48 protein-coding genes (2 of these 48 cut by a window edge) are annotated in these 57671 nt (G+C 59.1%); 29 read left to right on the plus strand and 19 right to left on the minus strand.

The window, feature by feature from the left end; genetic code table 11:
• The 4 genes from AC2D8O_RS04195 to AC2D8O_RS04210 all read right to left on the minus strand — a co-directional run.
• Positions 1-124, minus strand: partial view of a M16 family metallopeptidase gene (locus AC2D8O_RS04195; RefSeq protein ID WP_484677539.1) — the 5' end (the start) only. Its footprint begins 1334 nt before the window's first position; 124 of the gene's 1458 nt are visible here — the first part of the coding sequence; it begins with the start codon at positions 122-124; its stop codon lies off the left edge, out of view.
• Between the two features lie 7 nt (positions 125-131).
• A complete protein-coding gene (locus tag AC2D8O_RS04200) occupies positions 132-1505 on the minus strand; it encodes a M16 family metallopeptidase (protein WP_484677540.1) in 1374 nt (457 codons plus the stop codon).
• An 80-nt stretch (positions 1506-1585) separates the two neighbouring features.
• Positions 1586-2986 (minus strand): hypothetical protein, encoded by a 1401-nt coding sequence (locus AC2D8O_RS04205; RefSeq protein WP_484677541.1) that lies wholly within the window; start codon positions 2984-2986, stop codon positions 1586-1588.
• A gap of 167 nt (positions 2987-3153) precedes the next feature.
• Entirely contained in the window at positions 3154-4596 is a 1443-nt protein-coding gene (locus tag AC2D8O_RS04210) for an ATP-binding protein (protein ID WP_484677542.1), read from the minus strand.
• Positions 4597-4758: 162 nt separating this feature from the next.
• Here AC2D8O_RS04210 and AC2D8O_RS04215 point away from each other — a divergent pair, with 162 nt between their 5' ends.
• The gene (locus AC2D8O_RS04215; protein ID WP_484677543.1) at positions 4759-5592 is read left to right on the plus strand and encodes a hypothetical protein; all 834 of its coding nucleotides are present in this window, start codon (positions 4759-4761) and stop codon (positions 5590-5592) included.
• Positions 5589-6074: a type II toxin-antitoxin system VapC family toxin gene (locus tag AC2D8O_RS04220; protein WP_484677544.1), complete on the plus strand. Its 486-nt coding sequence runs from the start codon at positions 5589-5591 to the stop codon at positions 6072-6074. The genes AC2D8O_RS04215 and AC2D8O_RS04220 overlap by 4 nt, the downstream gene beginning before the upstream one ends.
• 180 nt (positions 6075-6254) lie before the next feature.
• Here the strand turns inward: AC2D8O_RS04220 and AC2D8O_RS04225 are convergent, their stop codons facing one another.
• Positions 6255-6953: an SDR family oxidoreductase gene (locus AC2D8O_RS04225; RefSeq protein ID WP_484677545.1), complete on the minus strand. Its 699-nt coding sequence runs from the start codon at positions 6951-6953 to the stop codon at positions 6255-6257.
• Positions 6954-7058: 105 nt separating this feature from the next.
• Between AC2D8O_RS04225 and AC2D8O_RS04230 the strand changes: the two genes are divergently transcribed.
• Together AC2D8O_RS04230 and hemL are read left to right on the plus strand one after the other, a co-directional pair.
• Positions 7059-7952, plus strand: a complete 894-nt coding sequence (locus tag AC2D8O_RS04230; RefSeq protein ID WP_484677546.1) for a DUF3078 domain-containing protein — start codon at positions 7059-7061, stop codon at positions 7950-7952.
• A gap of 134 nt (positions 7953-8086) precedes the next feature.
• A complete protein-coding gene (gene hemL, locus AC2D8O_RS04235; RefSeq protein ID WP_484677547.1) occupies positions 8087-9400 on the plus strand; it encodes a glutamate-1-semialdehyde 2,1-aminomutase in 1314 nt (437 codons plus the stop codon).
• Here the strand turns inward: hemL and AC2D8O_RS04240 are convergent.
• Complete coding sequence (locus tag AC2D8O_RS04240) at positions 9381-10055, minus strand: uracil-DNA glycosylase family protein (protein WP_484677548.1); 675 nt, start codon at positions 10053-10055, stop codon at positions 9381-9383. The two genes, hemL and AC2D8O_RS04240, sit on opposite strands and share 20 nt — an antisense overlap.
• 137 nt (positions 10056-10192) lie before the next feature.
• Positions 10193-11539, minus strand: a complete 1347-nt coding sequence (gene hemG, locus AC2D8O_RS04245; RefSeq protein WP_484677549.1) for a protoporphyrinogen oxidase — start codon at positions 11537-11539, stop codon at positions 10193-10195.
• 60 nt (positions 11540-11599) lie between these two features.
• Between hemG and thiG the strand changes: the two genes are divergently transcribed.
• The 3 genes from thiG (at position 11600) to AC2D8O_RS04260 (ending at position 14599) form a co-directional block, all read left to right on the plus strand.
• Positions 11600-12373, plus strand: a complete 774-nt coding sequence (gene thiG, locus AC2D8O_RS04250; protein ID WP_484677550.1) for a thiazole synthase — start codon at positions 11600-11602, stop codon at positions 12371-12373.
• Positions 12374-12439: 66 nt separating this feature from the next.
• Entirely contained in the window at positions 12440-13486 is a 1047-nt protein-coding gene (locus AC2D8O_RS04255) for a serine hydrolase domain-containing protein (protein ID WP_484677551.1), read from the plus strand.
• Positions 13487-13516: 30 nt separating this feature from the next.
• The gene (locus AC2D8O_RS04260; RefSeq protein WP_484677552.1) at positions 13517-14599 is read left to right on the plus strand and encodes a serine hydrolase domain-containing protein; all 1083 of its coding nucleotides are present in this window, start codon (positions 13517-13519) and stop codon (positions 14597-14599) included.
• Positions 14600-14616: 17 nt separating this feature from the next.
• Here the strand turns inward: AC2D8O_RS04260 and fcl are convergent, their stop codons facing one another.
• Both fcl and AC2D8O_RS04270 read right to left on the minus strand, forming a co-directional pair.
• Positions 14617-15567, minus strand: coding sequence for a GDP-L-fucose synthase (fcl, locus tag AC2D8O_RS04265; RefSeq protein ID WP_484677553.1), 951 nt, complete (start codon positions 15565-15567; stop codon positions 14617-14619).
• A gap of 31 nt (positions 15568-15598) precedes the next feature.
• The gene (locus AC2D8O_RS04270; protein WP_484677554.1) at positions 15599-16483 is read right to left on the minus strand and encodes a LytR/AlgR family response regulator transcription factor; all 885 of its coding nucleotides are present in this window, start codon (positions 16481-16483) and stop codon (positions 15599-15601) included.
• 76 nt (positions 16484-16559) lie between these two features.
• Here AC2D8O_RS04270 and AC2D8O_RS04275 point away from each other — a divergent pair, with 76 nt between their 5' ends.
• The 6 genes from AC2D8O_RS04275 to accD all read left to right on the plus strand — a co-directional run bounded on the left by AC2D8O_RS04275 (position 16560) and on the right by accD (position 21434).
• Positions 16560-16781: a CDGSH iron-sulfur domain-containing protein gene (locus AC2D8O_RS04275; protein WP_484677555.1), complete on the plus strand. Its 222-nt coding sequence runs from the start codon at positions 16560-16562 to the stop codon at positions 16779-16781.
• 6 nt (positions 16782-16787) lie between these two features.
• Positions 16788-17528: a methyltransferase domain-containing protein gene (locus AC2D8O_RS04280; RefSeq protein WP_484677556.1), complete on the plus strand. Its 741-nt coding sequence runs from the start codon at positions 16788-16790 to the stop codon at positions 17526-17528.
• On the plus strand, positions 17471-18646 hold the full coding sequence (locus AC2D8O_RS04285; protein WP_484677557.1) for an NAD(P)/FAD-dependent oxidoreductase: 1176 nt from the start codon (positions 17471-17473) through the stop codon (positions 18644-18646). The genes AC2D8O_RS04280 and AC2D8O_RS04285 overlap by 58 nt, the downstream gene beginning before the upstream one ends.
• A 100-nt stretch (positions 18647-18746) precedes the next feature.
• Complete coding sequence (locus AC2D8O_RS04290) at positions 18747-19241, plus strand: SixA phosphatase family protein (protein ID WP_484677558.1); 495 nt, start codon at positions 18747-18749, stop codon at positions 19239-19241.
• A 124-nt stretch (positions 19242-19365) separates the two neighbouring features.
• Positions 19366-20424: a class I fructose-bisphosphate aldolase gene (locus tag AC2D8O_RS04295; RefSeq protein ID WP_484677559.1), complete on the plus strand. Its 1059-nt coding sequence runs from the start codon at positions 19366-19368 to the stop codon at positions 20422-20424.
• Positions 20425-20558: 134 nt separating this feature from the next.
• Entirely contained in the window at positions 20559-21434 is an 876-nt protein-coding gene (gene accD / locus AC2D8O_RS04300; protein WP_484677560.1) for an acetyl-CoA carboxylase, carboxyltransferase subunit beta, read from the plus strand.
• Between the two features lie 51 nt (positions 21435-21485).
• Here accD and recF read toward each other — a convergent pair whose 3' ends face one another.
• On the minus strand, positions 21486-22595 hold the full coding sequence (gene recF, locus AC2D8O_RS04305; protein WP_484677561.1) for a DNA replication/repair protein RecF: 1110 nt from the start codon (positions 22593-22595) through the stop codon (positions 21486-21488).
• 73 nt (positions 22596-22668) lie between these two features.
• Here recF and pdhA point away from each other — a divergent pair, with 73 nt between their 5' ends.
• A complete protein-coding gene (pdhA, locus tag AC2D8O_RS04310) occupies positions 22669-23760 on the plus strand; it encodes a pyruvate dehydrogenase (acetyl-transferring) E1 component subunit alpha (RefSeq protein WP_484677562.1) in 1092 nt (363 codons plus the stop codon).
• A 261-nt stretch (positions 23761-24021) separates the two neighbouring features.
• Positions 24022-24747, plus strand: coding sequence for a hypothetical protein (locus AC2D8O_RS04315; protein WP_484677563.1), 726 nt, complete (start codon positions 24022-24024; stop codon positions 24745-24747).
• Between the two features lie 66 nt (positions 24748-24813).
• On the opposite strand, the gene gmd is transcribed toward AC2D8O_RS04315, so the two are convergent.
• A complete protein-coding gene (gmd, locus tag AC2D8O_RS04320) occupies positions 24814-25836 on the minus strand; it encodes a GDP-mannose 4,6-dehydratase (RefSeq protein WP_484677564.1) in 1023 nt (340 codons plus the stop codon).
• A gap of 55 nt (positions 25837-25891) precedes the next feature.
• On the minus strand, positions 25892-26401 hold the full coding sequence (locus AC2D8O_RS04325) for an acyl-CoA carboxylase biotin carboxyl carrier protein subunit (protein WP_484677565.1): 510 nt from the start codon (positions 26399-26401) through the stop codon (positions 25892-25894).
• 80 nt (positions 26402-26481) lie between these two features.
• On the opposite strand from AC2D8O_RS04325, the gene AC2D8O_RS04330 reads away from it, so the two are divergent.
• Positions 26482-29103, plus strand: coding sequence for a M1 family metallopeptidase (locus AC2D8O_RS04330; protein ID WP_484677566.1), 2622 nt, complete (start codon positions 26482-26484; stop codon positions 29101-29103).
• A gap of 12 nt (positions 29104-29115) precedes the next feature.
• Positions 29116-29727 (plus strand): RlmE family RNA methyltransferase, encoded by a 612-nt coding sequence (locus AC2D8O_RS04335; protein WP_484677567.1) that lies wholly within the window; start codon positions 29116-29118, stop codon positions 29725-29727.
• A gap of 87 nt (positions 29728-29814) precedes the next feature.
• Here AC2D8O_RS04335 and AC2D8O_RS04340 read toward each other — a convergent pair whose 3' ends face one another.
• On the minus strand, positions 29815-30057 hold the full coding sequence (locus tag AC2D8O_RS04340; RefSeq protein ID WP_484677568.1) for a hypothetical protein: 243 nt from the start codon (positions 30055-30057) through the stop codon (positions 29815-29817).
• Positions 30058-30328: 271 nt separating this feature from the next.
• Between AC2D8O_RS04340 and AC2D8O_RS04345 the strand changes: the two genes are divergently transcribed.
• Positions 30329-30772, plus strand: coding sequence for a BlaI/MecI/CopY family transcriptional regulator (locus tag AC2D8O_RS04345; protein ID WP_484677569.1), 444 nt, complete (start codon positions 30329-30331; stop codon positions 30770-30772).
• Positions 30744-32876, plus strand: coding sequence for a M56 family metallopeptidase (locus AC2D8O_RS04350; RefSeq protein ID WP_484677570.1), 2133 nt, complete (start codon positions 30744-30746; stop codon positions 32874-32876). Before AC2D8O_RS04345 ends, AC2D8O_RS04350 begins: the two co-directional genes overlap by 29 nt.
• A gap of 158 nt (positions 32877-33034) precedes the next feature.
• Here the strand turns inward: AC2D8O_RS04350 and AC2D8O_RS04355 are convergent, their stop codons facing one another.
• Genes AC2D8O_RS04355 through AC2D8O_RS04365 form a run of 3 tightly spaced genes read right to left on the minus strand, consistent with a single transcriptional unit; the run spans position 33035 to position 38363 of the window.
• Positions 33035-33997 (minus strand): PP2C family protein-serine/threonine phosphatase, encoded by a 963-nt coding sequence (locus AC2D8O_RS04355; RefSeq protein WP_484677571.1) that lies wholly within the window; start codon positions 33995-33997, stop codon positions 33035-33037.
• Positions 33998-34016: 19 nt separating this feature from the next.
• Positions 34017-35744 carry an ATP-binding protein gene (locus AC2D8O_RS04360; protein ID WP_484677572.1) on the minus strand — a complete coding sequence of 576 codons (1728 nt, stop codon included), beginning with the start codon at positions 35742-35744 and terminating at the stop codon, positions 34017-34019.
• Between the two features lie 39 nt (positions 35745-35783).
• Entirely contained in the window at positions 35784-38363 is a 2580-nt protein-coding gene (locus AC2D8O_RS04365; RefSeq protein ID WP_484677573.1) for a PAS domain-containing protein, read from the minus strand.
• 467 nt (positions 38364-38830) lie between these two features.
• On the opposite strand from AC2D8O_RS04365, the gene AC2D8O_RS04370 reads away from it, so the two are divergent.
• The 5 genes from AC2D8O_RS04370 to AC2D8O_RS04390 all read left to right on the plus strand — a co-directional run bounded on the left by AC2D8O_RS04370 (position 38831) and on the right by AC2D8O_RS04390 (position 46552).
• Complete coding sequence (locus AC2D8O_RS04370) at positions 38831-42397, plus strand: two-component regulator propeller domain-containing protein (RefSeq protein WP_484677574.1); 3567 nt, start codon at positions 38831-38833, stop codon at positions 42395-42397.
• A gap of 136 nt (positions 42398-42533) precedes the next feature.
• Positions 42534-43655, plus strand: coding sequence for a glycine cleavage system aminomethyltransferase GcvT (gene gcvT, locus AC2D8O_RS04375; protein WP_484677575.1), 1122 nt, complete (start codon positions 42534-42536; stop codon positions 43653-43655).
• Positions 43637-44386, plus strand: a complete 750-nt coding sequence (locus tag AC2D8O_RS04380) for a 2-phosphosulfolactate phosphatase (protein ID WP_484677576.1) — start codon at positions 43637-43639, stop codon at positions 44384-44386. The genes gcvT and AC2D8O_RS04380 overlap by 19 nt, the downstream gene beginning before the upstream one ends.
• A 30-nt stretch (positions 44387-44416) precedes the next feature.
• Positions 44417-45598, plus strand: a complete 1182-nt coding sequence (locus tag AC2D8O_RS04385; RefSeq protein WP_484677577.1) for a class I SAM-dependent rRNA methyltransferase — start codon at positions 44417-44419, stop codon at positions 45596-45598.
• A 3-nt stretch (positions 45599-45601) separates the two neighbouring features.
• On the plus strand, positions 45602-46552 hold the full coding sequence (locus tag AC2D8O_RS04390) for a lysophospholipid acyltransferase family protein (RefSeq protein WP_484677578.1): 951 nt from the start codon (positions 45602-45604) through the stop codon (positions 46550-46552).
• On the opposite strand, the gene mutY is transcribed toward AC2D8O_RS04390, so the two are convergent.
• The gene (gene mutY / locus AC2D8O_RS04395; protein WP_484677579.1) at positions 46527-47582 is read right to left on the minus strand and encodes an A/G-specific adenine glycosylase; all 1056 of its coding nucleotides are present in this window, start codon (positions 47580-47582) and stop codon (positions 46527-46529) included. The genes AC2D8O_RS04390 and mutY overlap by 26 nt on opposite strands.
• An 85-nt stretch (positions 47583-47667) precedes the next feature.
• Between mutY and AC2D8O_RS04400 the strand changes: the two genes are divergently transcribed.
• The 3 genes from AC2D8O_RS04400 (at position 47668) to AC2D8O_RS04410 (ending at position 50822) form a co-directional block, all read left to right on the plus strand.
• On the plus strand, positions 47668-47979 hold the full coding sequence (locus tag AC2D8O_RS04400; protein WP_484677580.1) for an HU family DNA-binding protein: 312 nt from the start codon (positions 47668-47670) through the stop codon (positions 47977-47979).
• A 20-nt stretch (positions 47980-47999) separates the two neighbouring features.
• Positions 48000-48890, plus strand: coding sequence for a tetratricopeptide repeat protein (locus AC2D8O_RS04405; protein WP_484677581.1), 891 nt, complete (start codon positions 48000-48002; stop codon positions 48888-48890).
• Positions 48891-49271: 381 nt separating this feature from the next.
• Positions 49272-50822: an Rne/Rng family ribonuclease gene (locus AC2D8O_RS04410; RefSeq protein ID WP_484677582.1), complete on the plus strand. Its 1551-nt coding sequence runs from the start codon at positions 49272-49274 to the stop codon at positions 50820-50822.
• A gap of 78 nt (positions 50823-50900) precedes the next feature.
• Here the strand turns inward: AC2D8O_RS04410 and AC2D8O_RS04415 are convergent, their stop codons facing one another.
• Entirely contained in the window at positions 50901-55070 is a 4170-nt protein-coding gene (locus AC2D8O_RS04415) for a CHAT domain-containing protein (protein ID WP_484677583.1), read from the minus strand.
• 182 nt (positions 55071-55252) lie between these two features.
• Here AC2D8O_RS04415 and AC2D8O_RS04420 point away from each other — a divergent pair, with 182 nt between their 5' ends.
• Entirely contained in the window at positions 55253-55576 is a 324-nt protein-coding gene (locus AC2D8O_RS04420) for a hypothetical protein (protein WP_484677584.1), read from the plus strand.
• Here AC2D8O_RS04420 and AC2D8O_RS04425 read toward each other — a convergent pair whose 3' ends face one another.
• A complete protein-coding gene (locus tag AC2D8O_RS04425) occupies positions 55577-55981 on the minus strand; it encodes a hypothetical protein (RefSeq protein ID WP_484677585.1) in 405 nt (134 codons plus the stop codon).
• Positions 55982-55996: 15 nt separating this feature from the next.
• Here AC2D8O_RS04425 and AC2D8O_RS04430 point away from each other — a divergent pair, with 15 nt between their 5' ends.
• Positions 55997-57671, plus strand: partial view of a hypothetical protein gene (locus AC2D8O_RS04430; RefSeq protein ID WP_484677586.1) — the 5' portion only. The gene runs 380 nt beyond the window's last position; 1675 of the gene's 2055 nt are visible here — the first part of the coding sequence; it begins with the start codon at positions 55997-55999; the stop codon falls past the right edge of the window.

The following is a 57671-nucleotide window of genomic DNA, read 5'->3' on the forward strand; positions in this document are numbered from 1 at the left end:
CGGAGAGTTTTGGGGTAGGCCCTGCGACAGGCGCTTTGCTGCGGTCTACCTGCGCAGAGACGGTGAACACACTGGCCAGAGCAAATGCGCCACCGAGAAGGGTGCGGGAAAAAATGCGTTTCATGGGGCGATTACTTGGTAGGGGTTACGGCCAGTTCGGGTTTGCCTTGGGGTACGAAGCTCACCATGACGCGCGCATTGGGGCGCAGCCAGGTTTGCACAGCTGCCGAGATGTCCTGCGGGGTCAGTGCCTGATAGCGTGCCAGGTCTTCCTGGGCCCAGTCTGGGTTACCAGTGAAACGATAGTAGCTGTTCAGTTGGTCGGCTTTTGCCTCAATGCTCTCGAGGCCCGCCAGAAACTGCGATTCCAACTGGTTCACCACGCGTTGCAACTCCCTGTCGGTAGGGGCTTCGGCAGCCAGTCGTGCAATCTCCTCGTCTATCACCTGCTTCAGCTGATCCAGTTTCACACCTGGCCGGGCCGTGGCAACGATGATGAAGCCACCTGTCAGGGCGTTGTTGTTCGGGAACGCATTTACGCTCTGTGCAATCTGCAGTTCATAGACCAGGCGCTTGTACAGACGGCTGCTGTTGCCACCTGCCAGAATGTTGGCTACGGCAGTCATTTCGGCATCGCCAGGCGAGTAGACACGCGGGCCCTGCCAAGCCATGTACAGGCGGGGCAGCTGTACCCGGTCTTCAATAGTCTTGTACTGCGGCTCGGTAATGGGTGTCAGCGGGGCTTCGGGGGTTACTACGGGCTTACCTGCTTTCACATCTGAGAACCAATGCTCCACCTTTTTGCGGGTTTCGGCGGGGTTGATGTCGCCTGCAATCACCAATACAGCGTTATTGGGTACGTAGTAACTGCGGAAAAAGTCCTTCACGTCGTCAAGTGAGGCCGCGCTCAGATCTTCCATGTAGCCAATGACAGGCCAGTGGTAGGGGTGTCCTTCGTTGTAAAGCATATGCCCCAGGGTTTCCCAGGCAAGACCATAAGGCTGGTTGTCTACCCGCTGGCGGCGTTCATTCTTCACAACATCGCGTTGGCCGTCCAGCTTGCCCTGGTTCAAGTCGTCCAGCAAAAAGCCCATACGGTCGCTCTCAAGAAAGAGTGCCAGATCGAGGGCATTGCTGGGCAGGGTCTCGTAATAATTGGTGCGGTCTTCGGTGGTGCTACCGTTGTTATTGCCGCCTACGGTTTCCAGCAGGTTGTCGAAGTCGCCTTCCTTCACGTTGCCCGAGCCTTCGAACATCACGTGTTCAAAGAGGTGGGCAAAGCCAGTGCGGCCTTTCTTCTCATATGACGAACCAACATGGTACCAGACGTTCACGGCTACCATCGGGGTAGAGTGATCTTCGTGGAGAATGACCGTCAGGCCATTGGGCAGCGTGAAGCGCTCATGCTTCAGCGTCACTTTGGGCGTCTGTGCTGCTGCACTTCCGGCCCACAGCAACGCCGCGCATGCCAGGCCCAGGCGCTGTGCAATACGGGGAATTTGCATGGTGAGAGGGTTTTAAGATGGCCTTAAAATACAAATGGGAGGCGCAAAATGGCCTCCCTTTAACATAAAACCTGCGGTGCTTATGGCAGAAAAGCGAAGTAGGTAACTTCGATGGTGCCACTGAAAGTAGTCGTACCAATGTTCCGGAAGTTGAGAAGCAGCTGATTCACGGCATTGGAAGCCCCATAGGACACGATAATATCCGAATGGAAGGTTTTCTGGGTGATTACTACATAGTGACTGGGGGTAAGACCAGGCGCCGACAGCCCGGTGGTTGAGGTGCCACCTGCAATCAGACTCTGCGTAAGGGATACCCGCCCGTAAATCATCTGTGAGAAAGGGGTGCTGCCAGTGCCCAGTTTTACATCGCCATCCACCTCCAGGGCGCGTGTAGGATTTGTATTACGGATGCCTACATTGCCTGCTGAATATATGCGGCCGCCCTGGCCGTAAAGTGCATAAGAATTAGGGCCAATGGCATTGGCATGGAAGGCAATCACTTCACCCGAACCAGTTTGGGTAGCCTTTGATTGTACTCCTACCACCTTAGTATTGGGAGCCCCAGCCGCTACGTCCAGGTCTATGCCTGTGCTGCCCAAGAGCGCGTTCTGGCTTACTACAGTCAATGCCGTATTGAACGATGCCGGAAAGGAAGTAATGAAGCTGCCGGCCACATTTTCAGTATTTCCTCCCAGCGCCAATACGGCCAATCCCAGCGAACTGGGGGCGCCACCGGTGACTGCATTGGTAATCTGAGTCGCCTTGCCTGACGGATTGTTGGCCGTTATTGACATAGCCGTTGTCCCGGGCAGACTTTTGATGTCTACCTGTGCCAAAGGGCTGGCTACACCAACACCCAACCTGCCATTCAGTACCGTGTGACCTTTTGGCACATGCAGGGCAATGCCATCGGCTTCGTTAGAAAACTCCCCGCCGTAGCTTTTAGGGCCAGCTGCCGCACCCTGCACGCCAATGCCACTCGCATTCCCGCCATTGGATACATAACCACGAATTCCGACACCGCCATTGGCCTGACTGTTCAGACCGTTTACGGCATAGGCTGTGGGGGCACCAGTAGCCGATGACAACTCAAACAGCCCGATGGGAGAGTCCCCCATGTTGGTGATTCGGAAAAGTGGTGTGCCTGTCGACGACGTTTCAACTGTAGAGTAAGGCAGGGCAAACCCTCCGCCCGGCGATGTAAACGCCTTGCCGTTCCAAACCAACAGTGCCTGCACTTCCTTGTCATACACCATCATGCCGATATCCTGCACAGCACCCTCACTTGTCAGTTTTGTTGCCAGTGCCTCTTTCTGAGTAGTAGTGAGTCTTGGTGGCAAGAATCCCTGTGTGGTGGTGGTCAGGTCCAGAATAGCCATCGGCCTTGGGCTGACAGTGCCAATGCCAACTTGTGCCTGAAGCTTGGCGGGTGTCAGGATACCTGCTGCCAGCACCGACACCCGTATCAGTAGTTTGTTCATGTAAGTGGTTTATCCCGCGAATCACGCGAAAGGATATCACCCCACTCGTTGGCTTTGCGCTTATTAAGCACCACTAACGTTTTTTAGAAAGAAGTGTTAATCAATGAAGCGCCATTGAATTCGTATATTTTTGTACTAAATTTCTTATTTAGTGGTGGTGTATCATATTAATTGAGCTGATTTAATTCCATTTCTCCCATCCAGTAGCATATGAGTGGGGCTGGCAGTTTGAGCAGCTGCATGCTGCTCGCTTTGGGTAGTGTAAGAATGGAGAGGTCATCGGGCCGGCGGGTTATGACGTAGCCTCGCTCTACTGCATACTTCTCGCCAAATGCAGCCAGTCCTTTCAGGTCTTGGGCATTGGTATGGTTCTGGCGGTACTTCACTTCAAATGGAATGACTTCGGTGCCGCGCTCGGCGATCAGGTCCACTTCAAGGCCCTTGGCATTTTTCCAGTAGGAGAAATGCACATTCTGGCGGTAATAGTGGGTTGTAAGGTGTTTCAGCACCGCCGACTCTGTTGTAATTCCCAGGGCGGTAGGGTCTTCCAGCAACGATTTGTCCCGCATCAACACTGCCGGTGCAATGGCCGGGTCTGTCAGGTACAGTTTCTGGCGTCCGCGCAGCACTTCTTTCCCATAGCCATGCGGCATAAGCCTTCTGACAAGGTGTGTGGCTTCCAGCAGTTCTATAAAGTTCTGCACCGTCTGGCGGTTCAGCGCCAGGTTCTCGCACAGCTCCTGCATATCCAGGAGTCCTCCTTCCGTTCGGCAGAGATACAGGAAGGTCAGTTCCAGTTCCAGTACCCGACGTACGCCAAAGAGCGCGGTCATGTCGCGTTTCAACACTTTGTCAACGATGTCCTCACGCAGCAGGGTCTGGGCCACTGCCAGATTATCAATCAGCGCCGTTTGTGGGAAGCCACCCCGCAGCAGATACTCGTGAAAGTGCGCTACGTACTGCGGCAGCAACTCGGCGGTTCGCTGAAACTGCGCGGTTTCCCAGCCAAACAGCTCTTTCAGGCTCTTCACAGAGGGCAGGGTGGGTAGTGTTACCTGTTTCAGTTTCAGGTATTCGTAGAAGGAGAGCGTATTCAGCCGAATGGTGTGGACGCGCCCCACGGCCGACTCCGGGTCCTGGGTTGCCAGTTGCAGGGCCGAGCCGGTTGCCAGTATCCGCCGGTTTGGCTCAAAGTCGTTCTGCAGTTTGGCCCAGGTGCCCCAGTTTGGTATAAACTGTGCTTCGTCCAGCAGTAGATATTCCGCTCCGGGTTGCTGGGGTTCGCGCTCACGCCAGGCTGCCAGTACGGCGTCTGGGCCGGCCAGTTTCAGCAGTGGATGGTCAAAGCTGGCGTATAGTATGTTGGAGGCAGGCACACCGCTGGCCAGCAGGTCCATTACCAGCTGCCGCAGCAAGGTCGTTTTCCCTACCTGACGGGCGCCAGTCAGCAAAATCACCCGACGGGTAGGCGGCGTCAGCATCCACTGCCGCAGCTCGGCATATACCGCACGCTTCCAGCCCGGCAGACCCTGTATTGGCTCGCCGCGCCACCATGGATTGAAGGAGGAGAGAACTGGCAGCAATTCTTCAGCACGAACCTTGATCGACATAAACCAGATATTTAATGCTAATATACTGTTATTAAAATTGATTTTTAGTTCGATTTGCGCTTTTTCTAATCATATTCTGCGTTGCCCTTATCCTTCGGCGACTTATCCCCACCCGTTTTGGGCGGTGGATAACGCTGACGCCCTACACGCCATCTTTGTGCTGTGGCAAAAACTTCTTCCGCACAGGAAAACCCCGACGGCACCCGTGCCGTGCGTCTGCACATACAGGGCGACGTGGGCGTGCACCTGCGCCTGCCCAAGCCGCTCACTCTCAATAGTCTGGATTTAACACTGCTGCGCCGCCTGCTGCTGGAGGCCGAGCGCGTGCTGCTGACCTCGCAGCGAAAGCACGCCGTGCCCACCACCCTGCAGGGCTTCAGCCCGGCGCTCGATGGCGGCATTGTGCTGCGTTTTGCAGTGGCCGAGGCCGTTGCCGAGTCGCTGGCCGAAGACCTCAATCTGCTGCTGGCCGGTGGCGGCCTTGACAAGGTGCGGGCCACCCGCGCCCGCCAGATACAGCAGTGGCAACAGCGGGCAGAGATGAACGCCGCCTGGAAGTTTCAGGTGCAGGTGGAACTGGCACAGCAGGGCCCACAGCAACGGTGGGCCAGCCTCAAAATCGACAGTAACACTGACTACTCTTTCCGCGAGCTCTTCACCGACGCCGAATTGTATCTCTACGGCACCATCACCAAGATGGGGGGCAAAGGTGTGCCCCGGCTGCAGATCAAAGACGAGCGCCTGGGTATGCGCAGCCTCAAGGCCAAACGCCAGATGCTGGAAACCGAGCAGAATAACCGTCTGTATCGTACAGGTGGCATACATGCCCGCGCCCGTCTTAACACCGCTGGCGGCAAAATAGACCGTCTGGAGCTGGTGCGCTTCATTGACCTGAAGCCGCTGCCTGCACCCGAGCGTGTGGAGGACCTCATCCACGTGCCCAATTTCCCAACTGTCAGCCCCGACTGGGTGGCTCAACACCGCCAACGCGCATGATAGAATCCGTCCTCTTTGACACCTCAGCGCTCATCGCGCTGCACGATACAGCCCATCCCCGCCACGAGAGCGCACAGGGCTATCTGCGCTATTTCCTCAGCGAGCAGACACGCCTCTACGTCAGCACCATTTCGCTGGCCGAGCTCGCCGAACTGTTCCCGGTGCAACGCCTGCCGCTGCTGCAGCACCTGCGTCTGCTGCCTTTCAACCTGCCCGACGCCCAGCAGGCGGCCGAGTTGGCGCTACGGCACTATGGTACTGCCCAGCGTGCCGACAAAGCCGTACAGGGCCGCTACCTGCCCGACGACTTCAAGGTGCTGGCCCAGCTGGTCAATACCAACCTTCATGCGCTGGTTGCCGACGACGACTGGCTGCTGGAAACGCTGTGCCCTGCTCTGTGGGACAAACGTCCGCCTTTCCGCTGTCTGCCTCTGAGCCGCCCACACGAAGCCGCCTTCGGCCTCACGGGCAGTCTGTTCTAGCAAATAAAGTGTTCAGCCCAGGGCCCGCGCCGCGGCACCCGGTGCTTCCGGAATGGCTTTACTGGCCTACTGTCTGCTTATGAGGCAGTTTAGAGCCGTGAACGCACCGCAATACCCTGTCTGCGTTCACAGTTGTCTCTGACAGGTGGCGGTCGCAGGTAAAGGTAGGTGGAGCTGCGCTTACTTGATGTCCCCGTCCATGGGGCGCAGCAGAATTTCCTCAATCACCGTGCCTTGCGGCAGCTTCAACGCTGTGGCGATGATCTCGGCTACGTCGGCTGCGCGCATGAAGCGGCTCTCGGGCAATCCGGAACCGGCCCAGCTGTCGGTGTAGGTAGCGCCCGGCAGCACGGCCATCACGCGGATGTTGTGCGGCTTCAGCTCTTCGCGCAGCACGCGGGTCATGCCCAGCAGGGCAAACTTGCTGATGCAGTAGCTGCCGCCGTTGGTGTAGGCAGTGATGCTGGCTGTGGAGCAGATGTTTACTACCGTGCCCGTGCGGCGTGCCATCAGGCTGGGCAGAAGGGCGCGTGTAAGGTGATAGGCACTGCCCACATTGGTGGCAAACTGGTCTTCCAGAGCGCCTTCGGGTTCGTTGTGCACCTGGCCGGGAATGAAGCGGCCTGCGTTGTTCACCAGTACTTCCACGGGTGTACCCAGGGCCAGCACAGCCTTGGCAAAGGCTTCCAGTTGGCTGCGCTGGGTCAGGTCGGCAGGGAAAAGATGCCAGTCGGGATGGGCGGCGCGCACGGTGGCAAGGCTCTGCTCGCTGCTGCCGCAGCCCGCAATCTGATAGCCATCGGCGGCCAGCCGTTCGGCGATGGCACGGCCAATGCCGCGGGAAATACCGGAAACTACTGCAAGACGTGGGGTGCTCATGCCCCCAAGTTACACAGATAGCACTGCTGGCTTGGTCAAGTCTGTCTTCCTGCCGAACTTTCGGACACTACAGCCTGCATTTGGGCTGCTGCCAACTCCTGTTCCATGAAACGAACCATACTTCTGTTGCTGGGCGTCTGTTGCCTGGCCGCCACTGCCACTGCCCAGACGCCCGACAGCGCAGGCTGGTTCAAGGCCTACAAGCTGGGGCTGAATTTCACCCAGTCTTCTTTTTCAAACAACTGGAAAGCGGGCGGCCAGAATTCGGTTGCCTTTGGCTCCCTTTTCAATGGCCGGGCCAACTACCGCCGCAACCAGTTTCGCTGGGAGAACGAACTGATTTTGGAATACGGCCTGCTTCAGGCACAGGGCCAGAGCCTCCGCAAAACCACCGATCGTATTTACCTCGACAGCAAGGTCATTCCCTTCAGCCTGTCTTCGGCCTGGTCGTTCTTCGGCGCCTACAATCTCACCACCCAGTTCGATGTCGGCTACAGCTATGGCAAGGATGGTGCCGGCAACGAAACCCGCACTGCCATTTCGCGCTTCTTCGCCCCGGCCTTCATGTCGCAGTCCATTGGTCTGGAATACAAGCCCAACAACTGGTTCAAAGCCAACTTTGGTCTGGCTACGCTGCGCGAAACCTTCGTACTCGACTCATCGCTTTACCGCGGTGCTGATACCTACTTCGGTGTTCGACGTGGTGATAAAGTCAGATATGAAGCGGGCTTCCTCATCACCGCCGACCTTAACAAGGACCTCAATGAGAACCTCAACCTTACGGCCAAGTTCTCGGCCTTCGGCAATTACAAGGTGCTGAATACAGTAGATACCCGCCTGGATGTGCTGGTTACTGCCCGTGTATGGAAGCGTGTAACTGTCACGCTGTCTACCACGGCCCTGTACTTCCGCGACCAGGACCCCGGCGTGCAGTTTGCCCAGCAGCTTGGCATTGGCCTTCTCTTCGATGGCAAACGCGACGGCTGGCGCGCCCGCTGAGCCTGCCTGCTTTCACCTGTACGGCGCTCTGTCACTTCGGCGGGGCGCTTTCTTTTTGCAGCAGGCTTCACGGAATCTTCATTTCCGCCGTGCATCTTGCAGCCCAAACGTCTGTTATCCCTGATCTGTACCTCATGGCAGTGATCCCGTCTACACAACAGCGCGACTCCAGCGCCCGGCTTTTCGAACGTGCCCAGCAGTCTATCCCAGGCGGGGTAAACAGCCCAGTGCGCGCATTCCGCTCGGTAGGAGGAACGCCCGTGTTTTTCCAGAAGGCAGAAGGCGCCTGGCTGTATGATCCTGACGGCAACCGTTATGTAGACTACATAGGCTCTTGGGGCCCCATGCTGCTGGGCCATGCCTGGCCTCCTGTTGTCGAGGCCATTCGCGAGGCTGCTCTGCGCAGCACCAGCTTTGGCGCGCCTACCGAGGTGGAAATCCAGCTGGCTGAACTCATTTGCCGCATGGTACCTGGCATGGATCTCGTTCGTATGGTGAACAGCGGCACCGAAGCCTGTATGAGCGCCATTCGGGTAGCTCGGGGTGCTACAGGCCGCTCCAAGGTCATCAAGTTCGAAGGCTGCTACCACGGCCACGCGGACAGCTTCCTCATCAAAGCGGGCTCTGGTGCCATCACGCTGGGCACCCCCGACAGTCCCGGCGTCACCCCAGGCACAGCTGCCGACACCCTGCTGGCCCGCTACAACAGCTTCGACGATATCAACCGTCTCGTAGCCGAGAACCCCGGCCAGATTGCTGCACTTATTGTCGAGCCAGTGGCAGGCAACATGGGCTGCATTCCCCCAGCCGAGGGCTGGCTTCAATTCCTGCGGGATGTCTGCACCCGCGAGGGCATTGTGCTCATTTTCGACGAAGTGATGACAGGCTTCCGTGTTGCCCCTGGTGGTGCGCAGCAGCGCTATGGCATTAAGGCCGACCTCGTGACCCTGGGCAAAATCATCGGCGCAGGCATGCCGGTGGGGGCGTACGGTGGCCGTGCCGACCTCATGGCGCAGGTAGCACCGCGCGGCCCGGTCTATCAGGCGGGCACCCTCAGCGGCAATCCTCTTGCCATGCACGCAGGCCTGGCACTCCTCTCCGAACTGGCGCAGAACCCCAGCCATTACGACTCGTTAGAGCGCAAGTCCAAACAGCTGGCTGACGGCCTGGAGGCCATTTGTCGAGAGCAGGGTGTTGCCTACACACTCAACCGCGTGGGTGCAATGCTCAGCCTGCACTTCGGCAGCCATCCCGTCACCGACTTCGAAACTGCCCGTGCATGTGATATCGCCCGCTTCGGTCGCTTCTTCCACGGCATGCTCAACCGTGGCATCTACCTGCCACCCTCTGCCTATGAGGCCTGGTTCCTCAGCGATGCCCACACCGACGAACATTTGGATCTCACGCTCACCGCTGCGGCACTGGCGCTCAAAGAGTCCGTTCAGTAACAGCTAATCGAATAGCCTGCCACTCCTGGAGGCGCGCCTCGTTGGAAATCGACTGCGTGGGTGCGCTGTTGGGCAGAGCAATTTTGATAACACCGGGCAACTCCGGTGCAAGTTGTTGCAGCAACTGGTCGGCTTCCCGGCCATTGGCGAACACAATCCGCAGTTTGGGTGCCCGCGCCTTCAGCTGGCCTACGGGATTGGGCTGGGGTGGCGTGGTACCTGCCGGGCTTGCCATGAGGTGCCATAAGCCTATGCCCTTGGCCAGTAGCGCCTGTTGCCGTGCCAGTGAATCGTCGATGTGAGGTAACTTCAGATGGTGCTGCATCAGCGGCCAAAACTGGTCGTTTGCCCCAGCATAATAGCAGCCTGCTGCCCATGAGGCCTTGTCGGGGGCGTAACCCACGACCACCCCTTCGATATCAAGGCCAAGCAATGGCCCTAATCGCTGTACGCGCTGGGGTGTTGTGAGTGTAGGCGTCCCGCTTTCGGCACGCCGTACAAACGTATAGCGCACTTGGCTGGAGGTCATTTCTGGCACTACATATGGTACCAATGGAAGCAGGCCTGCATCAGCTAGACGGTGCAAAAATGCGCGCAGGCTGTTGGCGTTTACATCGTCGCCGCTGAACAGTCCCTGCTTGCCCAGCCAAGGCATCAGCTCTTGAGGCTTGACTCGTCCAACACTGGGGTTGCGGTCAAAATATTCCCGTATGCTTCTTGATAATTGAAGCGCTTTCTGCTTCATCTCCATTTCCTGGCTTCATTTGGTCTTATGAAGCTAGGAGAAAGATGTCAGTTGTCCAAAAGTCTATCTGATGTTTCGTAGGCATTTTGGATGCAATCAGGCATGGAGATGCCGGTGCGCCAGTTTCCTGTCAAGTAAAGTCCGGTGTTTGTCTTCTCTGCATCAACTACTGCTGCCAGTATCATGGAATGTGTCGCCCCATACTGCGGAATGGCAACTGGCCACAGGGTTTCCTGCAAAACGGTAAGTGGGCTGCGGCTGCCAATCAATCGAGCGGCATCTCCCAGGGCTGGGGCAACATCGGTATTGAGTGCTGCGGCAGGGGTGCGCATGCCCCCAACAAACAGCGTCAGCAGCACTTCGTTGGCTGGGCAGCGTTCTGGAAACAGGGTGCTGCTGAATACCATGCCCAGCAGCCCCGACGTAAGCCCCTCCGCCGCTGGTATCAGCGCGCCAAAGCCATCCAGCGGGTGCTGTACGGCATTGCCGGGGGCCGTCACGTGCAGCATACGCACGGGGGGGTACTTCAGTGTGCGCAGCCCTGCGGCCAGTGCGGGGGCCAGGTGCTCAGTCAGGCGTGCTGTTTCGGCCGCTGGCAGGGCCAGTACCAGTTGGCGAGCCGTCATCTGCACTGGGCCTTCGGCAGTAGTGGCGGTAACGGTCCAGCCATGGGCTGTGCGTTCAATTGTCTCCGCCCGATGCCCATAGCGCAGGCGGGTGCCCAGCCTGTCGGCCAGCGTGGTAGCCAGTTGCTGCATGCCCTCCGGAAAGCTCACGGCTTCTGCTTTGGGGGGAAGGTTGCCAGCGGCCTTGGCGGCTTTGCGTTCCGCCATCATTCCTTTCAGCAGGCTGCCGTGCTGCTGTTCCAGTGCCCACAATTGCGGAAACGCCGACGCCATGTGCAGTTGGGCAGGGTCGCCCGCGTAGATGCCGCCAATGAAGCTGTTGACCAGCCACTGCTCGGCTTCTGTGCCCAGCCTGCGCTGGAAAAACTGCTGTACGGTTTCGTCAGCTTGAGTGCCCTTGGGCCTGAATGGCTCGGTCAGCAGGCGCAGTTTGCCCCCCAGGCTCAGCACACCCGACCCCAGCAGCGAAGCCGGATTGGCCGTCAGCGCCTGTAGCCGCCCCCCCCGCACAATGAACCTGCGGTCGGCACTCTGCGGTCGGTGGGGTGTCAGTTGCAGGTCTTGCAGCAGACGGCAGGCTGCCGGGCGCAGCAGCAGGGTGTTGGGCCCGCAGTCCAGTAGATAGGGCCCCTTGCGCACACTGCGCAGGTTGCCGCCTGGGGCGTTGCCGGCTTCGAGCAGCAGCACCGCTTTGCCTGCCACCTGTAGGCGCCACGCCAGCGTCAGGCCTGTCAGGCCCGCGCCTATCACCAGTACATCAGTTTCCACAGAAGCGAAAATTGCGCTTTCTGCCATAACACCAATGCCCTAACCGCGTTATTTCGAAGTATGAACGACGGATTGGTGCTGGGGGGCAAAACCTTCCAATCTCGCCTGCTGCTGGGTACCTCGCGCTACCCAAGCCCGCAGGTACTGCTGGATGCCATCGAGGCCTCTGGCACTGAGATTATTACGGTGTCCATTCGCCGCATGAACATGGCCCAGCTGGACCACACGTTCCTCTCGGCCGAACAGTTTGCCCGCTTCCAGCTGCTGCCTAATACCGCGGGCTGCTTTACCGCCCGCGACGCCATCCTGACAGCCGAACTGGCCCGCGAGGCCCTCGGCACCCACTGGATCAAGGTGGAAGTAAATGGCGACGAGCGCACCCTGCTGCCCGACGCCATTGAATTGCTCGAAGCCTGCGCCCATCTGGTGAAGGAAGGCTTCACAGTGCTGCCCTATTGCCCCGACGACCCCATCGTCTGTCGCCGTCTGGAAGACATCGGCTGTGCCGCCGTCATGCCGCTGGCCGCGCCCATCGGCTCAGGGCTCGGCATCCGCAATCCGCACAACCTCGAGCTCATCCGCGCCGCAGTGCAGGTGCCCGTCATTGTAGATGCCGGCATTGGCACTGCCTCCGACGCCGCCCTGGCTATGGAGCTCGGCTGCGACGCCATTCTGCTCAACACCGCAGTGGCCGAGGCACTGGACCCCGTCCGCATGGCCCGCGCCATGCGCCACGCAGTGTTGGCAGGCCGCGAAGCCTATCAGGCAGGTCGCATCCCCAAGTTGCAGTATGCCCAGCCCTCCACGCCCATGGAAGGCCGCATTGGCTCCTGAAAAAACGTAGCGGCGTTAAACCCTGCGGCAGTGAGCGCATCCTAACGGGGCTTGACTTCCTCTCCTATGCTTCGCCTGCTCCTGTTTCTGCTGCTGCCCGGTGCGCTTTTCGGGCAAACAGCCCCTCGCTACAGCTTTCAATCCGTTGAGACACTGATATCGTCCGAACGCAAGCTCTACGACGGCGACGTTTACCTCATGGTCGCACAACGTGGAGAAATAGTGTATGAAAAGGGGTGGGGCAGCTTCACAGCCCGCACGCCCCGGCCCATTGCGTCGGCCACCAAGCTCATCAGCGGTGCGGTTATCCTTGCGCTGGTAGACCGCGGCATCCTGAGTCTGGACGATACCGTGGGACGTTACCTGCCTGCTTATACCCGTGCAGGGTGGGGCGATGTGACTCTCCGCCAGCTGATGTCGCACACCGCGGGCATGCCTGCCCGGCAGGATGGGCAGGACGAATGGAAAGACCTGCCGTCGTTGCAGGCTGCCGCCGACTTTATTGCCACGCGTTTGCCCCGTAAGCGCCCCGAACCGGGCTTTGCCTATGGCGGCACGTCCATGCAGGTAGCCGGTGCAATGGCCGAGAAGGCATCGGGCAAAACCTGGGCTCAGCTGTTTCAGGAACTCATTGCCGGTCCCTGTCAGCTCACCGAAACCAGCTACCGGTTTCCCTCACAGGCCAATCCGCTAATCGGTGGCGGTGCACTCAGCACCCCAGCCGATTACCTCAAATTGTTGGAAATGATTGCAGGTGATGGTGTTCTCCGCGGCACTCGTGTGCTGAGTTCTAGAGCCGTTGAAGCGCTCTTTACCGACCAGACAGCCGTCGCTCCCATTCGCTACACCCCCTATTTCGGCGGCAATCCGCATGCGGCTGGGGGCTGGGTGCGGCCAGTACGCTACAGCATAGGGGCCTGGCTCGACGGCCGCAACCCCGACGGCTCCATCCGCGAGCTCAGCAGCCCAGGCCTTTTCGGCTCCCACCCCTGGGTAGACCGCGCTACTGGCACCTACGGCATCCTCTTCACCTTTGTCCAGAACGGTCACCTGCGGTCTTCGCGCCATACACTGAAGGTCCGCGCGGCCATTCGCCAGGCGCTCGGCATCTGATTTCGCCTTCCTCTCCTCTTCTCCCTGCATATGCACCGTCTCTTATTCGCTGTCCTGCTGATCCTGTTGCTGTCTGCCTGCAGTGCGGGCAACGACACCCCGGCTCCTGCGCCCAAGGCCGATTTCACCGCTGCCGATAACCTTATCTCGGCCAACCTCGCTGCCTACAACAACAACGTTTATTTCATGGTAGGCCGCAATGGCGAGCTGCTGCACAGCAAAGGCTGGGGCACGTTCAATGCCAATACCAAGCGGGGCATCGCCTCGGCCAGCAAAATGCTCAGTGGGGCTGTCATACTGGCGCTGGTAGATGCTGGCAGGCTCTCTTTGTCCGACTCTGTCGGTAAATACCTGCCCATCTTCACTGCCAATGGAAAGGGCAGCATCACCATCCGCCAGCTGTTTGCGCACACCTCGGGTCTGCCCGGCGGCGACAGCGACGACAGCGGCGTGGAGAATGCCGACAACATCACGCTGGCACAGGCTGTTGACAGCATTGCCCGCAGTGTAGCACTGGAGGCCGCCCCCGGCACACAATTCAACTATGGCGGCAAGTCCATGCACGTGGCTGGGCGTATCGCCGAAGTAGTGACGGGCAAAACATGGGCCGAGGTGTTCGCTACCTATATCGGCGGTCCTTGCCTAATGACGGCCACCGCCTATGACAAGCCCAGTCCCCAGAACCCCCTGATTGCAGGCGGCTGCCAGAGCTCGCCCGCCGAGTACATGAACTTTCTGGAAATGCTGGCGGGCAATGGCGTGTTCCGCGGCACACGGGTTCTGAGTGCTGCTTCCATCAACCTCCTGTTTCAGGACCTGACGAACGGCGCCACGTTCACCTACACGCCTTATCCCTCCAATCTCTATGCAGCTGGTGGAGCCATGACGGGCATCCGTTACAGTGTAGGTGCCTGGCTGGATGGCAAGTATCCCGACGGCACCATCCGCGAAATCAGCAGCCCCGGTGCGTTTGGTACCCACCCCTGGGTAGACCGCCAGACGGGTACTTACGGTATCATATTCGTTTACCGGCTCAACGGCTCTGTGGCTACAGGTACCATCTCGCAGCAGGTGCGCCAGGCTGTGCGTCAGGCAATAGAGGCCACACTGTAAACGCGGCAGCCCGCGGGCTATACTTCGCGTACAGTGTGCTGGGCATACTGGCCGAGAAACTCGGTGTAGGTGCGCCGCAGCCCTTCTTCCAGCGAAATGGCATGTCGCCAGCCAAGGCCATGCAGACGACTCACATCCAGCAGCTTGCGGGGCGTGCCGTTGGGCTTGGTGGTGTCGTATTCCAGCTGGCCTTCCCAGCCCACAATGCGGCGGATGGCTTCGGCCAGCTCGGCTATGCTCAGGTCGTCGCCCACACCAATGTTCACTGGTTCGCGGCCATCGTAGTGGTGCATCAGGTGCAGACAGGCGCTGGCCAGATCGTCTACGTGCAGAAACTCGCGCTTGGGGCTGCCATCACCCCACAGCGTTACACTGGGGCTGTTGTTCAGCTTCGCCTCATGAAACTTGCGTATCAGCGCCGGCAGCACATGGCTGTTCTTGGCGTCGTAGTTGTCGCCTGGGCCATACAGGTTTGTCGGCTGCACGGGAATGAAGTTGCAGCCATACTGGTCGCGGTAGGCCTGACACATCTTCAGGCCCGCAATCTTCGCTATGGCATACCACTCGTTGGTGGGCTCCAGCGCGCCTGTCAGCAGGTATTCTTCCTTGATGGGCTGGGGCGACAGCTTGGGGTATATGCACGAACTGCCCAGAAACAGCAGCTTCTTCGCGCCTGTCTCGTAGGCGCTGTGTATCACGTTGGTCTGGATCGCCAGGTTCTCGTACAGGAAGTCGGCCCGGTAGGTGTCGTTCGCCAGAATGCCGCCTACTTTGGCTGCGGCCAGAAACACGTACTCCGGCTTTTCGGCGCGGAAGAAATCGGCTACAGCCTGTTGGTTGCGCAGGTCCAGTTCGTGGCGGGTGCGCAGCAGCAGGTTGGTGTACCCCTGTGCCTGTAGCGCACGTACCAGGGCGCTGCCTACCATTCCGCGGTGGCCAGCTACAAAAATCCGGGCGTCGGTATTCACGCCACAAAGGTACACCGAAATGCTATGTGGCTCAGACGGGGCGGTACTGCTTCAGCCGCTCGCTCAGGTCTTTGCCCTGCCGCCGGGCTACGGGTATTTCCAGCTCGGGCACGCCCACCGTCAGTATGTAGCCCTGCGCATTGCCACCTACTTTCTGCACGTGTGTCAGGTTTACCAGAAAGCTGCGGTGACAGCGGTAGAAACTGCCATACGGGGCCAACAGGGCTTCCAGTTGCGTCAACGTGCCACGCAGCAGGCGTTTGCGGGGCTGCCCTTTTTCCAGCCAGTGAAGTGCGACATAGTTGTCGGCGGCTTCGGCTGCCAGCAGGTCGGCTGGGGCCAGTGTCAGGCTCTCCTGCCCTTCCAGTCGCAGGGTGATGCTGGCAGGCGGTACAGTCTGTAGCGGAACAGCAACCCCTGGTTGGCTTCGAACCTGCTCGATGGCTGCGGCCTCGCGTGTGTTCCGCTGCCGCAGACGCCAGTAACTGAAGTAAACCAGCAGCGTGTTAGGGCCCATGCCCACCAGAAAGGTTACAATCAGCCACCTGCCCAGAGCATCCATACTCAGCGTGGTGTGGCCCAGCCATATGCTCATCAGTTGATTGCCCAGCACGATACTGAGAAACAGGCATAGTCGGTAGGCAATCTCCTTTCCCAGTGTCCAGTGCCCAAATCCGCTTTCAACAAGCCGGTATTTCCATAGCGAGAACACCAGAATCAGCACCACCGTCACGGTGCCATAAGCCACTGCGATGGCACGTATGGCCAGCGGTTCCGCGGTGGCCAAGCCAAAGGGCGCAAAAACCGCCAGTGCAGTTGTAATGAACAGACCGAAAAGTAGAGCAATCGGCACCCATTGCCGCGGTTCAGATTCCAGAGGATAGGGCTGCCGGAGAAGGGCCTTTACCTTGCGCATCCTGCTAATTTAGCCCAGCCTCGAGCGCGGGCCGAATGTGTCTCGTAACTTTCCTGCTTCAAACCTTACTCCTCCAATGCCTACACGCGTTACTGTCAACAACAACGGAAGCCTCAAGCTTGAAGGCGACTTCGAGATCTTCGACCCCCAGGGCAACAAATATGACCTCGCTGGCCGTGAAGCTGTCAGCATCTGTCGCTGCGGCCTCAGTCAGAACAAGCCTTTTTGCGATGGCGCACACAAAGGCCATTTCGAGCACAAGGCCGAAGCTTTTGCCCTGCCACCCCGCAAGGTCTGACCGCCCATGCCCAGTTTCCGCCAGCGCAGTACGCTGCCCGAGTTGATGGACGACCCCGCTGTGCCGGCCCCGCAGGTGCAGCAAGCCCTCCGTGAAATCCAGACCATCAACCGGCTGCTGGGCGGCTATGATGTCGTGCTCACTGCGCTTGACCAGCTGGCGCCCCGCTTTCCCGCCGACAGGCCACTTCGTATACTCGATGTGGCCTCGGGTGGGGGAGATACCCTGCGCAAAATCGCCGACTGGGCACGCCGCAAACGCGTTGCCGTAGAACTTATTGGTGTAGATATCAACCCTGTTATGTCTGCTTTTGCTGCCAGCCGCTCTACCGCTTACCCCGAAATCCGTTTCGTTACGGCCGATGCCTGGTCTGAAGAAGTGCGGCAGCTCAGGCCCGATATCGTCACCAACTGCCTCTTCGCGCATCATATCGACGACCCTCAGCTGGGGCCGCTTATGCGCCAGCTCTTTGATACGGCCAGTATCGCCCTTATCATCAACGATCTGCACCGGCATTGGTTTGCCTACTACAGCATTGCCGCCCTCACCTGGCTCTTCAGCCGTTCGCATCTGGTCCGCTATGATGCCCGGCTGTCAGTGGCCCGTTCGCTTCGCCGTGCCGAATGGCAGCGCACACTTGAGGCGGTCGGCATCGAACGATACAGCCTCCGTTGGCGTTGGGCATTCAGGTGGCAGATTATTCTAACGCACGCTCCAACCCCTCCCGCTACGACGTCGCAATCGTAGGGGGTGGCCTTGGCGGTCTTACACTCGCCATCCGTCTTGCACAGATGGGCCGCGCGGTCGTGCTTATCGAAAAAAAGACGTACCCGTTTCATAAAGTCTGTGGAGAGTATATCAGCAACGAGACGCTGGACTACCTCGCCCGCCTTGGCCTGGACCTCCCGGCGCTGGCCCCAGCCAACATCACCCGTCTGGAGGTAACCGCACCCTCTGGCGCTGTGCTGGAGGCGTCATTACCACTTGGGGGCTTCGGTATCAGTCGCTACACCCTCGATTATGCCCTGTACCATCTGGCCTTGATGTCCGGTGCCGATGTGTTGCTGGGGCAGCGTGCCACAGATCTTGGCTACAATACCGACGGCACAGGCTGGGTACAGTTGGAAGACGACACCCGCATTTCGGCAAGTCTGCTGGTGGGCGCCTGGGGCAAACGCGAGCGCCTCGATCGTACGCTCAACCGGCCGTTTCTCAGCCAGCGGACCGGCTATATGGCTGTAAAATACCATGTGCAGCTTCCCTCTTTCCCCCGCGACCTCATCGCACTTCACAATTTCGCAGGCGGCTACTGTGGTGTATCGGCTGTAGAGGGCGATGCCTATTGTATGTGCTATCTGGTAGAGCGGCAAGCGGTGAAAGACGTTGGGGGTATCGCCGCGTTCGAGCAGCAGGTCATGCGTCTTAACCCCCGTCTGGCTTCCATCCTTACCGAAGCGCGGCATTTGTACCCCCAGCCCGAGGTCATCAACGAAATTTCTTTTGCGCCGAAACAGGCGGTAGAGAAAGGTATCTGGATGCTGGGCGATGCCGCCGGACTCATTCCGCCGCTCTGCGGAAATGGAATGGCCATGGCTATCCACGCGGGCAAGCTGCTGGCCGACGTGTTGGAGGAAACGGCGTTCTGCAAGGACGGATTATTACCAGTCCCAGAAGCGCGCTCGGCAGCTGAATCACTTTACGATACTCGCTGGCGGCGGAATTTTAATACTCGATTATGGGTAGGCCGGCAGCTGCAGCGGCTGCTCGGAAAGCCCCAGTGGGCATCCCCTGCCATTCGATTGCTTAGCACGTTGCCGCAGGTAACCCAACGATTGATAATGGCCACACATGGCAGGCCATTTTAGGGTATTTGCACCCTTGGGTGTCTAACCCCAGCGGCTACAGTTGGTGCAACAACACCTTAGCCGTATCTTGTAAGAAACAAACACCGCTCATCCTCCCAACATGATAGGCCCCCGCACTCTCTACCTGCTTCGGCACGCCAAGGCCGAGGAGCGGTTGGTGCCCATGCTCGATTTCAACCGCCGTCTTCATGCCGACGGCGTTATTGAGGCCAATACACAGGCCCGCCTTATACAGAACAAGGGCATCACCATAGATTTTCTTCTTACTTCGGCCGCACCTCGTGCGCATCAGACAGCCGTGCTCATGGCCAGTTACCTTAACTTCAACGGTGGGCGCATAGAGTCTGACGAAGCCATTTACAGTGCCTCGGCACAGCAGTTGGTCAAACGGATTTCCGAGGTCCCCGACTTCGCCCGCGATGTCATGCTGGTGGGGCACAACCCTGCCCTCACCGAGCTGGTTGGCTATCTCTCCAACCACTACATTACCTCCATCCCAACCTCTGGAATGGTGGCCCTCCGCTTTCCAGGGGAAACCTGGAAAGACCTATCCTACGGAACCTGCCAGTTCGGCTGGCAGGAGTTTCCCTCCTGATTATCACGTTAAGTGGGGGCTTTCTCTGTGCCCGGGCACCCTGCGGATCCGTCCTCGGGCTCAAAACTTTTGTATCTTCGCGCCCGTCTCCTTTCGCAAGTATTAGCGAACCAACCCCTTACGCATGCAGATCGACCACATTGCGCAATTGCTCGGCGACCAGGCCGACCACCTGCTGAAGTTCAGCAATCCCAAGATTGCCCGCGAGCACATCCATGTGCCCAACGGCGACTTTGTCCACCAGGCATTCGGCAATAGTGACCGGAGCCCCAAGGTGCTCCGTAACCTTCAGGCCCTTTATGGCTCGGGCGCGCTCGCTAACTCCGGCTACCTCTCCATCCTCCCCGTCGATCAGGGGATCGAGCACTCTGCCGGCGCCTCTTTTGCCCCCAACCCCATCTACTTCGACAGCGAGAACATCGTGAAACTCGCCATTGAAGCAGGGTGCAGCGGTGTGGCCTCTACCTACGGTGTTCTGTCCAGCGTAGCCCGCAAATACGCCCACAAGATTCCGTTCATTGTAAAAATCAACCACAATGAGCTGCTGACCTATCCCAACAAGTTCGACCAGATTCTCTTCGGTACCATCGAAGACGCCTGGAACATGGGTGCCGCTGCTGTAGGCGCTACCATCTACTTCGGCAGCGAGGAGTCCAGCCGACAGATTCAGGAGATTGCTGAGGCTTTCGCGCACGCCCACGAACTGGGCCTGGCAACCATCCTTTGGTGCTACACCCGCAACAACGCCTTCAAGACCGCCGACAAAGACTACCATGTCTCTGCCGACCTTACCGGCCAGGCCAATCACCTCGGCGTTACCATCAAAGCCGACATCATCAAGCAGAAGCTTCCTGAGAACAACGGCGGTTTCAATGCCATCAAGTTCGGCAAGACCGACAAGCGCGTTTACAGCGACCTCACCACGGACCATCCCATTGACCTCTGCCGTTACCAGGTAGCCAACTGCTACATGGGCCGCATCGGTCTCATCAACTCGGGCGGTGCCGCCAGTGGCGCCAGCGACAAAGCTGAAGCCGTTACCACTGCCGTTATCAACAAGCGCGCGGGTGGCCAGGGCCTGATCATGGGCCGTAAAGCCTTCCAGCGCCCCATGGCCGAAGGCGTGGAGATGATTCGTGCCGTACAGGACGTTTACCTGTGTAAGGACGTCACGGTTGCCTGATACCCCATAATGACCAACGGGCGCCAGAGGTAATCTGGCGCCCGTTCTTGGTCTTAGGGTATCCTGTTTCGTTTTACCTTGCAAGTTCCCGCGCCCTCCGGCGCCACTGATTCAAACAAGCCAATTCCCTGCCTATGAGCTGGTTCAAGCGGGCCAAAGAAGGCATTCTCACCTCCACCGAGGAAAAAATCGAAGCCCCCGATGGGCTTTGGATGAAGTGCCCACGGTGCAAGAAGCCTACCCATATCAAGGACCTCATCGACAACCTGCACGTATGCCCTCACTGCCAATACCACCATCAGGTAGGCAGCAAGGAATACTTCGCCATTCTGTTCGATGACAACGTGTTCACGGAACTGGACCCCAACCTCGGCCCCGCCGACCCCCTCCAGTTCACCGACAGCAAGCCCTACCCGGCGCGTATTGCTGCTACGCAGAAGAATACAGGCCTCAAAGACTCGCTCCGCAGTGCCACTGGCAACATGAATGGGCTGCCCATCGTCGTTGCCTGTATGGACTTCAACTTCATCGGTGGGTCGATGGGCTCTGTCGCTGGCGAGAAGATTTCCCGAGCTGCCGACTATGCCCTCAAGCACCGCATGCCGCTCATCGTCATCTCCAAGAGTGGCGGCGCACGCATGATGGAAGGGGCGCTCAGCCTCATGCAGATGGCCAAGACCAGCGCCAAGCTGGCCCTGCTCAACAAAGCGGGCATTCCGTACATCTCCCTGCTTACCGACCCCACCACTGGTGGTGTCACGGCCAGTTACGCCATGCTGGGCGACCTCAACATCTCTGAGCCTGGCGCCCTCATCGGCTTCGCTGGCCCGCGCGTTGTGCGCGAAACCATCGGCAAGGACCTGCCCCCCGGCTTCCAGAGTGCCGAGTTTCTGGTCGACCACGGCTTTGTCGACATGATTGTCGAGCGCAGCAAACTCAAGCACACGCTCCACAGCATTCTCCACATGATGACCCGCCCCGAGACCACCCCACGCGCTGCGCAGGGCTGATGCTTCGGGCGTTTCCGTTTTATAGCAGGGCCTTCGGGCCCTGCTCTGTTTTCAGGCGGGGTCCAGTTCGGTCACGGCCCAGCGCACGGCATGGGGGGTCAGTGCCTGCCGCAGGCGTTCGGCGCTTGTGTCGCTCAGAAACTTTTGCCCAGGCACCTGTGTGCACAGCAGCTCGAAGATGCGGGCTGCCCGGTGGGCGTCCAGCCGGTCAAACACGTCATCGAACAGCAGCATCGGTGCTTTGCCGGTTTGCTGGTGCAGATAGGCATGCTGGGCCAGCTTCAGGGCTATCACAAACGATTTCTGCTGACCCTGGCTGCCACGCCCTTTAACAGGCTGCTCATTCAGGGTCAGCAGCAGGTCGTCGCGGTGGGTGCCCCAGGTAGTACGGCCAGCACTGCGGTCGGCGCGGCTGGCCTGTTGCAGCCCGGCCAGCCAGCCGTCCAGGCTGATATCGCGTACACCGGTTTCATACTGGACACCTGGCACTTCGCGTCCTTCGGCTATCTGATGATAGCTCTGTGTAAAGTAGGGCTGGAAGGCTGCCAGAAATTGGTGCCGCCGTTCGGCTATTACCACGCCGGCTTCGGCCAGTGGCAGGTCCCACAGCAGCAGTTCGTCTTGAGAAACGGGCAAAGCGTCAGGCTCGGCTCCACGGGCCAGCAGGGCATTGCGCTGCTCCAGTGCCCGCTCATAGCGTATCAGCGCCTGTAGATACTGTGCATCGCACTGCGACAGCAGCATGTCCAGCCAGCGGCGGCGTGTGCTGCCACTTTCTCGTATCAGCTCTACGTCGTCGGGCAGCAGGGCCACTACCGGTATGCGCCCCAGGTGGTCCGACAGACGGGGTAGGGCACTGCCGTTTACCAGCAGGCGTTTCCCCTTGCCTTCCAGGTAGGTGCATTGCAGCTGTACGGGCACGCCACCCTCTTCTAACTGGGCCTCAATAAAAAAATAGTTGCAGCCTTGCTGCACAGCATCACGGTCTGCGGTGCGGCTCGTACGGAAGCCGCGCGTCATCGCCAGATAGTGCAGCGCCTCCAGCAGGTTGGTTTTGCCTATGCCGTTGCGCCCGGCAAAAGCATGCACGTCGGGGGCCAGTTCGGCATGAAATGCCGTATGGTTCCGAAACTGGTTTGCTGTAAGGGTTTGGAATATCAACGCGTATGCCGAATTTTATGGCCCGTTCGTGTGGGTACCCGCCCGAACGGTTCTGCAAACTTACCATTACTGAATGGCAACCACCCGCACTGCAACTCCGGCAAAGTCGGCACCCAAGGCCAAAGCCCCGGCCCATCAGTCGCCCGACGACGCCATCAAGGCCGCGACCCGCGGCGTGAAGCCCAACTACAGCAAGGAGCAACTCCTCAAGTGGTACGAGCAGATGCTGCTCATGCGTCGCTTCGAGGAAAAGGCCGCACAGCTGTATGGCCAGCAGAAAATCAAAGGCTTCTGCCACCTGTACATTGGTCAGGAGGCAGTTGGCGCTGGCATCGAAAGCGCCATTCGCCCTGACGACTACGTCATCACTGCCTACCGCGACCATGGCCAGGCACTTGTCCGCGGCATGTCGCCCGAGTCGGTCATGGCCGAGCTCTATGGCAAAATCGGCGGCTGCTCCAAAGGCAAAGGCGGCTCCATGCACATGTTCAGCAAGGAGCACAACTTCCTCGGCGGCCACGGCATCGTAGGCCAGCAGATTGCCCTTGGCGCTGGTATTGCCTTCGCAGCCAAGTACATGGACACCGACAACGTCTGTATCGCCATGTTCGGCGACGGCGCAGCCCGTCAGGGTGTACTGCACGAAGCCTATAACCTCGCCATGATGTGGAAGCTGCCCGCTGTCTTCATCTGCGAGAACAACTTCTACGCAATGGGCACCGCTGTTACCCGCAGCTCCAACGTTACCGATATCTCCAAGCTTGGTCTGGCATACGACATGCCCAGCTACCGCGTCAATGGCATGAACGTGTTTGAGGTACACGAGGCCGTGAAAGAAGCTGTCGAGCGTTGCCGCAAAGGTGATGGCCCGGTGTTCCTCGAAATCCTAACTTATCGCTTCCGTGGCCACTCTATGTCGGACCCTGCCAAGTACCGCACCAAGGACGAGCTGGAAGAGTTCAAGGAGCAGGATCCCGTGCTGCACCTTCAGCACCACCTTCTCTCCAAGAAGGTCGCTACCGACAAAGACCTCGATGCCATCGAAGAGCGCATCATGAAGCAGGTGGCTGCCGCTGTCGAGTTCAGTGAGAACTCTCCGCTGCCAGATCCTTCCGAGATGTTCCGCGACGTCTACGTTGGCGACTACCCCTACGTCGTCGAGTAAGCCTCCGCACGCTGAAATGTTCAGACAGCCCGGTTCTGCCGGGCTGTTTCTTTTTTACATGAATCGGCCGTAAACATGTGCTCAAAAGTGGGTGCAGTGACTTTTAGTAGGTGGATACATGCAAAAACTGCCTTGCGTAGTGGTAATATGCCAGACCATGGCAGTTGGTGTATATCCCAGCATTGGGTTTCTAGGTTCATTTTTGGCCTTTTTAACACCTCCTATGACCACCTTTTACAGCGCAACCCTGTAGTTTGCATCATGCGTATTCTACTTATCATCACGGGTTTGCTGTTTGGGCTTGTGGCTTGTCAGCCCAAAGAACCAGTTGACGCGCAACAAACGACTGGGGATAGCGCTCAGGTGGAGTCCGACATTCCCGAGGCAGATGGGTACACTACCCGTTTGGCAATCGATGGCTATGAAATATCCGGGGCCCCGGATAACAGGGTGACGGTGAAGTCGCCCGCGGGCTGGGTTACTACCTGGCAGCATACCAAAGGGGAGTCCTCTTTCTTCGAGCTTGAACGGGTACGTAACCAGCCTTATCTCTTCATTCGTGTCTGTGCTGACAACTGTGAGACCATGAATGGCTGGGCAGTTGTAGACAGTGTAAAAGGCACGCTGATTGCACAATCGGCCGACTTCCAGCAGGACAACGTGGCCAGCTGCGAGGGCGTGTCGCCCGACCGCAAGTTTGTCCTCATCGACGATGGCACTTCTGTTAGCCGCTCCTGGCAGATATTTGATGCCACTGGGAAAATGGTTTTTGCCTGCGGCAACTACGATAGCAACCAGCAGGAGAAAGGTGGCCTGCCCGCTGGCTGGCAGCCCGATGGCGCGCTCATCTACTATCAGTTTCCCGACGAGCAGCCCAAAGACCTGCCGGCCTCCGACGATCCCCAGTATCGCTATATAGCTATGTACCAATGGAAAGACGGTAAAAGCACCTTCACTGGAAAGTATTTCCTGGTCTACACCGAATAGGCCCTGCATCTCCGAAAGTAGAAGGGGAGCCAGTGGCTCCCCTTTGTATTCTGCGGCGGTGTGGGCTCAGCGGCTGCCAGTGCCCTTCAGGTCGTGTTCCATCATGATGGCAATCAGGCCATCAAGGTCAATCTTGGGTTCCCAGCCCAGGTTCTGTTTGGCTTTGGCGGCGTTGCCCACCAGCAGGTCAACTTCGGCAGGGCGGAAGTAGCGGGGGTCTATCGCGAAGATGACTTTGCCCGTTTTCCGGTCAATGCCCTTTTCGTCCACGCCTGTTCCCTGCCATTCTATATCGGCCCCGATGTGCTTGGCCGCTCGGGTGGCGAACTCGCGCACGGTGTAAGTCTTGCCGGTTGCAATCACGTAGTCTTCAGGGGTGTCCTGTTGCAGCATCAACCACATGGCTTCCACATACTCCTTGGCATATCCCCAGTCGCGCTGGGCATCCAGATTCCCCAGTCGTATGGGTGTATCTTTTTTGCCGTGGGCTATCTCGGCCAACGCGCTGGTAATCTTGCGCGTAACAAAGGTCATTCCCCGACGCTCGCTTTCGTGGTTGAACAGGATACCGTTGCAGGCATACAGGCCATAGGCTTCCCGGAAGTTCTTCACGATCCAGAACCCGTAAATCTTGGCTACTGCGTAGGGACTGCGGGGGTAGAAGGGTGTGTTCTCGTCCTGCGGTACGGCCTGCACTTTACCGTACAGTTCGCTGGTGCTGGCTTGGTAAAACCGCGCTTCAGGGCAGTGGTTTTTCATGGCGTCCAGCAGGCGCAGGGTACCCACGGCATCCACCTGTGCGGTGTATTCCGGCACTTCAAAGCTAACCTGTACGTGGCTCTGGGCAGCCAGATTGTAAATCTCATCGGGCTTGATCTGGGCCAACAGCTTGTTCAGGTTGGCGCTGTCGGTCACATCGCCGTGGTGCAGGTGCATCTTCGGATGCGAGAAAACATGGTCGATGCGGTCTGTGTTGAACAGGCTGGCCCGGCGAATGATGCCGTGCACTTCGTAGCCTTTCTCCAGCAGCAGCTCGGCCAGGAACGACCCGTCCTGCCCTGTAATGCCCGTAATGAATGCGGTTTTCATGCGAAGCCTCAAAGGTACGCAACTCCCGGCGTCTTGGCAGTAATCAGCTTTAGCCTCAGGCAAACTTCACCAGCACGGCGCCCTTTTCCACGGCAGCGCCTTCGGTGGTGCCCAGGCCCGCTATGGTAGCATCGGCGGCGGCTTTCAGGATGTTCTCCATCTTCATGGCTTCCAGCGTCACCAGCGGGTCGCCCTTTTTGATGGCCTGCCCCGGGGTTACGTGCAGCTTGCGTACCAGCCCCGGCATGGGTGCCCGCAGGTCGGCAGCAGCACGATTGGCGCGCTTATCCAGGCCTATCAGGCTTTTGTAACGGGCCGCAGGATCGGTCAGGGTAACTTCGCAGCGCTTGCCATTGATGCTCAGGCGCAGCTTCAGGCCTGTTTCGTCCACGCCCAGCAGCACAACATCATACTGTTGGCCGTCGGCACTTACGGTAAACTGATGTGTGCCATCGCGTTCCAACGCAGCCACCAGCGCTTTGCCATCCAGTTCCACCTGTCCATCAGTCAGGGTAACGTCATACTGCGCGGCGCGGCCAGCGCTCTCTACACGAATGTTTGCCATTGTGCTGCAAGATACAAACCAGCGGGGCCAAATTCTGTAACTTGCCCACTGCCGTTTTTGATATCTAGTACTTCTAGCGCATGTTCAGTAAACGTTTTCTCTTGGCAGGCTTTCTCCTGCTGACGTCTCTCGCCGGATACGCCCGGCAGGAAGAGGCTGGCGACAGCGATACCACCACCGAATCGGAATCCGAAAAGGCTGCAGCCGAGGCGGCCATGCGCGAGGCCCTGGCGGCCGTTGCCGATTCCACTCCTGCTTGGCTGCCCAAGAAGGGCCCTTTCCGTCCTTCCAAAACCATGATCAACCAGCTCCTGCATACTAAACTGCAGGTCCGGTTCGATTTCGCACGGCGGGAAATGCCCGGTAAGGCTAACATCACCCTCCGGCCCTATTTCTACCCCACCGACAGCCTCACGCTCGATGCCAAGTATATGCGCATCAATCGCGTGGCGCTCGTCACCAAGGCTGGCTTGAAGGACCTCAAGTTCACCTACGCCGACAGCACCCAACTGCTCATCACCCTCGATCGCGTCTACAACCGCACCGAGAAGTACGAGATCTTCATAGACTATGTAGCCCGTCCCCAGGCTGGTAAACATGGCGGGTCAGAGGCCATCACCGACGATCAGGGCCTCTATTTCATCAACCACGACCTCAAGCGCCCCGGCGTGCCCCGTCAGATCTGGACCCAGGGCGAAACCGAGAGCACCAGCCGCTGGGCTCCCACCATTGAGGCTACCAATCAGCGCTGCACCAGCGAGATCCTCATGACCGTGCCCGATACCATGACCACTCTCAGCAATGGGGCGCTCGTGGCTTCAGTCAAGAATGGTGACCGCACCCGCACCGACCACTGGTCCATGACCCTGCCCCACGCGCCTTATCTCTTCATGATGGGCGCGGGCAACTTCCGCATCACCCGCGACACCTGGCGCGGCAAAGAGGTGTCCTACTACACCGAGCCCCAATACCAGCGGTACGCTCGTCTCATTTTTGGCAATACGCCCGAAATGCTCGAGTTCTTCAGCAAGCGCCTGGGCGTGGCCTACCCCTGGAACAAGTATGCTCAAATGGTGGCCCGCGATTTCGTCTCTGGCGCCATGGAAAACACCACCGCCACCATCCATTTCGACCAGCTCCAGCACGACAGTCGTGCCCACCTCGACGAAACCCACGAGGACTACATTTCGCACGAGCTCTTCCACCAGTGGTTCGGCGACTATGTAACCACCGAAAGCTGGGCCAACCTGCCCCTCAACGAGAGCTTTGCCACCTATGGCGAATACCTCTGGCGCGAGTACAAGTATGGTGTCGAATCGGCTGATGAACACCTCCAGGAGGACATCAACATGTATTGGGGTGAAAGCGAAACCAAGCGCGAGCCCCTCATTCGCTATTACTACGATGACAAGGAGAACATGTTCGACCGTCACACCTACCAGAAAGGTGGCCGTATCCTCCACATGCTCCGCCGCGTCATCGGCGACGACGCCTTCTTCGAGGGTCTGAAGCAATATCTCTCAAAGCATGCTTACAGCGCGGTGGAAGTAGCCGAGCTCCGCATGGCGTTTGAAGACGTTTCTGGCCGCGACCTCATGTGGTTCTTTGACCAGTGGTTCATGCGCCTGGGCCATCCCGAACTCAGTATTGAATACGGTTACGATGCCAAGACCAACAAAGTGGGTCTCCGTATCGAACAGACGCAGGACCTTCGCTACATGCCCGTCTACCGCCTGCCTGTGCAGATCATGGTGGCCTATCCCGGGGGCCGTGTAGCCTACATCAACACCGAGGTGTCTACGCTTGACACCATCATCCGCTTCTCGGTAGATGAAAAACCGCTTTTCGTTGATTTTGACCCCGAAAAGCTGCTCGTAGCTCAGGTAACCGAAGAGAAACCCTTGGAATACTGGGTTGCCCAAGCTACTCAGGGCAAGCACTACGGCCAGAAGTACAAGGCCTTGCACTACCTCGCAGAGAACAATGCCGACGAAACTGGCGTTAAAGCGCTGCTCACCGCCAGCCGCGACTCTTTCTGGGGTGTTCGCCGTGAGGCTATGGGTCTGCTGCTGCCGATGGAACCTACTGCCGAGGTTTTTGACCGTGCCGTCGAACTCGTCAGCAAAGAGCCCCATGCACCTGTGCGCACACTGGCAGCACGCTTCCTCAATCGCGTAGCCACCGGCGAAATCGAAGGGTTTACCGCTGACGCTGCCAAGCTTGAAGCCGCCCTCACCCGTGCCGCCAACGACAGCAGCTATGCTACGGCTGCCGTGGGCCTGCGGGCACTCTACGGCCTCAACAAGACTGCTGGCCTCAATGCCGTGAAAGCCAACATGAATGTGCAGTCACCTGCCATTCGCGAGGCCGTCAGTGGTATCCTGCTGAAAGAGCGTGCCCCTGAGGCGTTTGACTATACCTTGGCGACCCTGCGGGGCATGTCAGGCGGCACACTCGAGCGCTTCAACCTCCTACAGACGTTCGGTGCCTATCTGGCCCAGAACGAAGGTGAGGAACAGCGCAAAGGGTTGGCTTACCTCATGGAAGTGGCCAAGAAGGGCGACCACTGGGTAGCCCGCATCGGTGCTGTTCGTGGCCTCGTCAACTTTGCCTCGCTACCCGAGGTCAAGGCCCTGTTTGAAGACCTCAAGCAGACCGAGCCCAACGAGGAACTGCGTTCGCTCTACAACCGCCAGCTCTGAGACTGAACAGGCGTGGCATATCAACCCAACGACCATTACGCCCGTAAGGCGAAGAAGGAAAACTTCGCAGCACGCTCTGTATACAAGCTGCAGGAGATCGACGATAAGTACGGTCTCCTGCGCAAGGGCGACATGGTGATTGACCTAGGTGCGTCGCCCGGCTCCTGGAGCCAGTATGCCTCCCAGACCATCGGCCCTAGCGGCCGTCTGCTGGGCATAGATCTTACCGAGATTCTCCTCAATCTCCCCAATGCCACCTTCGTGCAGCAGGACATCTTCACGGCCAACTGGCCCCAGCTGCTGGAGCAGGCAGGAATGAAGGCTCCCGTGGACCTCGTCATTTCCGACATGGCGCCCAAAACCACCGGCGTGAAGATTACCGACCAGGCGCGCAGCTACGAACTCTGCCAAATGGCATTGGAGGTAGCTAAAAAGCTGCTTCGCCCAGGTGGCGGGTTTGTGGCCAAGTTCTTCGATGGGCCCGACTTTCAGGCCTTCCGCGCCGAGTTGCAGGCCGAGTTCCGCAGCGTCAAGTTCCTGCGGCCCCAAAGCACCCGCAAGGAAAGCAAAGAGCTCTTCTTCATTGCCCAGGGCTTCAAGGGCGGTGCCACTGTCAACGAATAACCTGTATCTGCTGTGTAAAGTAAAACGGACGGTTATATATCGTCCGTTTGTTTTATGCGTCACCCTTTATGGGTAGTGTGTAGCTTTTTATGCGCATTGCGACTCGTCGTTCTCCTCCGGCCCGCTGAAGAGAAGCTCTACGGCTTGCCACATGTCGGGCACAGCCGTCAGCACAATGCGGCCTTCCGCATCTATGCGTGCCTCAAACTCACTGTCGGGGCTCAGCTGTGCTTTCCGCAGCAGGTCATATGGAAGGTAGAAGACGCAAGCATCGTCCTGGTATTTCACGCAGATGCGCATGTTGTTGTCTATTGAGAAGGCAGGCAGCATATCGAACGGAGACCTGAGTTTTACTCTGAATGTCTCTTCCCAAACTGGGAAGCAAAAACTGTGCTAGACTTTTCTCGCCTACGGGAAAAACTTACTTTCTCTTCCGCAGTTCCCGCAAATACGGTAGACGCCTCAGTCTGAGCTATCACCAAATGGTTATTAATCGTCCTTAACACTTTATACGAAAGATTTCGTAGAAAAAACTTGCAACCTACGATGGTTGTCGTACATCTTTGAACTACGAACTCACTCGTACATTAGCTCTCGCTGTATGGAACGATTCACCGACCTCCCCCAACCTTCTGAAGGCGAGCTGGAAATCCTCCAGGTCCTTTGGGAGCGTGGCCCTTCCAGCGTACGCGATGTATACGAGGCACTTGCCCTCAAGCGCGAACTCGTATATACCACCACGCTCAAGCAGATGCAGATTATGACGGAGAAAGGCCTACTCCGACGTACCCTGCAGGGAAAGGCACACATTTATGAAGCCAGCACCCAGCGCGACGACACTCAGCGCCAGTTGCTTCAGGGCTTCATCCAAACAGCCTTCCGGGGCTCCGCTACCGACATGGTGCTTCAGGCACTCGGTGGTTACACCCCGTCGTCGGCCGAACTGCAGAAAATCCGGCAGTACCTCGACACCATCGACTCCGCCTCACTCACTCACACCCAACATCCTAATTCCGATGAATCCGCTGACACAACTGCTCTTTGACAGCGCTACCACCCTTGGGGTGGTGCTGCTCCACAGCCTGTGGCAGATAACCCTCCTCGCTGGGCTGTACTACGTGCTTACCTCGCTGCGCCCTGCCCTCTCGCCGCAGCGCCGCCACCGTATCGGCATGTTTTTGCTTCTGGCCATCCCTGCTGCCGCTTTTACAACCTGGGTGCTCTACAGTGCCCCCACGGCTGTTGCGCCGGTTGCAGTAGCCGAGGCCGACCTCCTCGAGGTCTACCGCATCACAGTAGAAGCTCCTAATGCAACACTATTGGAGCGCCTTCAGGCGCAGCTGCCCCTGCTCTCCCTCGCATGGCTCGTCGGCGTGGTTGTCTTGTTGACGCGTACGATACTGGGCCTCCGCGAGACGCAGCGCCTCAAGCGTTCGGCCGAGCCCCTGCCCCTCCACATCTCAGACCGTCTGGCTGCACTGGCCCAGAAAGCCAGCCTGAAGCATCTACCCAGAGTGTACGCCAGCACCGAGGTTACCCTGCCCACCGTGGTTGGTCTTCTCAAGCCTGTGATCCTGCTGCCACTCGGCATCTGGGCGGGCCTCAGTCCAGACCAGCTCGATGCAGTGCTGCTTCACGAAATGGCGCACATTCGCCGCGGAGATGCCTGGGCCAACCTGGCCCAGCGTATTGTGGAGGCGCTCTTCTTCTATCATCCCCTCGTGTGGTGGCTCTCCGCTCAGATCCGCGAAGAGCGCGAGTTCTGCTGCGACGACAGTGCCCTGCTATTTGCCGCCGACCGCATGCAGTATGCCCGCACCCTCTTGCAGGTAGCTGAACAGAGTCAGGGAGTACCTGCCCATGCACTCGCCTTCATTCCCCGTCGCGAGAAGCTGCTGGGCCGTGTGCAGCGCCTCTTCAATGCAAATAAGCCCCAGGACCGCATTCTGCCTATCAGCCGCGGGCTGGTGCTTACCATGGTAGGTGCGCTGGTGTTGGCGGGCTTTGTAACCCTCAAAGCCCAGACTACCCCCATCGAGCCTCCTTCGCCAGCAACGCCAATCCTGGTAGACACCGAGGAAGCTACCGCAGCCGCACTTACCCTGCCGGAAGACGATGCAATTGCCGATAACCTCCCGGATCGCGATGTCTTTGCGGCCCGTCAGGACGCCCACACACAGAATCAGCTGCCCAGTCTTCAGGGCTGGACCGTCCAGTGGGACCCTGAGTTCTGGGCGCTGCTTGACACCAACCGCCGCAAGAAGATGACCGATGCCGAGCTCAATGCCAGGCTGAAAGAGGATATGGAGCGCTTCAACCGCGAAATGTCCATCCTCAGCGAAGAGCTCAGCCGTATCTCTCAGCAACAGGTGGAAGCAGCGATGGATCAGGCCCGGCGGGCGCTCCGAGAGGCCGAGCGCCCGCAGGACGCCGACTGGGAAGCGGCGGAGCGCGAAGCACTGGAAGAAGCCCGCGAAGCCCTTCGCATTGCCACCGAAGCACAGCGCGAAGCCCTGGAAGAAGCCCGTCGCGAACTTCGTGATATGCAACGCGAAGGCCGTGACGCCACCGCCCCCCGCGAGAAGGGTCGCAAGCAGGACCGTGATCAGCGCTACCAGGAGGCTGAGAGCCGCCGTTTTGAGGCCGAGCGCGCACGGCGTTACACCGAAATCGAGCGCCGCAACGCTGAGTTCCACCGTGACCACGAGCGTAACATGCAGGAGTTCTCCGCACGTATGCGCGTCTATGGGGACTCCATGCGGTCCTTTGGCGTAAAAATGTCGGCCTGGGGTAAGATGATGAAAGAGAAATCAGAAGCCTTTCAGGCCAAGTTGCTCTCCAATCTGGTAGCCGATGGCATTATCAAGGAAGGCGAGAAGCCCAGTATCTCCATCAGCAGTGCGCGTACCATTGTGAATGGGAAAGCCATCCCCGACAATCTTCAGGAGAAGTATCGCCAGATGTACCAGGAGTTTCGCAAGGACATGGGCATGGAAGACGACAACGGCAAGACAGAGTTCCGCTTCAACTTTGATGAGGACTCGCCGGAGCCCCCTACGCCCCCAGCTGCCGTGTCGCCTCGTGCACCCCGCAGTACCCCAAAACCTCCGGTGCCACCAAGGGCCAGTACACCCCGCCGCTGGGACTGACTTCATCCCATCTACAGGTGGATTTAGCTTTGGACGAACAGCCCCGCAATTGATGGGGCTGTTTTCATTTACTCCGAAAACAAAAAGCTCCGGACCCTTTCGAGCCCGGAACCCACTCTCGGAGAGACACTCTCCACACTCATCTTCGCAGCTGCGCCTCAGCGTAGCGGATGATAACCCTCTCCACCGTAGCGAAGGGCCATCACAAGTATGTCATCGGTCTGCGACAGGGCAGTGCCACGCCAGTAGTCCAGAAAGGCTTTCAGGGTAGTCGTCTGCTCGGCCAGGGTCGGCAGGGTAGCTATTATCTGCATTTGTTCCATCAGGCGGCATTTCAGCATTGGGCGCAGGCCCTGCTGGGTGCAGCCCAGTTGACTGAAATAGCCATCGGTCAGCAGATACAGTGTGTCGCCTTCCTGTAGTTGCAGCGTTTGTTCCACATAGGGTAGGGCTTCCTGCACTTCTACCCGACTGTTGAGCGGGCGGCGGGTGCCTTTCAGTTCATGCAGTTCGCCACCTGTCAGCAAAAAGCCGGTAATGCCCGCTGATGCCAGGCGCAGTTGCCCCGGTACATCCTGGCTCAGCGCCACCAGCGCCAGTTCTATGCTCTCCCGCTGTTCTTCTGGCAGCAGCGACAGGCCTTTGTAGCGGCCCAGCCACGTGTCCAGTTGTTCCAGTTCTTCAGCAAGGGTGGAGGCTTCCGCCGATGGCAGAACCTGCTCCAGCGCCATCAGGCCGTGAGTCGCCAGTTGCGCACCCGACAGCCCATGCCCGGTGGCATCGCCAATGGCCAGCACCAGCTCGCGTTCCCGGGGCCGCGCCCAGTAGAAGTCGCCTCCTACGGCATACCGTGGCTGGTAAAATACAGCGGTTTCGAAGCCATTGGGCATCTGCTGATTCAGCATGTAGGTGCTGGGGAGCAGCCGGCGCTGTTGGCGCCCCACTTCCTGCAGACTGGTGGAGAGGGGTGCCGCAAAAAAACCGCGTTCCTGCTCCTGCTGAAACGCCAGCAACAGTTGCATCTGTTCACGCAGACGCTGTAGTGCCGCCAGGCGGTCTATCGTCTCGGTCAGTTCGTGCAGGCCGGCCAGTTGGCGGTTCAGCGGCGATGGCGTTGTCATGTTTGTGTGTCCTTTCTCCTCAGGCTATGGGCAGTGTCACCGTGAAGCATGTGCTGCCCGGCTGGCTCCGCAGCAGCAGACGCCCGCCATGTTTTTCTACGATCTTTTTGCAGATGTCCAGCCCCAGGCCCGTGCCTTCGCCACGCTTCTTGGTGGTGAAGAACGGTTCGAAAATCTTCTGCTGGATGTCTTCCGGTATGCCGGGGCCGCTGTCTTCCACGCTCACCCAGGCTTCGTTGCCCACGCGCTCCAGTTTTACGGTCAGGCGGCCTTTGCCACTCATGGCTTGCAGGGCGTTCTGTATCAGGTTGGTCCACACCTGTCCCAACTGGTCAGGATAGCCCGTCAGTTGTGGTACGTCGGCAAACTGTGTCGCCAGTTCTATGTCGTACTTCAGCTGGTTGTGGTAAATGGTCAACACCGTTTCGATGCTTTCCTTCAGGTCTATGGGCGCTTCGTCGTTGGCGTCGCTCTTGTAGGCATAGCTCTTGAGGGCATACACCACTTTGCGCGTTTTGTTGGCGGCCAGGTCTATGTTTTCCACGTTCACTTTCAGCTGGCCCAGGCAGTATATGGCACTGGAAATAGCCAGCGGATCTTCGTTCTGGGTAAACAGTGGCAGCAGGCTGGCAATCTCTCCCTGAAAGCCAGCCTCCACCAGTTCGCGTGCTACGGTGTCCGGCTCGGGCACACCAGCGGTTTCCAGTTCCTGAGTGTAGGCTTTGCGCAGCTGGCGTTCCTCGCGCGAGGTCATCTGTTGCGGCTGCGCTACCAGTATGCGCTTTGTCACTTCCTGGAACAGCGCCAGCTGTTTGCCTCCCAGCAAAGCTGCCATTTGCGGCAGCTGGTCTATCAGGCGCGGCACCAGGTCCGATATCACGTTCGCTGAGCCCTTGATGGCTCCCAGCGGACTGTTCATTTCGTGGGCTACGCCGGCAACCAGTTGACCCAGTGCCCCCATTTTCTCAGACATCACCAGTTGGTCCTGTGTGTTTTGCAGGTGGTTCAGGGCGGCTTCCAGCTCTTCGGTGCGTTCGCGCACCTGTAATTCCAGGTTCTGGTTGGCCTGTACCAACTGTTCCTGCATGCGCTCCAGATCGCGTTGGGCAGCGTTCAGGGCCAGGATGTTGTCACGCAGTTCCTGTTCCTGTCGCTGTAGTTCGGCGTTCTTGCGCTGGGTTTCGGCCAGCAGTAGGGCAATGCGCAATTGGCTGCTGTAGCTGTCCAGCTGTCCGGCCAGTGCGCCGGCCAGTTCGGCCAGCCCCTCCACTTCGGCACTGGGCAGCGGCAGAAGGGTGGTGAACTCCAATACTCCCACCAACTGGTCATTGTGTGTCAGCGGTTGGATGACTATAGACTCAGCCGACAGTGTCACAAGGCTGGCCGTGCTGGTGCCACGCATGGCAGGGTCGCTCACCCGCACCACACTTCGGCCCGACTTCGCCGCCTGTCCCAGCAGGCCATGCCCCAGCTTCACCTGCTCGGGAGTTCCATTGGGCAGGGCATAGCCTCCCAACAGCTCCAAAGCTTGTGTGTCAGGGTTGTAGGTGTAGATAACACCCTGCAACATCCTGTAAGGTTCGAAATAGCCTGCAACGGCTTGGGCGGCCTGGCGGCCAAAAGCAGCGCGGTCCATACCTGCCGTCCAGCGGATGCTGTCACGGAAGCTTGGGAGCCGCAGAGCGGGCAACCGGTGCACCTGTAGTACATCGGTGGCAGGGGCGGTGGCGAGTGATGAAGCTTTCATGAGAGCTGGGGTTGATCGGTTCCCTGTCTTACCTACGGATTACTTCACCGGCTGGCCTACACGTTCGGCCAGCGCCACCTGCAATACTTTCACCACCTTGCCTTCGGCGTTCAGCACTGGCTGATAGGTGCTGTTCAGGCTCCAGCTGTGCTTCTTGCCGGCAGGGCAGAATTCCGACACCTGTACCGGCTTGCCAGTGGCCAGAGCGCTCCACAGCGTTTCTTCATCTACCTGCTCATCCGCACCGGCAATCAACTGGCCATGGTGCTTGCCAAGCAGCGCATCGGTTTTGCCGCCCATCAGTTCGGCCATGCGGGTATTCAGGGTCAGCAGCTTGCCTTCGGGGCTATATTCGGCGGTGGCCAGCAGTTGTGCCACGGCACCTTGAAGGGCTACCAGCTGATTATGCTCTTCGCGCAGCGTCTTCAGTTCTTTCTTGATTTCACGCAGTTCGAAGTGTTTGGCGTTGTAGTATTCGGCCCACTTGCGCTCGTTGGCCTCTACTATGTCCATCGCATTTTTGCGGTCGGCTGCTTCCAGCGCCAGCGAAATCATTTCAGCTACAGCGCTCATGAAAGCCTGCTCGTCGCTGGTCCACTGGCGGGCATCGCCCAGGTGCTCTGCACAGATGACACCAATCATCTTGCCCAGGCGGCGCACCGGAATATCGCACATCGAGCCGATGCCGAACTGCGCAAAATAGCCTTGGAACTCCACTACGGCCGGGTGTGTCTTCACGTCTTCACACACCAGAATCTCGCCTGTATCGATGGCGGCGAAGTAGCTCGGGAAGTCCTTGCGTGTCAGTTCCAGCCCTTGGCTGAAGGCTTCCTTCGGTGAATCGTATACTTTACGGCTGATGATGCTCTGCGCATCTTGGTTATACAGCCAGATGCCCAGCTGACCTACATTGAGGGTTTCTGCCAGCGTACGGGTTACCAGTTCCAGCGCACGGTCTACGTCGCCACCCGTCAGGTCAGAGTTTTTGGCCAGCTGTTGCAGTGCTGTCTGCTGTTTGCGGTAACGCTCTTCCCGGCTCTTCTGCTCGGTAATGTTCCGGATGGTTGAGACATAGCCACTGACATGGCCATTGGCATCCGTGATGGGGCTGTACAGTACCAGCAGCCAGTTTTCGGGCATGCCCTCTGCTGCGGGCGTGTGCATCTCGTAGCTGAACTTCTCGCCCGTAAGCGCTCGCTGGGCCAGTTGTTTCAGCTGTTCCCGCGTGTCCATCGAGTGGAACATTTCGTCGAAGTTCATCCCAATCTGCACGTCCACACCATACTTCAGCATGGCGGTGCGGTAGGCCGCATTGCAGTGCGTCAGCACCAGGTGCTGGTTCGCCGCTGCAATCATGTCTTCCGACAGGTCGATGATCGTCTGGATTTCCCGCCGCTGGTTTTCTGCAAATGCCTGTGCATGCCGAATCTGCTCCTGTGTGGCTTCGAGCTCTTCCAGGTTCTGGCGCAGTTCTTCCTGCTGGGCTTCCAGTTCTTCGTTTTTCTGCTGTATGTCGGCCTCGGCCAGCTTGTTGGCTGTGATGTTGCGCACCTGGCTCACGAACCCTGCTACTGCGCCAACGGTGTCGTAAATGGGCTTATACTGTACATGGAACCAACCTTCGGGCAGATTGTCGGTAGCATTGGTATGCAGCTCAAAGGAGAACGAGTCGCCGCCAAGCGCCTTGTGGCACATGTTCAACAGGGCCTCGTAATTCTCGTTTCCGTTGAAGATGTCGTCAAAGCTCAGGCCGGGGCGCACATCTATGCCACGCTGGCTGTAGCGGTCGGCAAAGGCTTTGTTACAGTGCGTCAGAATCAGGTTGCGGTCCATCGCCACAATCATATCCTCTGACGTATCGATGATGGTCTGGATCTGCTGGCGCTGGTTTTCGGCATGTACCTGTGCATGACGCATCTGTTCCTGCGTGGCTTCCAATTCTTCCAGGTTCTGGCGCAGCTCTTCTTCCTGGGCCAGCAGGGCCTCACTCTTTTCCTGCGCTTCCTGATACAGCCGCTGGATTTTGTCCTGCGCGCTCAGGGTACTCAGGTTGGCGGCAATGCTTTCGCTCACCGCCTGAAGCAGGCTCAGGTCTTTGGGAGTTAGTGCTTGGTAAGCCGTGATTTCCAGCACGCCCTCCAGTTGGTCATTGTACAGCAGCGGCTGTATTACCAGCGCACGCGCTTCCACTTTCGCCAGCACCGATTCGCTCACTGCATAGAAAGGCACCTGGTCGCCATAGTACTGCTGTTGGCGGCTCAGGGCTGCCTGCCCGGTCAGGCCCTCACCCAGGGCTACGGTTTGTGCCAGTGTGCTGGGGGCTGCGAAGCTGCCCGCCAGCTGCAGACGGTTCAGCCCCGGCTCGTGCCGATACAGCGTGGCCTGCATGCCGTTCACCTGGCGTACCAGTGCTTCCAGCAGACGGTCGGCCCAGTTATTCAGCGTGTCGCCAGACAGCCAGCGCATTGTCTCGGCCAGTTGCGCCATCGTAGCGTCTACAAAACGTTTGTCCTCAAGGGCAGAGCGGGTCTGCTCCAGTTCCTGTACCTGCGCTATCAGCTGCTCGCGGGTCAGTTCGGTCAATGATGCAAGAGTGGTGGAGGCGGGAGTGTTCGACATGGCGGGAGAGTGTTGTGTCATGCGTTGTCTGTTTCCGACTAAGGCAAAACTAGGCTGTCAGCTACCCCTCGGCCCCTTCGCGCGCTATACAGTTGCTACACGGTGAGTTTTACGTAGACGACGCTTCCAGCGCCAGCCTCCCAGCTCCTTCGCGAAGGCCGTTTTTGCCTGCTTTCTCTACGCGTTTGCCTGTATGTTACAGACAATACACAGCCGCCATGTTAGCCCTGCGTTAACCGGCCCCACGAGCTCATGCTGCCACATTTGGGGCATTCATGCATGCCACATTTGGGGTATACGCGCGGCTGTCAGGAGGTTACACTTTCAGGCGTTCAGTGCCCACTCTGGTTAAAACGAACGGGTAGTTGCCGGGCAGTTCATTCGCTTCTTAATACCGTCCTAAAACTGTCTTCACCGCCACGTTGCAGCCCCGTCAGAGCTTTGCTCCCAACAAACAGGCTTCTCTCATGTACCGCTCTTCCAGTCTTCGGTTGCTAACTGTGCTGCTTCTCCTGCTGGGGTTGGTAGCCACTGCTTTTGCCCAACAGAAGCCCGCGTTGGCCCCTGACAAGCGCACCGACCAGTTTCTGTCCGATGTATACACCACCGAGCGTGGCCTCCCAGGCAATGGCGTTCGGGCGGTGTTGCACGCCACCAACGGTTACCTCTGGGTAGCCACCAGCAACGGTCTGGCCCGCTTCGATGGCTACCAGTTCGTCTCCTACACCAAGCGCAACGAACCCGCACTCCGCAACAACGACCTCGCTGCGCTGTCTGAAGACGCCACTGGCAACCTCTGGATTGCTACACTGGGAGGAGGGCTTGTCCGCTACCACTATGGCCAGTTCCGCAACTATGGCACTGCACGGGGCCTGGGCAGCGAGATGGTCAACACCCTGGCTCCCCAGCAGCAGCGCCTGTGGGTAGGCACAAGCAATGGTCTGTTTGTGCTGGAAAAAGACTCCCTCTCGCAGAAAGGGGTGCCACTGGCCCTCGCCAATGCCGACATCAGCGCTTTGCTGGTTTCGCCCGATGGCTACGTGTGGGTTGGTACCAAAGGCAACGGCCTTTTTTGCCTCAAGGACGGCTTGCTCAGCGTCACGCTCAACGCAACCAATGGCCTGGGGTCGCAGTATGTGCGGGCGCTGGCATTCGCCGCCGATGGCTCACTGCTTATCGGCACTAATGGCGCCGGGCTGGTGAAGCTGGCCAAAGATGGCACCCTGCAACGCACTACTCAACGTGATGGTCTTACCAGCGACTATGTGCACGACGTGCTGCCCGATGCCGCAGGCACCCTGTGGCTGGCAACAGCTGCTGGGGTCAACCGCCTGCTGCCCACTGGCCGGGTGGAGGTCTACAATACCGAAAAGGGACTGAGCTACAATACCGTACTTTGCCTTCAGCAAGACCGCGAGGGCAGCCTCTGGATTGGCACCAGCCGCGGCGGCCTCAACCGTCTCCGCGATGGCCTCTTCACCAACTATGCCGAAGCCAACGGCCTCTCGGCCAATACCGTGCACGCCATTCTGCCGGATGCGGCTGGCAGCTATTGGGTGGCTACCGATGCTGGCGTCAACCGTCTCGTGAACGGCCAGGTAGAGCCTGCCCGTGGCCTCGAGTCTCTGAAGGGCAAGCGCGTGCGTGGCCTGTTCCGCGACAGCCAGCAGCGTCTTTGGGTCTCTACCTATGATGGTCTCTTCCGGCAGGAGCGTGGCAGTCTTCGCCGCTTCTCCACCGCCAACGGCCTGGCCTCAGACCTCAACCGCCTCGTCTACGAAGACCGCAAGGGTCGCATCTGGATCGGCACCCGCTCGGGCCTGTCCATCGTTACCACCGCCGCCGATTCTTTTGCCAACTTCAAGCGGCATACGCTGGAAGCCCTCGCCAACGGCGTCATTCACCACCTCCTCGAAGACCGGCAGGGCAACCTCTGGGTCAGTACCGACGGAAACGGAATTGTGCTGCTGCCCAATGGCAATCCTGATGCCGCCCAAAGCCTGACCCTCGCAAACGGCCTGGCTTCTGACGTTACTTATAAGTTCCACGAAGACGCCGAGGGCATCCTCTGGATTGGCAGCAACGGTGGCCTCATGGCCCGCAAAGGCGGCAAGCTCTTCACCCTTTCGGTAGACAACGGCCTCAAGTCCAACACCATTTATCAGGTGCTGCCCGACAGCAAGGGCAACTTCTGGCTCACCAGCGACATGGGTGTCATGGTGGCCCGCCGCGCCGACCTCCTCGCCGCCCTCGGCAAGCCCGATGCCCAGATTCCCCTCCGTGTCTACACCCGCGCCGACGGCCTGCGAACCAACGAATGCACCGCCAATGGCTGGGCCCTCCGCTCCGCCGATGCCCGCATGTGGATTCCTACCGTGCAGGGCCTGGCCGTCATCCCGGAAGTAACCCGTCCCGTCAGCAGCTACCTGCCGCCTGTAGTGGTGGAGGCTGCCCTCGCTGCCGAACAGCCCCTCAATACCTTTGGCGTACAGGCACTGGACGTCTCTGCCGACCAGCGCCGCACCCTTGCCCTCTCCTTCACCTGCCTCACCTTCATCGCCAGTGAAAAGGTAGAGTTTCAGTATCAGCTTGAAGGCTTCGACAACGACTGGACTACTGCACGCGCCGACCGAACCGCCATCTACACCAACCTGCCCAGTGGCGAATACATCTTCCGAGTGCGCGCCCGCACGCCCGGAGGCAACTGGCTGGAACAGCAGGCTGCTTTGCCTGTTGTTATCGCACCTCACTTCTATGAACGGATATGGTTCCTCCTTTTGGTAGGGGTGCTGCTTTTGGGCGCTGGGGTAGGGGCTTACCGTTGGCGCATTCGTGCCTATCGCGCTCGTGCCAATCACCTGGCCCGGATGGTGGAGGCCCGCACTGCTGCCCTCCGCGAGGAGAAGCAGAAACTTGACGATGCCAACCTGCTCCTTGCCGACCAGAACGACCGTATGGCCCAGACCAACGCCGAGCTCTACGATACCCTCGAGAATCTGAAGCAGACCCAGAACCAGCTGGTGCACAGCGAGAAGCTGGCTGCGCTGGGCGTGCTGCTCGCGGGTGTGGCACATGAGATCAACACGCCGTTGGCTGCCATTAACGCGGCGGCGGGCAGTCTGGGCAAGTCGCTTGGCCCCACTTTCCACCAGTTGCCCGATGTGCTGTCACAGCTGGATGCACCCACGCAGAAGCTCTTCTTCCAGATGCTCGACCGCTCGCTGTCCTTTGCCGTCACGCTCTCGTCGCGCGAGGAACGCCAGCACAGAAAAGCCGTACTCGAAACCCTCACACAGGCAGGTATCGCACAGGCCGACGACCTATCGGCCCAGCTCGTCAAAATCGGCATCTTCGAAAACCTAGATGCCTTCGTGCCTCTGCTCCGTCACCCTGCCAGTGCGGCTGCGCTGGAACTCGTGGCCGTGGCAGGCCGCATCCGTCTCAACGTCGACAATATTCAGCTGGCCGTCGCCAAAACCCAGAAAATCGTCTTCGCTCTCAAGAGCTATGCCCACCGCCAGGCCGACGACCGCCCCGTCCCTGCCGACCTCGCCGAGACCGTCGACACCGTGCTCACCATCTATCAGAACCAGCTGAAAGGTGGCGTGGATGTCGTCCGCAACTTCCCAGACACAACCCGCCCCATCCTCTGCTATGCCGACGAACTAAGTCAGGTCTGGACCAACATCATCCATAACGCCATCCAGGCCATGCAGGGCAAGGGCGAACTGCAGATTGATGTGGAGGATGCGGGCGCAGAAATGCTCGTCCGCTTTATCGACAACGGCCCAGGCATACCACCCGAGGTGTTGCCCAACATCTTCAAGGCCTTTTATACCACCAAAGCCAAAGGCGAGGGCACAGGCATGGGCCTTGACATCTGCCGCCGCATCGTAGACAAGCACCGTGGCCGCATAGAAGTCGAGAGCCGCCCCGGCCGCACGGCCTTCACTGTGCGCATCCCCACCGACCTGCCCGCCGCACCCGATGCCCGCACCAACGAACTGCCACTGCCTACTGCAATGGCCAACTAACGCTCTCCAGTCTGTTTTTTGATCCAAGTGGTTGCAACACCCGCTACGGCGGGTGTTTGCTGTGTTTGGCCCTGACCAAACGGTTTCAGCCACCGTCCGCCTTTTCCGTAACTTGCCGCCCGCAAAGCCATCATCCGTGAAACGCACCCCATTGTACGACGAGCACGTGCGCCTTGGCGCCAAAATGCTCCCCTTCGCCGGTTACGACATGCCCATCCGCTACGCGGGCGACACCCAGGAGCACCTCGCCGTTCGCGAGCGCGCTGGCCTCTTCGATGTCTCCCACATGGGAGAGTTCCTTGTTCGTGGCCCCAAAGCCCTGGCACTCATCCAGAGCCTCACCACCAACGACGTCTCCAAGGTGCCCGTTGGAAAGGCCCAATACAACACCCTCCCTAATGCGAACGGTGGTCTCATCGACGATCTCATCGTCTACCACATCGAAGAAGATCTGTACATGGTGGTCGTTAACGCCAGCAACATCGATAAGGACTGGGATTGGTTCCAGAAAGGCAATGCCTCCATCGGCGCCGACCTCACCAACATCTCTGACGATACTGGCCTGCTGGCCCTCTCCGGCCCCAACGCCCCCGCCATCCTCAAGTCCATCACCAGTGTCGACATCGACGCCATACCCTACTATGCCTTCAAGCGTGGCGTGGTAGCCGGTATCGACAACGTCCTCATTGCCACCACTGGCTACACTGGCGAGCGCACCTTCGAGCTGTACGTACACGCCAAGGACACCGCTGCCCTCTGGAATGCAATCCTCGAAGCAGGCAAGCCTCACGGCATCGAGCCCATCGGCCTTGGCGCCCGCGACACCCTGCGTCTGGAGATGGGCTATATGCTCTACGGCAACGACATCGACGACAACACCAGCCCCCTCGAGGCCGGCCTGGGCTGGGTCACCAAGCTGGACAAAGGTGCCTTCACCTCCAGCGATATCTTCGCCAAACAGAAGGCCGACGGCCTCAAGCGCAAGCTCGTAGGCTTCGTCGTTACCGAGCGCGGCGGCATTCCCCGTGGTCACTGCGCCATTCAGCTGCCCGGCGGCGAGAAGATTGGCGAAGTCACCAGCGGCACCTTCAGCCCCAGCCTCAAGCAGGGCATTGGCATGGGCTACGTACCCACTGCTTACGCCAAGGAAGGCACCGAAATCGAAATCGTCATCCGCGACAAGGGCGTTAAGGCTGTCGTGACCAAAGCCCCCTTCGTTAAAAACACCAGTCTGGCACGATGGATGGCCAAGGACTGACCTCCGCTTCCGGCAAAGTGCGGGTGTGTCTTTCGCCCGCACTGCTGCCCCATGTAGAACTGGCCGATGCCCATGTCGTCGTCATCGACGTGCTGCGTGCCACCACTTCCATGTGCGTGGCCTTTGGGCATGGCGCTTCCGAAATCGTCCCCGTCGAGCAGGTAGAGCAGTGCTACCCCTACATTGAGCAGGGGTATATTGCCGCCGCCGAGCGCAATGGCGAAACTGTTCCCGGTTTCCAGATGGGCAACTCGCCCTACAGCTTTATGGGCGACCACATGCAGGGTGCCCGTATCGTCGTCACCACCACCAACGGCACACAGGCACTTCATGCTGCCCGCAGCGCCCGCGAGGTCCTCATCGGCTCCTTCGCCAACATGTCCGTCTTGGTCGACTACCTCCTCCGCTCCGATGCCCGAAAGGTCATCATGCTCTGCGCCGGCTGGAAGAACAACGTCAACCTCGAGGACAGTGTCTTCGCAGGGGCAATGGTAGGTGCGCTCGAGTCACGTTTCGCCCCAGGCGACGACGCCTCTACCATCGCCTACATGCTTCACCGCGACGCCACCGCCAATCTCCGCGACTTCTTCCGCCGCTCCATCCACCGCGACCGCCTACTCCAGCTCGGCCTCCAGCGCGACGTCAAGTATTGCCTCCGCCAGGATACCCACCCCGTGCTGCCGGTCTTCAAGGACGGCCGTATCACCAACCGGCTGGTTCAGCCCGCCTGATTTTTCTCCTCTCCGCGCCCGCGTTTCTCTATGTCTGCTCCTGTTGTCGTTCTTAAGTCGGGCCGCGATCGCTCTGTCCGCAACCGTCACCCCTGGCTCTTCAGTGGGGGTGTGAAAGAGGCCCCCAAGGTGCCCGCCGGCACGGTGGTGGAAGTGCACACCAACGATGGCGAGCGCCTGGCACTGGGCCACTGGCAGCCCGACAGCCAGATCGTTTGCCGCCTCTTCGACTTCTCCGGCACCGCTGCTGACGCCCTCACTGCCGACTGGTGGCTGGCGCGCATGGAGCGCACTCAGCGCCTGCGCCAAGCCCTCCTCGACACTACCAGCACCACCGCCTGGCGCATGATCAACGCCGAGGGCGACGGCTTCCCCGGCCTCATCGTCGACCGCTACGGCGACCTCGCTGTCTTTCAGGCCCGCACCGCAGGCATGTCCGGCCTCGAGCCCCTGCTTGTGCAGTGGCTTCAGCAGCAGGGCATTCGCCACATTTACCGCAAGGGCGAAGACCGCGATGAGCGCGACACCCACGAACTCGGCCGCCAGAGCGCCTGGCTCCTCGGTGGGGTAGGCGAGCAGGAGTTTCAGGAGAACGGCCTCTTCTTCCGGGCATATCCCGTGGCAGGCCAGAAAACCGGCTTTTTCCTCGACCAGCGCGACGCCCGTGCACAGGTAGGCCATCTGGCCAAGGGGCGCACCTGCCTCAACGCTTTCGGCTACACGGGGGGCTTTGCTGCCTACGCCCTGCGTGGCGGTGCAGAAAAGGTAGTGTCGGTAGACATCTCGGCCCTTGCCACCGAGCAGGCACACAAGACCATGCTGCGCAACGGCCTCGCCGACCGCCACGAGGGCCTCACCGCCGACTGCTTCGAGTATCTCCGCCACATGCCCGAAGACACCTTCGACCTCATCGTCCTCGATCCCCCCGCCTTCACCAAGCACATCAGCACGGTTGACCGCGCGGCGCGTGGCTACAAGGAGATCAACCTCAAGGCATTACGCCGCATCAAGTCAGGCGGTATCCTCTTCACGTTTTCCTGCTCGCAGCACATGCCCCGCGACCTCTTCCGCAAGGTCGTGTTCGGCGCTGCCGCCGACGCCGGCCGCTCGGTGCGCCTCATCGGCCAGACGGGACACGCCCCCGACCACCCCGTTGACCTCTATCATCCTGAGGGCGAATACCTCAAAGGCCTCGTTCTTTTCGTTGACTGAGTCATGAGCAGTTCTTCGGTTCCCTTTCGCAAACGCCTCGGCTGGATGGTCAGCTACGCGGTGGCACTGCCCTTCGTCTACTTTATTGCGCTGCTGCCTTTCCCGCTGCTCTACGCTTTCTCCGATGCCATCTGCTTCCTCATCCGCGATGTCATTGGCTACCGCCGCAAGGTCGTGCGCGAAAATCTTGCCAAGAGCTTCCCACACCTTTCTGAGGCCGAGCGCGAACAGATTGCCCGCCGCTTCTACGCCTGGTTCTGCGACTTCCTCCTCGAAACGCTCAAGCTGCTGCTCATGTCGCCGGACACCCTCCGCAAGCGTGTCGAGTTTCCCGCTGCCGAGCTCTTCAACAAACTCGCCGCCGAGAAAAAACACCTCATCATCACGCTGGGCCACTATGGCAACTGGGAGTGGGGCGTATCACGCACCGCCCTCCACGGCTCGCACCCCATTGTCGGCCTGTACCGGGCCCTGCACCATCCCTACTTCGACCGGCTGCTGTTCCGCGTCCGCTCGCGTTTCGGCATGATTCCCGTCGAGGTGGCCGACACCTTCCGAACCGTCGTCCAGTACCAGAACGACCTCACCTCCTACGCCTTCGTCGCTGACCAGACCCCGCACCCCGACATCGCCTACTGGACGCCTTTCCTCAACCAGGATACCGCCATCTTCACCGGCCCCGAGAAAATTGCCCAGCGGTTCGACTTCACCGTCGTTTACTGCTCCATCAAGCGCGTCAAGCGCGGCTACTACCGCTACGACCTCGAGATTCTCGAAGCCAACCCCACCCAGACCGGCAAGGGCGACATCTGCGAAGCCTTCACCCGCCGCCTCGAGCAGGACATCATGGCCCAGCCCGAAACCTGGCTCTGGACGCACCGCCGCTGGAAGTACACCCGCCCCGAGAAGTTCTACGCCGGCCGCCCCTTCACTGCCCCTGGTCAAACAGCGTAGGGGCTCCCGCAGGCTTCCCCAGCTCCTCAAAAAGCCGCAGCACCGCCCGGCTGAAGGCATACCGCGCCACCTCGTCCCAGCCAATTGCCACATCGGCTGCATGCGGCGTGTAGGCGCTGGCCTCTACTTCGTGTAGCGTCAGTATCAGGCGCTTGTGTGTCAGCTCGTGGCGCAGGCTCAGCAGCTTGCGGCTGCTGCCGCTCACGGTCACGTCGGTCTCCGAGTTCGGCAGTTCCCACAGCCCTCGCCACAGTTTCTGGTGGGGTTCGTTGCGCTGGCGTATATAAAAGCGGTCGCCGCCCAGTCGCACCAGATAGAACACAATCTCTGTTTCCTTGCGCTCGGCCTTCCCGTCTTTCACAGGATAGTCTTCCTGCGTGTTTTGTTTCAGGGCTTTGCAGTCGGCTTGCAGGGGGCAGTCTACACACCGGGGGCGGGTAGGGGTGCACACTGTGGCGCCCAGGTCCATCACCGCCTGGTTGAACTGTGCCGCTGGCGCAGTGCCCAGCAGCCCGTCGGCCAGTGCCTGAAAGTGCTTCCGGGTCGCCGGCCGGTTGATCGGCGTGGCATCGGCGTGCAGCCGCGCCAGCACCCGGAATACATTGCCGTCCAGCACGGCCGTCTGCTCGTCAAAGCACAGGCTGGCAATCGCCCGCGACGTATAAGGCCCTATTCCGGGCAGTTCTTCCAGTTCGGCAGCCGTCTGCGGAAACTTCCCCCCAAGTTTTTCTACCACTTCCTGCGCGGCTTTGTGCAGGTTGCGGGCCCGCGAATAATACCCCAGTCCCTCCCACATTTTCAGTACATCGTCCTGCGGGGCTGCCGCCAGTTGCTCCACTGTCGGGAACCGCGAAACAAACCGCTCATAGTACCCAAGCCCCTGGGCCACACGCGTTTGTTGCAGTATGATTTCCGAGATCCACACCCGGTAGGGGTCGCGCGTCTGGCGCCACGGCAGGTCGCGCCCCGCATCGGCATACCACCGCACCAATCGCCACCCGGGCGCACCCTCTTCGCTATATGTTTTCATCTAAATAGTTGTGGGGACGGGAGTTTTGCTATTTTTGCACTCCGTTTTCAAACAACACAGGACTGAATATAAACCGCTTAGCACCGTGACCAAGGCTGAAATCGTTACGAAAATCTCGCAGAAGACCGGCCTCGACAAGGGCGACGTTTCTGCCTCGTTGGAAGCCTTCTTCAAGGTGGTGAAGACCACCATGGCCGAAGGCGAAAATATCTACATCCGCGGCTTCGGCAGCTTTGTAGTGAAGAAGCGTGCGCGCAAAGTGGCTCGTATCATCTCCCGCAACAAGCCCATCATCATCGACGAGCACTTCATCCCCAGCTTCAAGCCGGCCAAGGTGTTCCTCTCCAAGGTGAAGGACAGCCCCAAACTGTCTCCCAAGAAAGAAACGGCAAAGTAAGCCTCTAATACTTCCTGCGGATGTCCCAGACCCAGCAAAACCCTGAAACTTCGGCCCCTGCACGTGCAGGCTGGCTCCAATGGGGCGTGTTGGGCCTGGGTGCCGTCGTGTTTGTTCTCCTGCTTTTCGCCGACCGCACTAGCCTCACCGCTGGCACGGCTAATCGCGACAACGCCGCCCAACAGCCTGCACAGGCGGCTACGGCTCAGGCTGCTGGCCTGCTCCCGCTGCCCGAGGGTACCGATGGACAGGCCCTCAACCAGCTTGCTGCCCAGCTCGAAAAAGCAACCGACGACCAGGCGCGGATTTCCGTTATCGACCGCATGGTCGCTGCCTCAGTCAACGCTTCCCGCCCCGACCTCGCTGCCCGCTTCCAGCGCCAGCTCGCTGCGCTCTCGGGCACACCCGAGGCCAGTGCCAAAGCTGCACGCTTGTATAACGCAGCCATGCAGAGCCCTGTCATCCGCTCCGATTCCGCCCGCGCCCAGGCTTTTGGCCTTGAGGCAGTGGAAGCCTTCGAAGCGTATCTGGCTAAAGCCCCCAACGACGCCGAAGCACAGATAGACCTGGCCCTGCTGCACATTCAATCGGGCGACCCCACGCGCATGATGTCCAAGGGTATGTTTGCCCTTCGCGACCTCGCCGCCAAGCACCCCGATAACCTCCGTGCCAACCTCGCACTCGGCCGGTTCTCCCTCCAGACGGGGCAGAACGACAAAGCCGTAGAGCGCTTCCGCACGGCTGTACAATACCACCCCAAGGACGCCGAAGCCCACTTTCTGTTGGCCCAGGCGCTGGCGGCTACTGGCAAATCTGCCGAAGCACGCCAGCAACTTTCGGTGGCCCTTTCTTGCAATCCTGTAGCTGAACTGAAAGCCGCCATTCTGGAGGCCCAGGCCAAGCTCAACTGACCGCGACTGTTTGTTTAACCCCTTTAACCCGTTAGCGCACTATGCCCTCCGGTAAAAAACGTAAACGCCATAAGATGGCCACCCATAAGCGCAAGAAGCGCCTGAGAAAGAATCGTCATAAGAAGAAAGTGCGCTAGTGACGGGCGCACAGGCTCTGCCTGTGTCCGGTGCGCGTTTCAGCTTTCCCGCGCATGCGGCCCGCAACGGAATGGCACCCGCCGGCCTTTGGTCGGCGGGTATTGCCGTAATAGGGTATTCCAAACCCTGCGTTGCACTGCCATCAGCGCCGCTCCGATCGGGTAAACGCCACCACAGGCCGTCCTCGCGCCGTCCCTCTTCGCGTTTTCTTCCGTTAACCCCCAATCCTAATCTCCACCACTCGTGGCGAATGAACTGATTATCAGCAGTACGGATGAGGGCCTGCGGATTGCGATTCTGGAGAACAAGCGGCTGGCCGAGCTCCACACCGAAAAACGGAACAACCTCTTTTCCGTAGGCGATGTGTTTCTGGGCCGTGTCACCCGCATATTGCCGTCGCTCAATGCCGTCTTCGTAGACGTCGGCTACAACCGCGACGGGTTCCTGCACTATCTCGACCTGGGTCCCCAGGTGCGCTCGCAGAACAAATTCCTGCAGAGCGTGCTCAAGAACCGAAACGTGCCCGACCTCAATACCTTCGAGGCCGCGCCCGATATCGACAAACACGGCAAGATGGCCGATGTCCTCAAGGTAGGGCAGTCCATCCTTGTTCAGATTATGAAGGAGGCTATCTCGACCAAAGGCCCTCGCCTCTCGAGCCAAATCTCCATACCCGGACAGTATATTATCCTCATCCCTTTTGGGTCTGAGGTTTCAGTCTCCCGCAAGTTCAAGAGCGGTGAGGAAAAACGCCGCCTCCGACAGCTGCTCGAAGGGATTCTGCCCAAGAATGTGGGCATCATCGCCCGCACCGCAGCCGAAGGCGTCGATTTCGACAAAATCAAGGCCGAGCTCAAACTCCTCCTCGCCAAGTGGGATCGCCTCTGTCAGGAGTCCATCGGCGCTACCCCGCCCCGTAAGGTGCTCAGCGAAATGGACCGCACCACGTCCATCCTTCGCGACATGCTCTCCATCGGCTTCGATGCCATCCATACCGATGACGACGAGGTCTACCAGGAAATCGGCGAGTATCTCGACACCAACCAGCCCGAGAGCCGCAAAATGCTGCAACTAAAAAAGCAGCGTCAGCCCCTTTTCGAGCACTTCGGCGTTGAGAAGCAGATAAAAGCCAGCTTCGGCAAAAACGTCAACATGTCTGGCGGCAGTTACCTCGTTATCGAGCACACCGAAGCCCTGCACGTAATTGACGTAAACAGCGGCAGCCAGCGCGCCGGCGACCTCTCCCCAGAGGAGAATGCCCTGCGCATTAACCTGGAAGCTGCCGCCGAAATCGCCCGACAGCTCCGCCTGCGCGATATGGGCGGTATCATCGTCATAGACTTTATCGACCAGAAGAACCCCGAGAACCGCAAGAAGGTCTATGCCCAGCTCAAGGCTGAGATGAAGCGCGACCGCGCCCGGCATACCATCCTGCCCGTCTCCCGGTTCGGCCTCGTGCAGATTACTCGTCAGCGCGTGCGCCCTGAGGTCAACATCGTCACCGATGAAGTGTGCCCAAGCTGCGGGGGGAGTGGCAAAATCGGCCCAAGTATCGTCATATCCGACACCATCGAGAAGAACATCGAGTATCTCATCCGCAACCAGCGGCTCAAGAAACTCCGTGTGCTGGCCAACCCCTTTGTGGTGGCTTATTTCAAGCAGGGATTTCCCAGCCGCCAGCATCGCTGGTTCCTCAAGTATGGCAAGTGGATAGGCCTTGAAGCCCAGGCTTCGCTGCCGTTTACCGGTGTCAAATACCTCGACGAGAACGAAGACGAAATCAAGCTCGACTGAGTCTACTGATTTCCCTTCTGCAAAATGAAAAAGCCCCGGATTTCCGGGGCTTTTCTGTTTCTATACCGTGAGGGTGGCTCAGGCGCCCACCATCACGAAGGCGCCCCAGTAGTAGGGCTCTTCGTATTTGGCGCGGATGGTTTGTTGCGCCGCCTTGAAGGCCTTGTACATGTCCTGCTTGTTCTCTATCCAGTTCTGGTAGAACAGTGAGATCATCTCTTGGGTCACAGCATCATTCACTCGCCACAACGACATAATGATGTTGTTGGCCCCTGCCACCGCAAATGCGCGTTGCAGGCCATATACACCCTCGCCGTTGCGCACTTCGCCAAGGCCGGTTTCACAGGCGCTCAGCACCACCAGGTCGGTATTCGCAAGGTTCAGGTTCATTACTTCGTATGCAGTGATAATGCCGTTGTCTTCCAGTGTGGTGCTGGTGCCACTGGCGGTGGTGTCGGCGCCCAGGGTAGAGCTGGCACCCGACAGGAACAGGCCTGAGCGCAGCAGCGGGTTGCGTGCCGCACTGGCCTGCACACCAATCACCTGGCCTTGGCCCGCACCCGCGTCGTCGGCAAGGTCATCACTCAGCGAGTAGAAGAAACCGTGCGTGGCAATGTGCAGCAGGCGCGGGTTGCTCCGGCGCTTCAGCTGAGTCTCCGAAGCCAGGCTGTCGGTCAGCACTTCGGTCTGCCAGCCGCCGCGTTGCAGCACACCCTCAATGCGGTCCACTTCGGTTTGGGTACCTGCCAGTGCCGGAATGGTAAAGGCATCCTGCTGTGCAGCGGTGCGGGCATCGGTGTACTCGGGGTTGCCCACCAAAGTGGCGGTTCTCCCGTCGAAATACTGCTTGATGCGTTCGTCGAGCAGGTCACGCGTGTTGGATACATACCGGATGTCCTTTACGTCCAGCACATAGCCGCCATCGGGTTTCCGCAGCGAGGGCAGGCTCAGCTGGTTGTACACGCCGTCGGTGCTCAGGTACACCGTCGTGCGGCCAGCCAGGGCCTTCTCGATGGGTGCCCAGTATACGTCGTAGCTCTTCTTGTCCTCAAACCGGTTGGCGATGGAGCGCGAGTAGTTCAGCAGGTAGCGGCGGTCCATCATCTTGCCGTCTGTCATCAGAATCATACGTGGGGCTTTCAGTGCCTCGCGGTCTACGATCAGCGCAGCGTACATCACCGAGTCGGCAGCGTTCACCGTTCCAGCTTCCAGACGGAAAATCTCTACCGCAGCCTCAAACGAGTTCAGCCGGTCGCGGATGTCCGTCCACACTGGCGTGGCGTTCTGGGCTCCTGCAAACAGCTCAGAGCGTTCGCCCAGTTGGCGTTCCAGTCCGTTCACTTCTTCTTCTACATCTTCCACCTTCACGTTCAGGCCTTTCAGCTCTGTCTTCGACAGCGTGTACAGTTTAGCCAGATACTCGCGGCGGGCCTGCCAGTTTTCGAAGAGGTTCTTCAATTCGGCGTCGTCGCTGCTCAGCACCCGGTTGCGTATGCCCACGCTCTGGCTCAGCAGCAGGGCTTTGGTGCGAAGGCGCAGGTTGTAGGCCGCGCTCAGCAGGTCGCCACGCTTATCGCCCTGGTCAAAGGCAAACAGGTAGAAGCGGTCGATTTTCTCCGAAATCTTGTTCCAGAACTCTGCTTTTTCCTGCTCCGACAGGCCAGGGAAGTAGCGGTCTACCAGCGTCATCAGCCCACTCAGCGCTTCTATGTAGGTCTTCTCGGAGCCTTTGCCCTTGCCAGCGCGCCACTGCATGTGGGCATAGTCGGCCAGATAGAAGGCATAGTCGGGGTGACGCTCGCCCAGTTCACTCTTCCAGCCTCTCAACAGGTGGCGATAGGCTTCGTCAGCCGCTTTGAACTTGCCCAGGCGGGTGAAGAGGTCGGCTTGCAGGCCTTCGGTACGCAGATACTCCGGATGCTTGTCGCCTACCAGGTTCTTCTGCACGGCCAGCACGCGTTCCAGCAGCGAATCGGCCTGGCTGTAGCGGCCCATACCTGTGTATACCTGTGCCAGCTGGCGTTCCATACCAGTGTAGTCCATGTGCTGCTTGCCTACTGCTCCTTCGGTTTGTTGCAGGGCATCCAGCAGCAGGCGTTCGGCCTGGGCGCCTTTGCCTTGGTAGAAATTGTTCTGCGCCAGCAGAGCTACCAGTTTGGCGGTGTTGATGTTTGCCCCCTGATAGGTCCGCTGGTAGGTTTCCAACGCGCTCTTCAGATAGCCTTCAGCTTCGCGGTAACGGCCCATCTCGGTCACTACACGCGCCAGCAAAATCTGGGCGTTGGCATATTGCAGGCTGTTTTCCTTCCACACCATTTTGATGGTGCCGCGGGCTTTCAGCGCAGTGGTTTCGGCTTCTTTGTACTGGCCCGTGCGGGTATACAGCCCTGCAAGGCTGCTTAGTGCGCTGGTATACTCTTCGTCGGTGCGTTTGGCCTTCTCGAAAATTGCCACGGCCTGCGTCAGCAGCTTGATGGCTTCCGTGTAACGGCCCTGCTGCTGGTACAGTTCGGCCAGTTTGGTGGTGCTGCCTGCCACCAGCTGCTCTTCGCCTTTCAGGGCGCGGCGGCGCAGACGCATGGCCTCCAGGAAGTATTCCTCGGCTTTCTTGTAGTCGCCTTTGGCTTGGGCCAGCAGGGCCAGGTGGTCCAGTATGTTGGCCTCGTCCAGCAGGTGTTCGGTGCTCAGGGCCCGGATGGTCTTTAGCGCCAGATCCAGGTTGGTATTGGCGGGTAAGTAAAGACCTTCGTCCAGCGCCAGCTTGCCCAGGCGATCTGCCGTCAGGGCTACGGGCAGGCTCGTCGCCCCGTACAGCGACTTTTGCGCTTCCAGCACCTGTTCCAACGTCGTCTGCGCTGGGCGGAACCGTGCCAGTGCCATCTGTACATCGGCCAGCGCCAGCATCAGGTTGATGTGCTCGGGGTGCCGGGCATTACGTACTGCTTCGCTGCCTTTCAGCGCCTGCTCATACAGGGCCAGCGCCTGCTCCATTTCGTACTTGCCTCCCTGAATGGCAGCCTGTTGGGCCAGTACACCCGCATAAAGGGTGTTTTGGGTACCCATCTGGGCGTCATAATGCTTCACAACCTCGCGCAGATATATAAGCGAAGGCGTGTAGCGCTTAGATTTCAAATCCGCTGCTGCAAAACGGGCATATACCTGACTCAGATAGCCAGCACTTGTGTCTTTCAACTCTACCAGGTTTCGGTAAGCCTTGGTAGCCATAGCGCGGGCCTGCACCGTATTGCCATAGCCTAAAGCCATGTCGGCTTTGGCCAGTGCGGTCATCCACAGGGTCAGTGGCTTGGCTTTCTTGGGGTCTTTGGCCTGGGCTTCCAGAGTGGCGATGGTCTTGGTAAGTTCTTTGCTCACGTCAATCCGCTCCATGTTGTAGGCTGGCCCCAGTTGGCCAATGAAAGCGCCATACTCGGCCAGCGCACGGTGGTAGCGCGGGTTGTTGCGACCATAGGCACTCTTGATGCTGCTTACTGCCTTGCGGTACAGATCCACGGCAAGCTGGCTTTTCTGTCCAAGGGCAGCGTTGCGTGCCAGAAACAAACGTGCGTCGCTGAGCAGTGGATGGCCTGCATATTCTTTCGCCAGCACTTTGTCAGAAACCAGCGGGTTGAGCACTGAGTCGGCAGCGGCAAACTCGGCTTGGCCTACCAGCGCCTCGCCCAGCACAATGCGAGCGGTCTGGGGCAGTCGGCGGGCGGTTTCAGCAGCAGCCTTGGCGGCTTTGTCGGTTGGAGTTGTAGCAGAAACGGCAGCCTGTGCGGTGGTCATGGCCTGGCTGGCCAATGCGGCAGCCCGACGGTAATCACCGATTTCGTTCCGGATTTGGGCTTGCAGTATCAGCAGTTCGGGCGTCTTGGGCCCGCGCTCCAGCGCAGTCAGTGCATCCTGATATCGCCCCTGTCGTCGGGCGCCTTCAGCTGTGGCCCATGCCACAATGCTTTTTCCAGCATCGGTGCTGGCACTGCTGTTTTGTTGCAGTTGGGCCAGTGCGCGCTCGGCATTGTCGCCCTGATGCAGATCTACTAACCATATATATCGCCAGGCTTGCCAGTCCAGTGGAGCACTGGTCGCTTCGCCTCCGGCTTTGGTCAGGGCCGCCAGGGCCCTGGCAGGGTCACCAGCTGAATGGGCGCGCGCTGAAGGCGTTGGTACCACCGGCTGCGCATGCAGCAGCGTGGAGGCAGCCAGCGTCAACGCCACATGTGCTATGAGAGTACGGACGTAGTTCATGCAAGGTTTGTTAGCAGGTCGGATCCAGTTTTGGCGGCTTTGTACACCACCGCTAAACAAATATACTCCCTCCCCGGCTTCCCGCAATTGGCCTAGTGGAAAAGTCGTAGCGCCTCCCCGTTTTTCTGCCCGTTTTCCCACCGATGTTTGCATCAACTTCTGCTCATAACGCTCTCTCTGTCATGGAAACACTGCGTGGCACCCTCTCGGACCTGGTCAACGAACTCCAGAAACTCATGCTGGAGCAGCAGAGCCCCGACGACCAGCGCCGCCTCAATAGCATGATCAAGATTCTCATGCTTCTTTGGGAAGAAGTCATCCGAAAGCAGCTCGATGCCACAAGTGCCGAATATGCTGCTGCGCTCAGGGCGCTTCAGTATGCTGTTAGAGAGGCAGAGGCTGCAAGGGTAGGAAGCCGCACCGCCACCGATGCCGTCCGCAAAGCCGCCGACGCCGCCAAAGCCGTCGACCGCGTGGTGGGGTTCGGCCTCAGCCTGCTCATGTAATCAGGCGTCTCTCGTGGGCTTGTCCTCAGTTACTGGAAAGCCATGCGCGGCCTTGCTCACTGCCTTGTTGCGCTCGGCCATCACCGAAAGCGCACTCTGCTTCTGCATGAAACCCTCGATGAAGTCGGTGCCGGCATAACCCGCCGACAGCCCACCCAGCAGCAGTTCCTTTGTAGTGATGGTCGCTGGGTCGCTGCCCACCACCAGCCCGATAGCCAGCAGCAGCCCGGCGCAGAAGCCAATCAGGATGCTGATCAGCAGCCGCGACGCACTGAACCCGGCATCGCCTACGGCTTCAGCCTGTTCGTAATACTTCTTCAGGCCGGCAATCATCCGCACCACCTGGCCCCCGGCACCCACCAGGCCACCGATCAGCAGTACACTTAAAACCTGGGCATGGTCCATAGCTTTTTAACCGAAATGAGGCGTATTGCAACCGAAGCTATGGATATTTTGGCAAAAGTTTCTGACGCTCCTACTCCCATGCGTGTCTTTGCCTCCTTCTTTCTGGGTGCCGTGCTGGCCGCTGGTGCCTTGTCGTCCTTTGCCCGGCAGCAGCCGTTCCCCAGCGCTGAGAATGTGCGGCCTGCGGCCTCATCTACTGCTGCTGAAAAGAGACCAGAGAAAGCACCTGATGATGGGCGGTCGGGAAAAGGAGCGGGAGGGCCGGGGCGGCCGCTGGATTTCTATCTGTCTGTATACAAGGTGGTTAGTGCTATCCAGTCCCGGCTCTCTTCCATGACTGCCAGCCCCGAGGCCTTTCGCCTTGTGCTGGAGAATGAGCGCAGTGCTGCTGCTCTTCTGGACGAGGACAGGGCAGCGTCTGGCGGCAATAAGGGGACCGGTCAGGCCGGTTTGGCAGGCGGGGCGGTGCTCTCCAATATCCTGTATGGCCTCACCGATTTCGCACTTGAACGTGCCCAGAAAGAACTGCTCAACGTGCTGCTCGACCACTGGGCGGCCGACTGCTCTACCGATGCCCGGCTCATGATGCCGGCCACCTGGCAGCTCCTCTACGACCCCACCCAGCGCCCGCCGCTCTCCAATGGGGTCGTCTGGAAAGCCGCCTTCCAGTCAGACCTCGACGCCCTGCCCGCCAATCTCATCCCGTGGGCGGTAGACAGGGTGCCCCAGACGCACCCACTTCGGACCACCCTGCTCGACCTCAATGCCGGCTGGAATGCCTACCGTTCCCAGAATTCACCCCTCGACGCCCTCAACATGATGGCCTTGCAGTTTCAGCAGCGCGGAGTTCAGCAGCGCACACCCTTTCACTACCACTTCATGCTGGCAAACGGGTTCGCCAGAGCGTTGCTCCGCTTCGAGGGCGGCAGTTTTTCCATGGAAAACCCGCAGCGCCTGCTGGACATGCCCCCTTCCGAGTGGGCCTTTTTCATAAAGGCAGTGGTGGCCGAAACCTTCGCCTCGGCCGACTTGGAACGATACACCCTCGCCAAAAAGCTGTTTTACACAACGGAAGAAGGGATTGCCCGGCATCGGGCGGTGGTCATTCAGTTGATGCAGGAACTGAACACCCGCACCAGCAGGCTGCCCCAATTACAGGGTCTGCCGCAGACAGAGCGTATTACGCTGCTGCTGGCTGAAATGACGGAATCCATCCTTGTGCTGGGCGACGGTATGGAGGCCTGGATGGCCGAACGCGACACCGACCAGAAACCGAACAGCACCTACGCCCAAGTACGCCCCATCCTTGTAGCCATTCAGCAGATGACCCGTGGGGTTCAGCTGCAACAGTATGGCACCGTGCTTACCGGGTCGTTGGCCTTGCTCGATTGTCTAGCGCAGACCCCTGCCATTAAAGACGATGCCGTGAAGCAGTTGCAGCTAAAGGTTGTTGCCAGCTTCCTCCGCCGCTACGGCTCCCTTGCCGCCGACCTCCTCATGGCCAAGGATGCCGATGCCGCCCGCAAGGCCCTCGAGCTTGCCGCCGAACCCCTCGGCAGCTGGCGCATCAAGCAGCAGACGCCCTGGACACTCTCTGTAACCCTGCTCCCCGGTATCTCCGCTGGCTGGGAAGGGCTGGGCAATTCTGCCGGCGACATCACCCGGCCGGGATATTACACTGCGGTGGCGC

Source organism: Pontibacter sp. T17 (assembly GCF_057219875.1).

Coding starts and splice junctions, on each gene's coding strand:
- gmd (WP_484677564.1), bottom strand. CDS start 25,836: ATGAAAACCGCATTCATTACGGGCATTACAGGGCAGGACGGGTCGTTC.
- AC2D8O_RS04385 (WP_484677577.1), top strand. CDS start 44,417: ATGTCTGCTCCTGTTGTCGTTCTTAAGTCGGGCCGCGATCGCTCTGTC.
- AC2D8O_RS04355 (WP_484677571.1), bottom strand. CDS start 33,997: ATGACAACGCCATCGCCGCTGAACCGCCAACTGGCCGGCCTGCACGAA.
- mutY (WP_484677579.1), bottom strand. CDS start 47,582: ATGAAAACATATAGCGAAGAGGGTGCGCCCGGGTGGCGATTGGTGCGG.
- AC2D8O_RS04420 (WP_484677584.1), top strand. CDS start 55,253: ATGGAAACACTGCGTGGCACCCTCTCGGACCTGGTCAACGAACTCCAG.
- AC2D8O_RS04240 (WP_484677548.1), bottom strand. CDS start 10,055: ATGCCTTGGCTGGGCAAGCAGGGACTGTTCAGCGGCGACGATGTAAAC.
- AC2D8O_RS04230 (WP_484677546.1), top strand. CDS start 7,059: ATGAAACGAACCATACTTCTGTTGCTGGGCGTCTGTTGCCTGGCCGCC.
- AC2D8O_RS04405 (WP_484677581.1), top strand. CDS start 48,000: ATGTCCCAGACCCAGCAAAACCCTGAAACTTCGGCCCCTGCACGTGCA.
- AC2D8O_RS04295 (WP_484677559.1), top strand. CDS start 19,366: ATGCAGATCGACCACATTGCGCAATTGCTCGGCGACCAGGCCGACCAC.
- AC2D8O_RS04220 (WP_484677544.1), top strand. CDS start 5,589: ATGATAGAATCCGTCCTCTTTGACACCTCAGCGCTCATCGCGCTGCAC.
- AC2D8O_RS04415 (WP_484677583.1), bottom strand. CDS start 55,070: ATGAACTACGTCCGTACTCTCATAGCACATGTGGCGTTGACGCTGGCT.
- AC2D8O_RS04260 (WP_484677552.1), top strand. CDS start 13,517: ATGCACCGTCTCTTATTCGCTGTCCTGCTGATCCTGTTGCTGTCTGCC.
- AC2D8O_RS04350 (WP_484677570.1), top strand. CDS start 30,744: ATGAATCCGCTGACACAACTGCTCTTTGACAGCGCTACCACCCTTGGG.
- AC2D8O_RS04275 (WP_484677555.1), top strand. CDS start 16,560: ATGCCTACACGCGTTACTGTCAACAACAACGGAAGCCTCAAGCTTGAA.
- AC2D8O_RS04360 (WP_484677572.1), bottom strand. CDS start 35,744: ATGAAAGCTTCATCACTCGCCACCGCCCCTGCCACCGATGTACTACAG.
- AC2D8O_RS04425 (WP_484677585.1), bottom strand. CDS start 55,981: ATGGACCATGCCCAGGTTTTAAGTGTACTGCTGATCGGTGGCCTGGTG.
- AC2D8O_RS04365 (WP_484677573.1), bottom strand. CDS start 38,363: ATGTCGAACACTCCCGCCTCCACCACTCTTGCATCATTGACCGAACTG.
- AC2D8O_RS04340 (WP_484677568.1), bottom strand. CDS start 30,057: ATGCTGCCTGCCTTCTCAATAGACAACAACATGCGCATCTGCGTGAAA.
- AC2D8O_RS04315 (WP_484677563.1), top strand. CDS start 24,022: ATGCGTATTCTACTTATCATCACGGGTTTGCTGTTTGGGCTTGTGGCT.
- AC2D8O_RS04280 (WP_484677556.1), top strand. CDS start 16,788: ATGCCCAGTTTCCGCCAGCGCAGTACGCTGCCCGAGTTGATGGACGAC.
- AC2D8O_RS04290 (WP_484677558.1), top strand. CDS start 18,747: ATGATAGGCCCCCGCACTCTCTACCTGCTTCGGCACGCCAAGGCCGAG.
- accD (WP_484677560.1), top strand. CDS start 20,559: ATGAGCTGGTTCAAGCGGGCCAAAGAAGGCATTCTCACCTCCACCGAG.
- AC2D8O_RS04325 (WP_484677565.1), bottom strand. CDS start 26,401: ATGGCAAACATTCGTGTAGAGAGCGCTGGCCGCGCCGCGCAGTATGAC.
- AC2D8O_RS04255 (WP_484677551.1), top strand. CDS start 12,440: ATGCTTCGCCTGCTCCTGTTTCTGCTGCTGCCCGGTGCGCTTTTCGGG.
- AC2D8O_RS04370 (WP_484677574.1), top strand. CDS start 38,831: ATGTACCGCTCTTCCAGTCTTCGGTTGCTAACTGTGCTGCTTCTCCTG.
- AC2D8O_RS04330 (WP_484677566.1), top strand. CDS start 26,482: ATGTTCAGTAAACGTTTTCTCTTGGCAGGCTTTCTCCTGCTGACGTCT.
- AC2D8O_RS04380 (WP_484677576.1), top strand. CDS start 43,637: ATGGATGGCCAAGGACTGACCTCCGCTTCCGGCAAAGTGCGGGTGTGT.
- thiG (WP_484677550.1), top strand. CDS start 11,600: ATGAACGACGGATTGGTGCTGGGGGGCAAAACCTTCCAATCTCGCCTG.
- AC2D8O_RS04390 (WP_484677578.1), top strand. CDS start 45,602: ATGAGCAGTTCTTCGGTTCCCTTTCGCAAACGCCTCGGCTGGATGGTC.
- AC2D8O_RS04225 (WP_484677545.1), bottom strand. CDS start 6,953: ATGAGCACCCCACGTCTTGCAGTAGTTTCCGGTATTTCCCGCGGCATT.
- AC2D8O_RS04210 (WP_484677542.1), bottom strand. CDS start 4,596: ATGTCGATCAAGGTTCGTGCTGAAGAATTGCTGCCAGTTCTCTCCTCC.
- AC2D8O_RS04205 (WP_484677541.1), bottom strand. CDS start 2,986: ATGAACAAACTACTGATACGGGTGTCGGTGCTGGCAGCAGGTATCCTG.
- hemL (WP_484677547.1), top strand. CDS start 8,087: ATGGCAGTGATCCCGTCTACACAACAGCGCGACTCCAGCGCCCGGCTT.
- AC2D8O_RS04200 (WP_484677540.1), bottom strand. CDS start 1,505: ATGCAAATTCCCCGTATTGCACAGCGCCTGGGCCTGGCATGCGCGGCG.
- pdhA (WP_484677562.1), top strand. CDS start 22,669: ATGGCAACCACCCGCACTGCAACTCCGGCAAAGTCGGCACCCAAGGCC.
- AC2D8O_RS04270 (WP_484677554.1), bottom strand. CDS start 16,483: ATGCGCAAGGTAAAGGCCCTTCTCCGGCAGCCCTATCCTCTGGAATCT.
- AC2D8O_RS04345 (WP_484677569.1), top strand. CDS start 30,329: ATGGAACGATTCACCGACCTCCCCCAACCTTCTGAAGGCGAGCTGGAA.